Origin of the sequence: Candidatus Halocynthiibacter alkanivorans (assembly GCF_003333265.1) — a bacterium.
GTDB lineage: Bacteria > Pseudomonadota > Alphaproteobacteria > Rhodobacterales > Rhodobacteraceae > Halocyntiibacter_A > Halocyntiibacter_A alkanivorans.
On record NZ_QOLB01000081.1, the window covers coordinates 1 to 51,607 of the forward strand.

The following is a 51,607-nucleotide window of genomic DNA, read 5'->3' on the forward strand; positions in this document are numbered from 1 at the left end:
GCGGAAACGTGGTCTTCCGCGCCCGCCGATGCCCCGCCCGAGGCCAGAATCACGTCTGCCTGCGCCGCGCCCCGGTCCAGCGCCGCACGCAACGGCGCGCGTGCGTCGGTGACATGGCCGAGGTCCACCGGATCATAGCCCCAGCTTTCCGCCAGAGACAGCAACATCGGCCGGTTGGCGTCATAGGTTTTGCCCGCCGACATGGTGGCGCCGCTGGCGACGATTTCATCGCCGGTCGACAACACGCCGACGCGCAGCCGTTTGCGGACCTGCACCATGGGAGCTCCGATGGCATGGGCCAGCGCGATTTCCGGCGCGCGCAGCAGGCGCCCCGCCGCGATTGCTATGTCTCCGGCCAGCACGTCCTCGCCCGCCGCCCGCGCGTTGGCACCAGGGCGCACCGCACCCTCAAAGGCGACATGACCTTCGGCCACAGTAACGTCTTCCTGCAGCACCACTGTATCGACGCCCGGCGGCAGCAGCGCCCCGGTCAGAATACGGATCGCCTGGCCCTGCGGCACCGCACCGGCAAAGGGCACGCCGGCCGCTGCCCGCCCGTCCACCAGCGGCAACAGCTGCGGCCCTGTGCCGGTGGCGCTGTGGGCAAATCCATAACCGTCCACCGCAGAATTGGCCCCAGGCGGATTGGAGCGCGCGGCCAGTACCGGTTCTGCCAGCACCCGGCCGAGCCCAGCATCAGCGGCAATATTTTCAGTGCCGACAACCACGCTGAGGCGTTCCTGAAGCCGGGCAAGAGCATCGTCTACCGGCACCCAGGACACGCCGGGCGGCAGCGCAAAACAGTCATTTTTCAGACGGGGCGGCGTGATATCCGGCTTGGCGGTACCCGCTGCGATCAGGCCGACCTCGCGCATGACAAAATCCGCCAGCGCCATGGTGTCATCGAGATCAAATACCGGGATCAACAGATCCGGCAGCGCCACATCAGAGGCCACCGCCCTGACCGTTGGGTCATCCGGCGCGATCAGCGGATTGCCAGTCTCCGCGCGATGGGCTTCGATCTTGGGATGATCGTCGCGTTTATAGCCTTCGATCAGCACCAGATCACAGGGCTCCAGCCGCGTAAGATGCTGCGCCAGCGTTGGCTCGTCCACATCACGCAACTCGTGCATCAGGGCCCAGCGGTTGGAGGAGCTCAGCAATACTTCGCGTGCGCCCGCCTCGCGGTGGCGGTAGCTGTCACGCCCCGGCTGATCCACGTCAAAGCGGTGATGGGCGTGTTTGACAGTAGATACGGTAAAACCCCGGGCGGTGATCTCTGCCACCAGCCGTTCCATCAACCCGGTTTTGCCAGCGTTTTTCCAGCCGGCGACGCCATATATTCTCATGCATCTGCCTCACGTAATATCGTCTCGGCCACCACCAGGTCTTCCGGCGTATTGATGTTAAAAAACGGGTCAAAATCCCAGTTTGGAAACAGCGCATCTGCCGCGTTGTGCGTGTCGGTCCACAGCACCACCTTGCGCAGCCCGCCCTCCAGCGCCAGTCGCAGATCTTCGCGCAGCGCCACCGGCCACAGGCCAAAAGTCGGATGCCGCGAGACACCGCGCTCCGGATCCGGTGTGGCGGCCAGGGCCAGATTGGTGCCCTCCAACTCGGCCGCCAGCAGCAGCACCGGCAGCAGATCACAGGGGAAAAACGGCGTATCGGCGGCGGCGGTCACGATTGCGTCTGCCCCCTGCTCAGCCGCCCAGTCAAGCCCGGCCAGCACCCCGGCCAGCGGCCCGGCAAAACCGTCAATACTGTCAGAGATCACCGGCAGGCCGTAGTGGGCAAACCGCGTCGCATCGCCATTGGCATTGAGCGCCACCGCTTCCACCTGCGGCTCCAGCCGTTCCAGCACATGGCTCAGGATCGGCTTGCCCGCCAGTGGCAGCAAGCCTTTGTCCCCGCCGCCCATACGTCTGGCCTGGCCGCCGGCCAGAATCACTCCTAATATTTTCATTCCGCTGATGTCCTGCGTTTTTTGCCGGTATCCGCCGGCACCTGAGACGGATCGATGTCGCGGATCAGGCGGTCTTCACCCGCCAGACAGACAAATCGCTGCCCGCGCATGCGCCCGATCAGGGTCAGCCCGACCTGGCGCGCAATATCCACGCCCCAGGCGGTAAAGCCCGAGCGAGACGCCAGCACCGGAATGCCCATATTGGCGCATTTGATTACCATTTCCGAGGTCAGCCGGCCGGTGGTATACATAATCTTATCGGCGCCATCGACCTGCTCTGACAACATCCAGCCGGCGATTTTGTCGACCGCATTGTGGCGCCCGACATCTTCCATATAGACCAGCGGCTGATCCCGGTGACACAGCACCGAGCCGTGAATGGCACCCGCTTCCAGATAGAGGCTGGGGATTCGGTTGATCTGGTGGCTCAGCCCGTAAAGCCAGGAGGTGCGGATCTCGGCCTCCGGCAGCACCAGATCCTCAATCCCTTCCATCATATCGCCAAACACCGTGCCCACGGCGCAGCCCGACGTGCGGGTCTTTTTCTTCAGCTTTTCCTCATAGTTCGTCTGGCTGTCCGTCCGCACCACCACGGTTTCCAGATCTTCATCATAGTCCACCGCTTTGACAGTCTCCTGCAGCGACAACATGCCCTGGTTGCGCAGAAACCCCAGCGCCAGGTATTCCGGGTAATCGCCAATGGTCATTGCAGTGACAATCTCCTGGCCGTTGAGAAAGATCGTCAACGGCCGTTCTTCCACCACCGGGATACGGATCAGGCTGCCGGTCTGGTCATAGCCTTCCACCGCGCGCGTCAGCCCGGCACGCCCCGGTTCAGGGGCAAGCAACAATGATGATGATGAGTGGCCATCATGATTTATCATTTGAAGGTCTTTCACTGATTGGCTATCGATGCGCTCTGTTGATCTATAGTAGGCGCTGCTCATGGCTTCTTCCACTTCCAATTCATCCTGGCGCAAAGGCTTTCGCGACGGGCTGCCATTTGTGGTGATGATCGTCCCGTTCGGTATGGTTTTTGGGGTCATCGGCACCGAAGCCGGGCTGAATATCGCTGAAATCATGGGGTTTTCTGTGCTGGTCATCGCCGGCTCTGCCCAACTGGCGGCGCTGCAGCTGATGGCAGACAATACACCCACGCTGATTATCCTGATCACCTCGCTCGCAATCAACCTGCGCATGGCGATGTATTCCGCCTCGCTGACGCCTCATTTCGGTCCGGCGACGTTCTGGCAGCGAGTGCTGGCGGCCTATGTCCTGGTCGATCAGTCCTATGCGCTGGCAATGGACCGGTTTGACCGCAACCCGGAAATGAGCACTTCCGACAAACTGAGCTATTATTTTGGCGTGGCGGCCCCGGTGGTGACCCTGTGGTATGCCAGCACGTTGTCGGGTGCGATCCTCGGCGAGGCAATCCCGGCGGATCTGCAGCTGGATTTCATCGTGCCGCTGATGTTTCTGTCCATGGTGGCCCCTGCGTTGAAAACACTGGCCCATGTGGCGGCGGCACTTACGTCTGTCTGTCTCAGCCTGGTGTTTGCGTTTCTGCCCTACGGATCCGGGCTTCTGGTTGCAGCACTGGTTGCGCTCGTTGTCGGCTCTCAGGTGGAACTCTGGACACAGAAAAGGGCGCAGACATGAGCAGCTTCAACATTTGGATGATTATTGCGGTGCTGGGCGTGGGAACATTTCTGATCCGCTATTCATTCTTTGGCCTGATCGGAGACCGCCAGTTTCCACCCTGGGCGCTGCGCATGCTGCGCTATACGCCAGTGGCGGTGTTGCCGGGTCTGGTGGCGCCGAAAGTGATCTGGCCCAACGGAGTCGATGGCGGTTATGACCCTGCGACCCTGGCCGGTGCGGCCGTGGCGATTGCAGCCGGTGTCTACAGCAAGAACATGATTGTTGCCGTCGCTGCCGGTGGTCTCGTTTTTTATGCGACCGGCTGGGTTCTGAATTAGGGCCGGGGCCCATTAATCCTGCATCTCTGATTTGACAGAATTTTGTCTGATCAGGAACGGGGCTGCGGGGAATGTGGTTCATTTTCTAGACTCTGTGACGTCATCACACAGAAAAATCGTCACACTCAGAGGACGCAGATGCCGCTTCACATCAGTGGCCCGGCGCGCCGGGCCACAGAACCACTAGGGCCATCGCATGCCAAACTTCTGATACATCGCAGAAATCTCGCCAGAGCTGCAGGATCAACCAGCCCTGACCTGGATGTCAGGACAGCAGCAGAGGATTTCGCAACTGCTGAGCCCGCAACAGGTTGGGCGCCGCGATCATGCCGGTATTGTCGTCCGGGCTGTCATCCACAATGCGCCGCGTTGTCACCCCGGGGCGGGAGGCGAAATATTCCATGGTTTTGCGCGGGAACCAGCCCGTCGGCACGTCTTCAAAGCCGGGCAGAGTGCGCAGGATTGCGGTGATGCTTTTGTTGCAGAACCCTTTGGGCACCGCGCCATAAGACATCACTTTCTGCTGCGCCAGAAGAGCCACTTCGCGGCTGACCGGAATGATCTGTTCGATCACGTCATAGGTCTCGCGGGCGTGGTAATCGATATAGAATTCCACCGCCCGGTCGCTCATGCCAAAAATCACGTCATTACGTTCCGGCAGATGCGGGTGTTTGAACGTGCCCGCCGGATCAAACATGATGCGCTGCGACCCGTTCACCATCAGGCCGGAATGGGCACCGACGCCGCCAGTTTTTTTCATCACAGTGTAAAGGGTCAGGGTGGGCGGCCCGTCATCGACATAGGCTGCACGGGCAACTTCCAAGTCAGGCGCCCACCTTGATTCTGCCGCGCCACAGGCGCTCAGCACCAGCGGAAGCAGCAGCCACAAAACAATCCGACAGACTCTCTTCATGGCGATGCTCCGCTCAGGTGTGCTGTATCAGCTGTTGAAAATCGCCAGGAAGATCAACACTCCGATGGAGAACGCCCCGACATAGGAGGAGTATCGGATGAAATTGCTAAAAGATTGTTCCTGAACAGACGTGTCCATTGAACCGTGCTTGTGCTCTGCCATGTGATATCTCCGGAAGGCTGAGGTTTCTAAGTGTCAAAACCCGAATTAGACGATTCCTGTGCCGCTGTCACCTGCTCAGATGATTTCGGTGGCTTCGGTGTTTTCAAGATCCGCCACCAGGCGGAATCCAATGCGGTTTGCTTTGACCTGTTCCTGCACAATCGGCAGGGCGCGCAGCATCACATTCAGCTGCGTCACATGCTGGATCAACTGGGTTCTGGAGCCATGATCATCGGTGCCGTAAAAGGTCACAATATCGGGGTCAAAAAATCCGATACCCTCGATGCGCATCACACCGCTGCTGGAGCCGGTAAAACCAATGGCAATCTCATGGCTGTTGTCCAGCTGCTCCTCAAAGTTTTTGATATAGAGCACCAGCCGCTCATAGGCCCATTCTGCCGGGCTTTTCTGGCCGACCGGCTTGCGCCGGATTACCTCGGGCAGCGGCTGCTGTTCCACGGAAGCCGGCGCGTCCGGATCACAATGCACCGCACGGGCGTGGGACTGCAGCGCCGCGGACTCAAGCGCTTCGGCAGTGGTTTTTATGTCTTCACTCACAACGACACCTCTCAGTTCACAGAACCGGCTTGCCAGATCCAGGCGCCGTCATCGTTGCGGCGACGGGTGATCCGGCCCGCCTGATACAGGTGGTTCAGATGGGCCACCGCTTCGACCATCGCCAACCCATATTCCCCGGCTCCGATCTTACGTTTGAACAGGATCGGAAAACAAGCGCAGGCGGTATGGGGCTCCTGTAACCACGCTTCCAGCCGCTCCAGCGCGCTGTGGTGATTCTCAATCAATGCGCTCAGCCGCGCTGGCAGGCCGGTAAAGGGCAGCTTATGGCCCGGCAGCACCAGCTGGCTGTCGTTGGCATAGGGTTTCAGCGCCTCACAACTCTCAATCCACTCGCCCACCGGATCGGCGTCCGGCTCGGTCGCATGCACCCCAAGATTGGGCGAGATTGTCGCCAGCAACTGATCGCCGCCCAGCACGATATCGCCGCTCTCAGACCACAGAGTCGCATGTTCCGGCGCGTGACCATTGCCGATGCGCACCACCCAGTCCCGCCCGGCCAGCCGCAATTCAGACCCTTCGCGGATACGCCGGAAGCCCAGCGGAATCGGATCAACAACATCGGCAAAATTAAACGGCCGCTCATTCAGACGCTGCTGCAGGATGTCAGCATCCATGCCGGCGCTGCGCCAATAGGCTTCCATCTGGCGGGTGGGGCGTTCCTGCTCGTCCAGCACCAACATGCGCGCCATCAGATAGGCGGTGCGGGTGGTGATCAGCTCGGCGCCATGTTCCTCAACGAACCAGCCCGCCAGACCCACATGGTCCGGATGGTGATGGGTCAGCAACACCCGCGCCACCGGCAGATGTGACAGCGCGCCCTCGCTCAGCAGTGACGTCCACAGCGCCCGGGTCTTTTTGGTGCCCAGCCCGGTGTCCACAATGGTCCAGCCATCGTGATCCGCCAGCGCGTAACAATTGACATGGTCCAGCACCATCGGCATCGGCATCCGGATCCAGAACACATCCGGCGCGACTTCGGTTGCTTCACCATTGGCCGGCGCGGTTTCAAACGGGTTTTTCATCGGTGCGTTCATTGTGCGGCCAGATCCGCATCACTCAGTGCATACAGCCCTGCAGAACCCTGACGGGCATGGGCCAGTTGCGACGCATATTCCGGCATCAGACGGTTGATATAAAACGCGGCCAGGCGCGTGCGCGGTCCGTCGCCACGCTCCACCATCGCCGCTTTCAGGTGATAATGCCCGCCCAGCACCCGGGCAAAGGCGCGCAGATAAGGCACCGCCCCGGCAAACCGGTCGTTCAGATCGCCCTGTGCCACCAGCCACTCGGTGGCTTCGCGCAGAGTTTCTGCCGCCTCCCAGACCGATTGCGCCAGTGCCGGCAGGGTGGCGCGGCTGTCCTGAGCGGCGTTTTCAATCTCGCTCAGCAAACGATAGGCCGCCTCGCCGCCATCCATCAGCTTGCGCGCCACCAGATCCATCGCCTGAATGCCATTGGTGCCTTCATAGATCGAAGTGATGCGCACATCGCGGCAATACTGTGCGGCGCCGGTCTCCTCAATATAGCCCATACCGCCATGCACCAATACGCCCTGGTTGGCTACTTCCAGCCCGACATCGGTGCCGAAAGCTTTGGCAATCGGGGTCAGAAACGCCGCCCGGGTTTTGTATTCTTCCGCCCCGGTTGCGCTGCTCATATCGATGGCGACCGCACAGGCCATGCTGATGGCGCGGGCGGCAAAGATATCCGCTTTCATCGCAGCCAGCATGCGGCGCACATCGGCGTGGTCAATAATGTTGCCGCTGCCGCCTTTGACGGCGGTGCGGCCCTGTTTGCGCTCCTGTGCATAGCTCAGCGCATGTTGGTAGGCCGCATCAGCAATCCCCACGCCCTGAATGCCGACGCCAAGACGGGCGTTGTTCATCATGGTGAACATACAGGCCATGCCATTGTGTTCTTCGCCCACCAGCCAGCCGGTGGCGCCGTCAAACCGCATCACCGCAGTGGGCGAGCCGTGAATGCCCATTTTATGCTCAAGGCTCGCCACCCTCAGCGTATTGGCAACCCCGGGTTTCCCCGCCTCATCAGGGATATGGCGGGGCACCATGAACAGGCTGATGCCTTTGGGGCCCGCCACCCCGTCCGGCAGGCGTGCCAGCACCAGGTGGCAGACATTGTCGACCATGTCGCTGTCGCCCCAGGTGATAAAGATCTTATCGCCTGTGATCTTGTAGCTGCCGTCCCCCAGAGGTTCGGCTTTGGTGCGCAACGCGCCCACGTCGGAGCCGGCCTGAGGCTCGGTCAGGTTCATCGTGCCGGACCATTCGCCGGAAATCAGCTTGGGCAGATAGGTCTCTTTAAGGGCATCAGACGCGTGATGCTGCAACGCCTCGATCTGGCCCTGGGTCAGCAGCGGACACAGTTGCAGCGCCAGACATGCGCCAGACATCATGTCATTCATCGCGGTGGTCAGGCTCATTGGCAGCCCCATGCCGCCGTACTCCGGATCCGCTGACATGCCAATCCAGCCGCCGTCGGCAATGGCGCGGAACGCCTCGGCAAATCCAGGAGAACTGCGCACCACCCCGTTTTCAAGCCGGGCCGGGTTCAGATCCCCCACCCGGTTCAGCGGCGCCATCACCTCGTCACACAGCTTGCCCGCCTCAGCGAGGATCGCAGCGATAACATCAGAGGTTGCCTCAGAAAACCGGTCGGTCTGCGCCACCTGATTCAGATCAACAATATGGTCAAACAGAAATTGAAACTCTGCAACCGGGGCCCGATAGCTCATAACTTCCTCCACGCGCCGGCTTGGCAAATGCCAGGCAAGCGACTATTCACTTCTCTCGTTTCAACGCTGACCCTAGATTAGGGTTAAAGCGCAACCAACACGGACGCAGCGTCACACTATGAGCAAGTTTCAACACCTGAGCGACAGCGATGCAGATGTCAGCCGGGCCGCCGGAATTCTGGCGCAGGGCGGGCTTGTCGCTTTTCCCACCGAAACGGTCTACGGGCTTGGCGGTGACGCGCGCAATGATACCGCAGTGGCGCGGATCTTTGAAGCCAAGGGCCGCCCTGGCTTTAACCCGCTGATCGTGCACCTGCCCGATCTTGAGGCCGCGCGTGAGATTGCCATCTTTGACCATGATGCAGCGGCGCTGGCCCAGGCGTTCTGGCCCGGCCCGCTGACACTGGTGCTGCCGCTGCGCCCGGATGCCGGCATTTCACCGCTGGTCTCTGCCGGGCTTAATACCATCGCCATCCGGGTGCCGGAACATCCGCTGGCAGTAAAGCTTCTGAACGCATTCGGCAGCCCTGTCGCCGGTCCTTCTGCCAATCCCTCGGGACGCATAAGCCCCACCCGTGCCCAACATGTGATTGACGGGTTGGAAAGCCGGATCGATGCGGTGCTGGATGGCGGGCCCTGCGGTGTCGGGCTGGAAAGCACCATCATCGGTTTCGCCCCCGCGCCTGGGCTGCTGCGTCCCGGCGGGCTGCCTGCGGAGGCGATTGAAGCCTGCCTGGGCACCCCGCTGGCGGGCGTCACAGGCACCACGGAAACCACCCCCAGCGCGCCAGGACAGCTGACGTCACATTATGCGCCCAATGCGCCGGTACGCCTGAACGTCACCACACCTGAGGCGGATGAGACCCTGCTTGGCTTTGGCCCGGTAGAGGCAGCGCTGAACCTGTCCGCGTCGGGCGATCTGGTGGAAGCGGCGGCCAACCTGTTTCACGCGCTGCGCCAGCTGGATGCCAGCGGCGTGGGTAAAATTGCGGTGTCCCCGGTGCCGGAGCATGGTCTCGGCGTTGCGATCAATGACCGGTTGCGCCGCGCCGCCGCGCCCCGCGACTAACTCTTACCAGACGCCCCATAGGGGTCCGGCCGCGAAACAACTGCTTCAGCGGTGTCCGAACCCGGCACCGGCAGGCCTGATCCGGCCTGTACCATGACGGCTTCCATGTCAGGACCCACTCGACAGGACTGGCACGGTCACGACTGGCACGATGCGAACTGCACAGTGAGAATTGGGCTGGTGAAGACTGCCATAGTCCGGACCGGACCGCCTCCCGAATTTCTCGGATCGCGCGCAGGATTGGACGTATTGTGCTGTCTCAGTGGCTAAGTGCGCAGGCTCAGCGGGCCCGGCACTTCGATGGAACCCGGCGGAGTTCGGGGCTGGAGTGGCAGCGTACCGGAGCGGCAATCGTTTAGATGTGCCGGGCGCCTGAATGTGCCGGGCGTTTCAGGCGTGGCCGGCTTTGCCAGACAGCATCAGCGGCTCGATGCCAAGCGAGCGCACCGCCGCTTCCCATTTGCCACCATCTTCGGCGTCAAATACGATCTCGGGCTTCGCATCACAGGTCAGCCAGGCATTTTCACCGATCTCATCCTCAAGCTGCCCCGGCCCCCAGCCGGCATAGCCAAGCGCCAGCAGCGTCTGATGCGGCCCGGTGCCCTGCACCATATCATCCAGCACCTCGCGGGACGCTGTCATTGCAAACCGCGTGTCCACTTCCAGCGTCGCCGCCTCATAGGTGCGGTCCGGTGAATGCAGCACAAATCCGCGCCGGTGTTCAACCGGGCCGCCAAAATGGACGTCAGAGCGGTAATCTCCCTGGCCCGGTTCGATGTCCAGCTGGGCCAGTACATCGGTAATATCCAAACCGTCTGCGGGCTTATTGATCATCAACCCCATCGCACCCTCGTCAGAATGGGCGCAGAGAAAGACCACCGAAGTCTCGAATCTGGGGTCGCCCATGCCCGGCATGGCGATCAGTAATTTTCCGGTCAGGTCGGAGGAAACTTCAATCGGGTTCATATCCTCACCATGGCGCTGCGGCCCGCCGGGCGCAAGAGCCACCGGTTGCGATCCGGAAAAACTCTCTGCCAAATATCATTCCCTCTGCGTACCAAAGCGCCTATGTTGTGGCCCATGCGTATTTTTTCCGGTCTCCCGTCCTTCGTCCTGGCAGTTTTTGCCGCTTTTGCCACTGCCGCCCCGGCCATTTCGCAAGTTGCGGGTGACGCGGTGGAGGCCTCTGAAATGGCACAAGTGGACCTGCTGCCCGGCTGGCGACGTGCCGACGGCGTTCATATGGCCGCGCTGCGGGTGCGGCTTGCTCCGGGCTGGAAAACTTACTGGCGTTCACCGGGCCAGGCGGGGATCCCCCCCGGGTTTGACTGGAGCGGATCGCAAAACCTGGCCTCCGCCACCCCACGCTGGCCGGCCCCCAAAGCGTTTGAAAATTTCGGGCTGCGCTCGCTTGGCTACAAAAACGAATTACTGCTGCCGCTGGAACTGCGCCCCCGGGATCCCGGCGCGCCGATCCGGCTGGATGTGACCGTGGTGATGGGCGTTTGTTATGACATCTGCCTGCCGCTGACGGTCACCCTGCAGCAAATCTTGCCCACCGATGTCACCACGCCAGACACCCGCATCCGCCAGGCGCTGGCCCGGGGTCCCGCAAGTGCGGCCGCGGCCGGTGTGCGCAATGTGACCTGCCGCGCCACTCCCATTGAGGACGGGCTGCGTCTGCGCGCGGAGCTCGATATGCCGGCGCTGGGAGGCGACGAGATCACTGTGTTTGAGCTGCCCGACCGCGAGATCTGGATCGCAGAAGCCAGCACTACACGCCAGGGCGGCCGGCTGAGCGCAGAAACCGAACTGGTGCCGCCCGGCCAGGCGCCATTTTCGCTGGACCGCTCGACGCTGCGCATCACTGTGATCGGCGAAAAGGGCGCGGTGGACATCAAGGGCTGCAAAGGGGGCTAGACGCGTGAGGGCAACTCTCCCGTCGGGGCTGTTAAGCCGTCAGGACAGTTGCCCACGTGAGCGCAGTTAAACCCGCCTGGGCCGCTAACGCCGCAAGCGCAGCACTAGCCCCCCCAGCACATAAAACACGATTGCGATCGCCCCGGCACCTGCCACGAACTGCCCCAGCGCCGCGGTGATATCCGCCTGTTGCATCACTGCGGATCCCAGCGTCACCGCGAACAACAGCGCCATGCAGAGGCCCGCAGCCCAGACCGCCACACCCGCAATACCGCTGCGTGCCGGATGGCTGGCGACCCGGCGCAGCGCCCGCATCAGCTTGCCCGCATCCAGCTGAATCGCCATCAGCGAGGGCACCACCAGCAGCACCAGCACCAGACCAAAGCCAAGCCCGTAGGCCAGGGTAATCACCGTCGGTTTCAGAAATTGCGCATCCGCCGAGCGTTCATAGAGCAACGGCCCCAGCCCCAGCACTGTGGTCATGGTGGTCAGCATCACCGGACGCAGCCGGTCTGCCGCGCCGTCAATGATCGCCGGGATCAGGCCGCGTTCATGGGCGTATTCATCAATGGTGGTCACCAGAACAATGGAATCATTGATGATAATCCCGGTCATCCCGATCAGCCCCACCACGGAGAACATCGACAAGGGCACGCCCCAGTACGCATGGCCAAAGATCGCCCCGACCAGCCCAAACGGGATGATCGCCATCACCACAAGCGGCCGGGTCCAGCTGCCGAAAATCCACGCCAGGGTCAGGAAAATCCCCACCAGCGCCAGGCCCAGCCCCAACAACGCGTCACTGAGAAACCGGTTTTCCTGCTCGGCCAGACCGGCAAGCGCCCAGGTCACACCGTATTCCTCAGCAATGCGCGGCAGCAGCGCCTCTTCAACGTCCTGCATGATCTGCGCCGCGCGCTCGGCGTCCTCATCGTCCAGGTCTCCGGTCACATTGACCAGCCGGATGCCGTTTTCACGCCGCACAGTGGAAAAGCCCTGGCTGGTGCTGACCGACACGATGTCTGACAGCGCCACATAGGCCCCGCCCGGCGAACGCAGCTGGCTGCGCTCGATGAAATCTGCGGTCAGTTCACTGGCAGGCAGCTCAACCCGGATCGCAGCCGAACGCCGTCCGTCCGGATAGGTCGCCGCTTCAATCCCGTTCAGCCGGTTGCGCAACACCCGCCCGATACCGTCAATGGAAAAGCCAAGCGCCTGGCCCTGCGGCGTCAGCTCCAGCACCAGCTCATCTTTGTCATAAGCCAGGCTGTCTTCCAGTGCCGAAACCTCGCCATATTGCGACAGGCTGGTTTTGATATCCTCCGCCGCCGCTTTCAACACCGACGCAGAAGAGCCCGACAGTTCAATATCAATCGCATCGCCCCCGGGACCGGCATGGGTGCGGCGGAAGCTTACGGTCTCCGCCAGCGGATGGCGCACCACCTCGTCCTGCAGACGGGCGACAAAATCAGACACGCCGTAGGAGCGCTGATCCGCGTCCGTGAGCTCGATCGAAATTGCGCCCAGCTGATCCAGATCCTTGCTGTCGGCCCCGGACAGGGACCGCCCGGTGCCGCCGCCGATCTGCGCCAGCACATAAAGCACCGGATTGTCGCCGTATTCCTGTTCAAAGGAAACACCGACCGCCTCCACTGCCCGCTGCATTTCACCCAGCATCTCGCGGGTGTCCGCGCGCCCGGCCCCTGGCGCCATGGCAAAATTCCCCGAAATAGTACTGCGCTCCGGCGGGCTGAAGAAGCGCCATTGCACATCACCGCGCACCACCAGCGCCACCTGGCTCGACAGCAGCAGGATTGACCCCGCAAGCACCGGGTAGCGTGCCCAGATCACCCAGGCCATCGCCCGGCGGAACAAATTGTCCCGAAACCAGCCAAACCCGCGGTTCACCACCCGGCTGGGCGCATCATACCAGTGGCCCCTGCCAGAAGCGCTTAGTGCGTGGGCCATGTGATTGGGCAGGATCAGGAAGCACTCAATCAATGAGGCGGTCAGCACCAGGATCACCGTAAGCGGCAGATCAAGAATCAGATCGCCAAAACGCCCGCCAATCGCCACCAGACCGAAAAAGGCAATGATCGTAGTGATAGTGGCGGCAAACACCGGTGAAAACATCCGCACAGCAGCGTTTTCAGCCGCCTCAACCGCGGATTCGCCCAGCCGGCGCACGCGGAAATCCACATGCTCCCCCACCACGATGGCATCATCCACCACGATGCCCAGGGTGATAATCAGCGCAAACAGCGAGATCATATTGATGGTCATACCGGCGAAATACATCAGCGAAATCGCGGCGGTTAAGGATACCGGAATGCCCGCCGCCACCCAGAGCGCCGTGCGCGCGTTGAGAAACAGGAACAACAGCACAACCACCAGCACCAGCCCGAGGGCGGCGTTGCTCAGCAGCACATTCAGCCGCCCGGAGATCGCCTCTGAGCGGGTGCGGATCAGCTCCATCGTTACGCCTTCAGGCAAGGTGCTGGACATCAAGGCCACGACCTCTTCCACCTGGGCCTGAATGCGGATCGCGTCCCCCGCCGCAGAGCGCGAAACATTGACAGACATCGCCGGCTCACTGCCGACAAAAAAGGCGCGTTCCCGGTCAATGCCGGCGACCCGCACCTCGGCGACATCGCCGATTGTCAGGGTCGAGCCGTCCGGGTTGGGGCGCAAAACAATCGCCTCAATCTGCGGTGCAGAACGCTTGGCTACACCGGTGCGCACCCGGGCGCCGGCCGCGCCGACATCGCCAGCGGGATCAGCCTCTGCCTCCTCCGCGATGGCGGCGGCAATATCCGCCATGCTCACATCGTTGCGGATCAGGGACAGCGCCGCCACCTCAACAATGGTCTCGGGCGCGACCACGCCGATGATCGTGGCGCGGGTCACCCCGATCTGAAACAGGCGGGTGGTAAACTCATCGGCAAACAGGCTGAGCTGATCGACCGCCACCGGGCCGGTGATGACCACATCGGTGACCGTGTCGCGCCAGCGGCCGCGGTTCACCGAAGGCTCGTCCGCGTCGTCCGGCAGGTTGCTGACCCCCTCGACCGCCGATTGCACATCATCCGAGGCACGCGCCATATCCCAGCCAGGCTCAAACTCCAGGCTGATCCTGGCCCGGCCTTCGCGCGAGGTCGCCGCACTGCTGGTGACGCCTTCCACCGCCAGCAAAGCCGGCTCCAGAATCTGCACGATGGCGCGGTCCACATCCTCGGCCCCGGCCCCGTCCCATGCGATCGAAACCGAAATATCATCGACCACCACATCCGGGAAAAACTGGGCCCGCATCCGCGGCGCGGTGATTGCGCCCGCCACCAGAAGAACCACCAGCAACAGATTGGCGACAGTGCCGTGACGGATGAAATAAGACAGAATACCCCGCATGGATCAGCCCCCCATCCGGCCGCGCAGACGCGCCAGCATCTGTTGCGGCACCTCAGGTTGGCGCAATTGTTTCAGAATGCGCTCTCTGGCATCTGCAGGCATATTTTTGTTGGCCTCGACAAAGGCAATCATCGCGGCGCGTTCCTCATCCGACAGCGGCGGCTCGGCCGGCGGGTCGGGGGCGTCAGCGTTCAGTCGCCGCACCTTGATGCCGGCGCCCAGCAAAGGCGTGCGCTGGGCCACGATATCGCGTCCGCTCAGACCTGGCGCCCGGATCAGCACCTGATCTCCCTGACGACGCAGGATCTGCACGGTGAAAGAGTCCAGCCGCGCCTCGTCATCCAGCACCAGCACGCGTCCGGAAGCATCCACCGCCGAGGCTGGCACCAGCGCCACCTGACGCAGCACCGGCTCATCAATCATGATGGCGACAAAATCACCAGGGCGGAAGCCTGCCGCCTCGTCCATACGCGCAAACAACAAGCGCCCGGTCTGCCCTTCGGCGACGCCGGCACTCTCCCGGCTGACAACACCCCGGGTCTGCATCTCACTGTCCCCGGTATCGAGCGACACAGTGACCGCCGCGCCCGTCAGCCCGCCCGCCGCATCCAGCAACCGAGAATAGGCGCTTGTCGAGACCCGGAAACTGACCTCCAGCGCCGTCGGATCAATCAGCTGCGCAATCTGTTCGCCAGCGTTGACCCTGCCGCCCTGCACCACGGAGACACCCGACAGCGTGCCGGAAAAACCAGCGCGGATTTCCGTGTCATCCAGCGCGCGTTCCGCATCCGCCAGCGCTATGCGCCCGCGCAGCAAGCCGGTCTGCGCCTGGTCCAGCCGGGTCTGCGCGCTCGCCACTGCCTGGCGTTTGGACAGGATGGCTTGACCGGCCGTCGCTTCTGCCAGTTCCGCAGTTTCCACCGCGGAATCAGTGCCCACGCCCCGGGCCCGCAGATCACGCTGTCGCTGCAATGCATTGGCGCGCAGCTTTTCCTGGCTGCGGGCGCTCTCCAGATCATCCCGACTGATCACCAGTGAACGCTCTGCATCGCGCACCGCTGCCTCCGATTCGCTCAGATCGGCCTGTGCCACTTCCAGCGCGTCTTGCGCATCGCGCGGGTCGATCCGCACCAGCAGATCCCCGGCGCGCACCACGCCGCCCTCTTCAAAAGCCGTTGCCAGCTCGACCAGAGTGCCGCCCGACGGCGCCCGCACATCCAGGGTGCGCCGCGACCTGATCTCGCCAAAACTGGTCAGAACCGGCACAACGTCGCCGGGTACTACCGTCACAACATTCACTGCAAACACCCGCTCGCGCACCGGGCGCGAGCGGCCTTCACGCGCGTTGCGTTCCTGCACCGCAGCATAGAAATTCTGCACTGCCAGCGTTAATATGCCGACGGTGGCCGCCAATAAAAAAAGCCCCATAAGCGAGCGGCGTAGAAATCCCATATCCTAAAACTTTCCTGACTGGCCTCAGTTCACAATCCGCACAGCGGCACTGCCAGGCGGCAAGAACTTACTGCCACCCGCCATTATACGCCCTGGCTTTTGAATTCCGTCGAATTATTTTCGACGCTTATGTTCGTCCAGCCGCGGAAAGATTTCGACAAAGTTGCAGGGCTGGTGACGATAGTCCAGTTGCATCACGAGAAGTTCATCCCAGGCATCTTTGCAAGCGCCTGGCGAGCCCGGCAATGCAAACATATAGGTGCCGTTGGCGACGCCGCCGGTGGCTCGGCTCTGCACCGCGCTGGTGCCGATCTTTTTCATCGATATGATGGTGAAAACAGTACCGAACGCTTCGATTTCTTTCTCATAGACATCCCGGTGGGCCTCAACCGTGACGTCCCGCCCGGTCAGCCCGGTGCCGCCGGTGGATATGATGCAGTCAATCTCCGGATCCAGCGACCAGGCCCGCAGCTGGGCGGCGATGTCCGCGCGCTCATCCTTCAGGATCATTCGCGCGGCCAGGATGTGCCCGGCGGCCTCAATGCGCCCCACCAGCACATCACCAGAGCGGTCGTCGTTGAGGCTGCGGCTGTCAGACACGGTCAGAACCGCGATCCGCACCGGGATAAATTCTTTGTTTTCGTCAATCCGGCCCATCTTTATCCCCGTTGAACAAGCGCCAGCCGCAGGGCCAGCGCGGTAAAGATTGTCGCCGAGGCATAACCGAGCCCACGGGCAAATCTGCGTGACGCCGCCAGCCGGCTGCCCAGGCCACCAGCCCCAAGACCGACCGCACCGTTGATGACAAAGCCGCCCAGCGAAATCACCACTCCAAGGATCATAAACTGGCCCAGAACGGAACCCCGCGCCGGATCAATGAACTGCGGCAAAAACGCCAGCACAAACAGGATCACCTTGGGATTGCTCAGATTGACCAGTGCGCCTTCGCGAAATGACTGCGCCAGTCCGGCAGCATTTTTGCCCGCCGTCCGCGCGTTCAGCGGTCCCGCGCGCAGCGCGCCCCGCGCCAGCCACAGCAGATAGGCCACGCCGAGCCAGCGGATCGCGTCCAGCATCCAGGGCATACTGGCAATCACCGCCCCCAACCCAAGACCCGCAATCATCACATGCACCATGGAGCCGGCCGAGACACCGGCACTGGCCGCCACGGCCGCACGACCGCCCGAGCGCACGCCCTGCCCGAGGCAAAACATCATATCCGCGCCGGGCGTCAGGTTCAGCGCCAGTGCTGCCGGCACAAACGCCAGCAAAGTTATCCAGTCTACCATCAGTCCCGCCCGTGTAATTTCGCCTGCAAGCTGAGCAGATCCGCCCAGGCATCGCGTTTGGCCAAAGGTTTATTCATCAGTTGCGCCGGTGGCACAATCGGCAGCGCCGGCCGGCCAAACGCCTCAACCCACTGGCCGCGCAGCCGGGTGATGCCTTTGCGGCCCAGCACCCCCAGACAGGGTGTATTGCCCATCAGCACAAGAATGTCCGGATCGGCCAGCTCCACATGACGGGCGACAAAGGGCATCAGCATGTCAATTTCTGCCGGGTTGGGCGGCCGGTCCTGAGGTGGTCGCCACGGCAGCACCAGCGACAGATAGATCGCTGCCTCGGTATCCGGCGTCTCAAGCCCCAGCCCAATGGCAGCAAACATCTTGTCAAACAACCCGGCGTCTGCCCCGGCCAGCGGCAGGCCGGCACGGTCCGCGTCGCGCCCGGGTGCTCCGGCAATCACCATCACCCGCGCCGCCGGATTGCCACGCGCAAATACCAGATTCCGGGCGCCCTTTTTCAACTCGCAATGGGGGAAAGCCGCCAGCGCCGCCTCCAACTCCTCCAGCGAAGCTGCAGCGCGCGCCATTTTTTCAGCTTCCGCGACCGGATCAACCTCTGGCGCCTTCACCGGCGCTTCTGGTGCCGCCGCCACCACAGGTTTTGGCGCCTTCTCCGGCACCTCATAACGGTTGATCGGCGACTCGCTGATGGTCTCGGTCACGCCGAGATCAATCTGCCATTCCAGAAGCGCCTTTGCGCCGTAATAATCAAGCGAGCCATCCATGCCGCCAACCTAGTCGCCCGCCGCGCCAAGGTAAATGCCCTCTCGCGCCTTGCCCGAATGATCCCCGCTTCCTATAAGGCCTGAACATCCGCACGGGGGCCTCTATGACGTTTCGCCACAAACATCTTCTTGGGATCGAACCACTGCATCCCACGGAAATCACCACTTTGCTGGATCTGGCCGACAGCTATGTCGATCTGTCGCGCGGCGCAGCGAAACATTCCAACGCGCTGGCCGGTCTGACCCAGATCAACATGTTCTTTGAAAATTCGACCCGCACCCAGGCCAGCTTTGAAATCGCCGGCAAACGGCTCGGCGCGGATGTGATGAATATGGCGATGCAGGCCAGTTCGATCAAAAAGGGCGAGACCCTGATCGACACCGCCCTGACGCTGAACGCGATGCACCCGGACCTGCTGGTGGTGCGTCACCCCCATTCCGGCGCGGTGGATCTGCTGGCGCAAAAGGTCAACTGCGCCGTGCTGAACGCCGGCGACGGGCAGCACGAACATCCGACCCAGGCGCTGCTGGACGCGCTGACCATCCGCCGCGCCAAAGGCCGGCTGCACCGGCTCAACATCGCCATCTGCGGCGACATTGCGCACTCGCGGGTGGCACGCTCCAACCTGATCCTGCTGGGCAAAATGGAAAACCGGGTGCGCCTGATTGGCCCGCCCACCCTGATGCCTGCCGGCATTTCCGAACTGGGTGTCGAAGTCTATGACGATATGGAAGAAGGTCTGAAAGACGTCGACGTGGTGATGATGTTACGCCTTCAGAAAGAACGCATGGACGGCGGTTTCATCCCGTCTGAGCGCGAATATTACCACCGTTACGGGCTGGACGCCGCCAAACTGGCCCACGCCAAAGAAGACGCCATCGTCATGCACCCCGGCCCGATGAACCGCGGCGTGGAGATCGACGGCACGCTGGCCGACGACATCAACCGCTCGGTGATCCAGGACCAGGTCGAAATGGGCGTCGCCGTGCGCATGGCAGCAATGGACCTGCTGGCGCGCAATCTGCGCAGCAGCGACGCGGCCAGGGATGGCGCCAATGCGTGATCTCACCCCCTCCACGGACCTCAACCCCGGCGAAACAGTGTTGCACAGTTTTTATCCCGACCGCGCCACCTATTGGCACAACCACGCCTGGATGGCGGCGGGCGCGATGACGCTTGGCATGGCAGCGCTCTGGGCCATGGGCAATCCTGACATCTGGACCGGCGCCGTTGGGGGCCTGGCGGCAATCGCTGTGCGCGGCTTCTACCTCGCCTCAGACGAGCTCAAAATGCGCTGGGATCTGAGCAACCAGCGCCTGACCGGCCCGCAGCGCCGCGACATTCCGCTGCGCACAATCGCCACAATCCGCAGCATCGGCAGTGCCGTCCAGGTCATCACCGATACTGGCGACAAACACCTGCTGAAATACCAGGGCGACCGCGCCGACACGCTTGCCCGGCTGAAGCGCGCCCGACAGGAGACCACCGCATGAGCCTGCCCACCCCCGCCTGGCTGACCCTGTCCGCAGACGAGCGGCTGTTGTGGAGCCAGGACCGCAAACTGCGTGAGCCCTTAAAACCGGTCCGCTCCACATTCCTAGCGCTTGTGCTGACCGCTTCCGCTTACAGCCTGGCCGACTCCTTCGCGCTGACAGCGCTGCTGACCGGCGTGGCCTCACTGGGCGGGCTGCTGCTGGCAGTGCTGCTCTCCGTCCCCCGCAGCCAAAAGCTGCAACAGGCCGTCACCAGCCAGCGCGTCTCTGATGCGCCCGGCCATGACATCTGGTACTCCGAATTCACCTCTGTGTCGCAGCAGGGCGATTGTTTCGCCATCAGCACCCATTCCGACAAGGCCGGCCTGCTGGGCCCACTGGAAAACCCTGAGCACGTTCTTGACCTGATCGAAAGGCACTGCGTATGAGCACCCTCCTGAGCAACGCCCGGCTGATCGACCCCGAAGCCGGCACCGAAATTGTAGGATCGGTTAAGATCGAGAACGGTGTAATTGCCGAAATCTTAACTCAAGACCTTGATAAGATTGTAAAAACCTTCCCTGCAGGGAAGGTGATCGACTGCCAGGGCATGTGCCTTGCCCCCGGCATCGTCGACATCGGCGTCAAAGTCTCAGAGCCGGGCGAGCGCCACAAGGAATCCTTCAAATCGGCCGGCGCTGCCGCAGCCGCCGGGGGCGTCACCACCATCGTCACCCGGCCCGATACTCTGAACGCCATCGATACACCGGAAGTGCTGGAATTTGTCACCCGGCGGGCTGCGCAGGACGCGCTGGTAAACGTGGCCCATATGTCAGCGCTGACCCGTGGCCGCCAGGGCCGCGAAATGGTCGAGGTCGGCTTTATGAAAGACGCCGGCGCGGTGGCCTTTACCGACTGCGACCACATCATTACGGACAATAAGATCGTCGGCCGCTGTTACACCTATGCCCGCTCGCTGAACGCGCTGGTGATTGGCCATCCCCAGGACCCGGCCCTGTCCAAAGGCGCTGCGGTGACCTCGGGCAAATTTGCTTCCCTGCGCGGATTGCCGGCTGTATCGCCGATGGCGGAACGCATGGCGCTGGACCGCGATATGACGCTGGTCGAAATGACCGGGGTGAAATACCACGCCGATCAGATCACCACCGCCCGCGCCCTGCCGGCACTGGAACGCGCCAAAGCCAACGGGCTGGATGTCACCGCCGGCGTCTCAATCCACCACCTGACGCTGAACGAATTTGACCTCGGCGACTACCGCACCTTCTTTAAGGTGAAACCACCGCTGCGCAGCGAAGACGACCGCATCGCTATGGTTGAAGCCGTCGCCAGCGGGCTGATTGACGTGATTTCCTCGATGCACACGCCGCAGGACGAAGAAAGCAAACGCCTGCCGTTTGAAGAAGCCGCCTCGGGTGCGGTCGCATTGGAAACGCTGCTGCCGGCGGCCATGCGGCTCTATCACGCTGGCATGCTCAGCCTGCCGCAGCTGTTTGCCGCCATGGCGCTGAACCCGGCGCGCCGGCTTGGGCTCGCCTCAGGACGGCTTGCCAAAGGCGCCCCCGCGGACCTCGTGCTGTTTGACCCGGACGCGCCCTTTGTGCTGGACCGGTTCAAACTGAAGTCGAAATCCAAAAATACCCCCTTTGACGGGCAGCGGATGCAGGGCAAGGTGTTGAAAACCTTCGTGGCTGGCACGCAGGTCTACGGAGACTGATATGCCTGACTTTACCGCGACACCGCTGGCCCTGATCCTGGTGACGATTGCCGCCTATCTGCTGGGCTCGGTGCCTTTTGGCCTGGTGATGGCGCGTCTGTTTTCACTTGGCGACCTGCGCAAGATTGGCTCCGGCAACATCGGCGCCACCAATGTGCTGCGCACCGGCCACAAACCCGCCGCCGCGCTGACGCTGGTGCTGGACGCGGGCAAGGCTGGCATCGCGGTGCTGATCGCGCGCGCCCTGATCGGTGAAGACGCCGCCCAGATCGCGGGTTTTGCCGCATACCTTGGTCATTGCTTCCCGGTGTTTCTGGGCTTTAAGGGCGGCAAAGGCGTCGCCACATTCATCGGCACCATGCTGGCGCTGAACTGGATAGTGGGGCTGGCCGTCTGTGTCGCCTGGCTGCTGGGCGCGGCGGTGACGCGCATCTCCTCAATGGGCGGGCTGACAGCGGCGGGCCTGGGTCCGGCACTGATGCTGATGTTGGGCTATTCCCAGGGCATGGTGCTGGCCACGGCGCTGGCCCTGCTGGTGTTCATCCGCCACAAAGACAACATCAAACGCATCAGAGCCGGTACTGAGCCGAAGATCGGCAAGAAGACCTGATCCCCGGCGCCAAAGACCCCCTCGCTCCGGCGGGTGAAACAAAATGGGCGCAGCCAGTGTTGCGCCCGGTTTGACCGTAAGACCTCAGCCGCTGGCCAGCAGTTTTTCAATCGCCTCAGCCGTGCGTCTGGTGTTGGCATGAATGCCCAGCACCACGTAAAGCATGCCGGCAAACATAACCAAATACAGCGTCCCCCCGACCAGAACCGCCAACGCGGCCAGAATACCTCCGTCGGGGCTCATTGCCGCCGCGCCAGCGCCGATCAAAACAGCGATGGCAAGCAGCACAACAATGGCTGAGATAAGCTTTTCGAACGAGCCGATAAAAAAATCACGCATAGAAAACTCCCAAAAAAATGGCCTGAAGCTTTATTGCTACAGGCCATTCAGGAATTCATCAATGATGTCGGATCAGTAACTGTACTCGCCATAGATCCGGCTCAGGTCACCATTCCAGTCGCCATGATAACGCTCAAGCAGCTCATCCGCCGGGGTTTTGCCACTCTCAAGCGTTTCGCTCAGCGCGTTGAGGAAATGGGTTTCGTCGGGCACCAGGCCGCCAGCACCCGGCATCGCGCGCGCCGCCAGACCGGCATGTGAAATTTCAACCGCCCGCGCCGCCAGGTCGCGCAGCTTCACGCCGCCCGCTTCGCCCTGCAGCCCGTCTTCTGAAGCCGCAACCCGCAGCCCTTCGCGGGTTTCTGCATCCAGCCCTTTGACCAGGTCCCAGGCCGCGTCCAGCGCGCTTCCATCATACATCAGCCCGACCCAGAACGCCGGCAGCGCACACAGACGGCGCCACGGGCCACCATCGGCGCCGCGCATTTCCATGTATTGTTTGATCCGCGCTTCCGGGAACGCCGTGGTCAGGTGGTCGGCCCAATCGGACAGCGTCGGGGTTTCACCCGGCAGCGCCGGCAACCTGCCCTGCAAAAAGTCACGGAACGACTGCCCCAGCGCATCCACATATTTGCCATCGCGATAGACAAAATACATCGGCACATCGAGCGCATAATCGACATAGCGTTCAAAGCCCATGCCGTCTTCAAAAACAAAGGGCAGCATGCCGGTGCGCGCACTGTCGAGATCGCGCCAGACCCGCGAGCGCCAGGATTTGTGACCATTGACTTTGCCGTCAAAGAACGGGGAATTGGCGAACAGCGCCGTGGCCACCGGCTGCAGCGCCAACGCCACCCGCAGTTTTTTCACCATGTCGGATTCAGAGCCGAAATCCAGGTTCACCTGCACGGTGCAGGTGCGGTACATCATCTGTTTGCCATGGGTGCCGACACGATCCATGTAGTCGGTCATCAGCTTGTAGCGGCCCTTGGGCATCACCGGCATCTGTTCGTGGCTCCAGATCGGCGCCGCACCCAGACCAATGAATTTCACGCCGATGTCGTCCGACACCGACCGCACTTCGCGCAGGTGTACGTTCACCTCGTCACAGGTCTGGTGGATGTTTTCCAGTGGCGCGCCGGAGAGTTCCAGCTGCCCGCCAGGCTCCAGCGACACATTGGCGCCGTCTTTTTCCAGACCGATCAGATTGCCGGCTTCCAGAACAGGGGTCCAGCCAAAGCGCTGCTGCAGACCTTCCATCACCGCTTTGATCGAACGTTCGCCGTCATAGGGCAGCGGCTTCAGCGTGTCTTTGCAATACCCGAATTTTTCATGCTCGGTGCCAATGCGCCAGTCTGCTTTTGTTTTGCAGCCTGAGGACAGGTATTCGGCCAGTTGCTCAAAGCTTTCAACCGGCCCGCCGCCGGATTGTGGAATAGACATGGGCTCGCTCCGATATTTCGCGGCTGGAATTTCGCTCCCCCGGGATCAGCCCGGGGGTTTGGCAGAATTGGGGGCTAACGTGCGCGAAGTCAATGCAACAACGGGCGGGATTTTTGCCAAATCACAAACAAGCCAGCATCAGAGGTGCCCGAGGCTTTGATTACGTTTTCATAATTGGCGCCGGGAAAGCCGGCCAGCGCATCGATCATTTTGTCGCTGCCCACAGCGGAGGCCGGGATACGGGCCGCAGATTCACCCGGTCGGGTAAAGATCCAGAACATATCACCCTGCCCCTGGTCTGTGCTGGTGCTGATGCCTGTGCCGGAACCGGTGCGGGAACTGGTGCCGGTGATTTCAATTTCGATACGGGTGACATCTGACAGCGCCACCACTGCGCCGCTGCCGGCATCAAGGAAACTCAGCTGGCGCTCATCCAGCTCAACCACGCCGCGCCCGCCTTCGCGCCGGCGGATCCGCGCCCGCTGCCCGCCCGTCCAGGCCAGCGCCGCCCCGATGGCCACAATGGCCACCGCAAAGAACCACACCAGGCCCGAGGCGCCCAGTCCAAGCCACATGCCAAGAATAACAAGCCCCAGCCCGAGGATAACGTCGCGCCATTGCAGCAGCGCGGCTGTGGCTTCAGGGCGTAGAAAACTCATGGGGAAATCCTTTGTGGTTTGGCGAAACTGACCAGCGTATAGCCACCAGCACGACGAAAACCGATGGCTTCATACGCACGGCAGGCCGCCGTGCCGGAAGCGAACAGAATCGCACGGGTCACGCCAGCTGCGACGGCCTCTTGCAGATGCAGCGCCACAATGCGGCGCGCATACCCTCGACTGCGATGCTCTGCCGGCGTGAACACATTTCCGATCTGAACCATGTCCGGCAATGCGGCATTAAAGGCGGTCATCGCCACTGGCGCGCCTGCTTCTGTCAACACCCGGCCACGGCCGGACGCAATAAGTGCTTCCGCCCTTTTGCGCGCGCCACCAGCCGGAAACATGTCGCCCAAATCGTCCTCATACAGCTGCCGCCAGTCCGCGATCAGATCCAGGTCTGCCGCGACCATCGGGCGCAAAACGCTGTTTCCCTGCGGCGAAACGAGTTCGCTCAGGGGCAGCATATACAAGGGTTGCCGCTCTATCAGCGCGGCCTGTTCCAGACCCAGCACCGGCAGCAATGCCGCAACCTGTGACGCTTCGGCGTTGAACATCGCAATGTCGCGCCCCGCCAGGGCATGTCGCAGTGCGGGCGCCAAGCGCTCAGCGGCGTCCACAGTCAATTCCGGCATCTGCACCAAAAGCATACCGCCTTCGGCAAATCCGATGACGCCGGTGATTTCGCCAGCCGTTTCGCACAACCAGAATGTGGTTGCGCCCGGGCTGTCGGTCGCTGCGGGGCCAGGGTCCGCAAGATTGGCGCGCAGAAACATCGACGTATCCGCATGCCGCGCCAGAAACGTCTCTAATGCGGGCGCATCGGCGATTTCTGCGCGGCGCAGCATCACCAGTCGCCCAGGGTGGATTGCCACAGGGTCAGTGCCGCGACCGCCGCCGTATCGGCGCGCAGGATGCGAGGGCCGAGGCTGATCGGATGGGCGAAAGGTAACGCGTGCAGCCGGTCGCGCTCAGACGGGGAAAACCCGCCTTCGGGTCCGATCAAAATAGCCCAGGGTGCGTCGGGATAGGCTGTTTTCAACTCTGACACTTCGCCCACCATGCGCTCATCACAGAACAACAGCTGCCGTCCCTCAGGCCAGTCGGCCAGCACCCGGTCAAGTTTTGCCAGTTCGGCCACTTCGGGCACATAGGTGCCGCCGCATTGCTCGGCCGCTTCCAGCGCATGGGCCTGCAACCGCGCGCGCCTGATCCGGTCGGAATTGGTATAATCGGTCGAGACCGGACAAATCCGGGCTGCGCCCATCTCGGCGGCTTTTTCGACAATGAAATCGGTGCGCGTCTTTTTAATTGGTGCAAAATACAGCCACAGATCCGGCGGCATCTGCAAAGACCGGCTTTGGGCGTGACATGTCAGCACACCGCCGCGTTTGCCGGCCTCAGTGACTTCGGCCAGATATTCACCATCGACGCCATTAAACAGCGACACAAATGCACCAGCAGAGAGCCGCATCACCCCAAAAAGGTAATGTGCCTGGTCCCGGTCCAGAGGAATGGTTTGCCCCTCACCCAAAGGGTGGCTTACAAACAGACGTGTTTTCGCAACTTGCATGGTTCCTACATATGTCGCACGCGCCCCATACACCAGAGACTGGTGGAGAAGTTTCTGACGCCAGCCAAGGCAACTGGGTGGATCGCTTCGCCCCCGCCGCGACGCGGCCCTATCTGCGCCTGTCGCGCGCCGACCGGCCGATCGGCACCTGGCTGTTGCTGATCCCCTGCATCTGGGCGGTGTTGCTGGCGTCGCTTTCCCAGGCCAGCTTTGGCCGCTTTGAGGTCTGGATCCTGCTGGGCTGCGCCATCGGTGCCTTTGTGATGCGCGGCGCCGGCTGTACCTGGAATGACATCACCGACCGCAACATTGACGGCCAGGTCGAACGCACCCGTTCGCGCCCGATCCCGTCGGGTCAGGTCTCTGTGCGTGGCGCGCTCATTTGGATGCTGGTGCAGATCGCCATCGGCGCCGCCATCCTGTTCAGTTTCAACAATGCCGCGATCCTGCTGGGCTTTGTCTCGCTGCTGCCGGTGGCCATCTACCCGTTTGCCAAGCGGTTCACCTGGTGGCCGCAGGTGTTTCTGGGCATCGCTTTCAACTGGGGCGCTTTGCTGGCATGGACGGCGGTTACAGGCTCCCTGAGCGCACCGGCAGTGGCACTCTATTTCGCGGGCATCGCCTGGACGCTGTTTTATGACACGATTTATGCGCATCAGGACAAAGAAGACGACGCAATGATCGGTGTGAAATCCACCGCGCGGCTGTTTGGCGACAACACACACACCTGGCTGCGCCGGTTCATGATCGTCTCGGTGGTGATGATGGAGGCCGCCATTGTCGGCGCCCTGCCCGCCTCAGTCAGCGCGCTCGAGCTGGTGGTGGCGGTGTTCGCGCCCTGGGCTTTTGGCTGGCACATGGTCTGGCAGATGGGGCGGCTGAAAACCGAAGACGCGGACAATTGCCTGCGCCTGTTCCGCTCCAACCGCGATACCGGGCTTATCGCTGCGCTGTTTCTTGCCGTGGCGGTATTGCTGTGATTGCGCCAACGCTGCCAAGACCTTAAACACAAAGCAATACCCCGCAAACAGAGACCGCCATGCGCCTGACAACCTACCTTCCTTTTATTGCCGCCCTTTTGCTGGCTGCCGTGCTGTCCGTCGGTGCCGCGTTGCTGTCGGTCCGCGTCATAGAAACCAAATCCGCCGATGCGGTGAACCAGGAGCTGAGCCAGCTCGGGCTGGACTGGGCCGATGCGGGCGCCGAAGGATTGCAGGTGTTTCTGACCGGCACGGCCGCCAGCGAAGCGGAACGCTTCAAAGCCATCACCGCCGCCGGCCATGTGGTGGACGCCGCCCGGGTGATTGACCTGATTAAAGTGCGAGAAGCCGCGATTATTGCGGCGCCGGCATTTTCCATCGAGCTGTTGCGCAATGATGCTGGTGTGTCGCTGATCGGACTGATCCCCGCCGCTGCAGACCGCGAAGCAACGCTCGAAAATATCCGGGCCGCTGTTGAGGGCGCTGCGGTCACCGACCTGCTGGAAACCGCCGATTATCCGCTGCCCGACGGCTGGCGGAGCGCGGTATCTTTTGGCATCAAAGCGCTGGGCGCGCTGCCGCGCTCCAAAATATCCATCACCCCGTTGCTGGTCTCGGTGACCGCAGTTGCCGACAGTGCGACGCAAAAGCGCGCGCTGGAAGAGATGCTGAACCGGGCGCGCCCGCGCGGGCTTAACATCAAGGTCAGCATTTCGGCGCCGCGCCCGGTGATCACCCCCTTTACGCTGCGTTTCCTGATTGACGAAGGCGACGCGCGGTTTGACGCCTGTTCCGCCGACACAGAGGCCGCACGCGACACCATCCTGAGTGCCGCCAGGGACGCAGGGGTCAGCCGCCCGGTGATCTGTACCATCGGCCTTGGCGTGCCGACGCCGCGCTGGTCTGAGGCAGTCAGCGCCGGGATCAAAGCGCTGCAGACACTGGGCGGCGGTTCCATCACCTATTCGGATGCGGACGTCACCCTGATCGCAACTGAGACCACGGCCCAGGCTGATTTCGACCGGGTCACCGGCGAGTTGGCAGCGGCGCTGCCGGAAGTCTTTTCGCTGCACTCCGTCCTGCCGGAACCCCCGGCTCTGGAAGGCCCGCGCGAAGCGATCCCCGAATTTGTGGCGCTTGCCAGCCCGGAAGGCCAGATCCAGCTGCGCGGCCGGGTGGCGGACCAACGCGCCCGCAACGCCACACAAAGTTACGCCCGCGCCCTGTTTGGCAGTGAGGCGGTATACGGCGCCATGCGGCTGGATGATGCACTGCCCGCGGGTTGGGCCATCCGGGTGCTGAGCGCGCTGGAAGCGCTGTCTTACCTCGACAGCGGATCGGCCATTGTTCAACCCGATTTGGTCACTCTGCGCGGCAGAACCGGCGACCCGGAAGCGCGCGCAGAGATCTCGCGCCTGTTGTCACAAAAGCTGGGCGAGTCTGAGAACTTCGTGATCGAAGTGAGCTATGAAGCGCGACTTGATCCGGTGCTGGCCGAGGTTGGACCGACACCGCAGGAATGTGTCACTGGGATCAACGCCATCCTGGAGGGGAGCAAAATCACCTTTGCACCCGGCTCCTCTGATATCGAAGGGGCTGCGGCTGAAACGCTGACCGCGATCGCGGAGATCGTGAAGAGCTGCGAAGGTGTACAGATGGAGATCGCCGGTCACACCGACAGCCAGGGCCGCGAAGAAATGAACCAGCAGCTGTCTCAGGGCCGCGCCGAAGCGGTGCTGAACGCGCTGCTGGCACGCCGGGTGCTGACCTCCGGGCTGAGCGCGCGCGGTTACGGCGAAACCAATCCGGTCGCTGACAATGATACGCCGGAAGGCCGCGAAGCCAACCGCCGCATTGAATTTACGCTGATAGCCCCGCCGCCGTCTGACAGCCTGATTGAGCCTGACACCACCACGCTTGAAAGCGTCGAGGGTGCTGCACAGGCTGCGGCACCATCAGAGGCCGGGGCTGCGCATGATGACAGCACAGGCGGCGGTGAGACCGGCGAAACAGCAGACACAACAACGGGCACAGCTGCGCCGGACAGCGCTGAGCCTACAGATGCAGATGATGCCGCCGACCACCAGGATCCGGCAGATCACACAGCTTCCGAGGACAGCAGCCAATGAACCGAACTGAATTTATCATCGCCACGGCCATCATTTTGTTTGTGGCGTTTCTGCTCGGATGGTTTGCCCATTGGCTGATCAGCCGGTTTACCCGGGTCTCGCAGTCGGATCTGAGTGATCTCGACACCATGGCGCAGTCGCTGCATGAGGCCGAAGAACAGCGCGACCAGGCGATGAACTATGTCCGGGAGCGCGAAGGCGAAATGAGCACGCAGCTAAAACAGACCGAAGCCGAGCTTACTGCGGCGATGGAGGGCTTGCGGGTCTCGCGCCAGGAGGCCGAAGAGTTGCGCGCCTATATTGAAAAAGAGAGTGCCGGCTGAGCGTAGCTGCGCCAGGTTTCGCGGCTCGCTGCCGCGCGTCAGATCATCCGCAGTTCGGATCACCGGCAAGTCAGAGCAGCGGTCATTCAGATCTCCGGCCGGTCATCGCACTGGCCAGTCAGAGCTAGCGGCAGGTCAGTTCACCAGCGGCGGAGCGCGTCTTCGTCTTCGTCTTTGGCCGCGACCCATTCAGAGCCGTCAGCATTGACTTCTTTTTTCCAGAACGGCGCCCGTGATTTCAGGTAATCCATCAGGAATTCGGCGGCTTCAAAAGCAGCCACCCGGTGGCGGGCGGCGGTGGCGACCATCATGATCTGATCACCGGGCTTCAGCACCCCATAGCGGTGGATGACACGCACGTCTCCCAGCGACCAGCGCTGCACCGCCTCGTCCACGATCTGGCCAATGGCGCGTTCGGTCATGCCCGGGTAATGTTCGATCAGCATATGGTCCAGCGCACCGCTGTCGTCGCGCACAAACCCGGTAAAGCTGACCACTGCTCCGATGTTGCGCCGGGGGTTGTCGTCCTGGCCCTGGCCAAATCCGGCCAGTTCCTGCCCCAGATCAAACGCCGCCTGCTGCACCGAAACTGACATCTCAGCCTCCGGTCATTGGCGGGAAAAACGCCACTTCACTTACCCCGGCCAGCGGCGCATTAAATTCGCTCAGATCCTGGTCAAGCGCCACGCGCAGCGCGGAGAGATCGGCAAAGGCAGCCTCATAGCGGGGCTCACGGGCGCGCAGCTCTTCGACCAGATCGGCCACCGTGGTTGCGCTGGTCTCGATCTGCTCTTTTGGCACGCCGATACGTTCACGCACCCAGGCAAAATACATCACATCGATCATGTCTGTTCCTCGCGCAGATAGGGCAGCGATTTGACCAGGTAATCCGCGCCGGTGACCACCGTCAGCAGGGCGGCGAACCACAGCAGGCTCACACCGGTATAAAAGCTCCAGACCATAGCGCGGTAATCGTTGGCCAGACCGTTGGGATCGTCCAGCTCACCGGACAGAATCGCATCCACCGTAAAGCGGTCCATGCCAAAAGATCCCATGCCGAAATAATGCGCGAACAGCCCGTTTGCCAACAGCACGGTGAGCGCCACCATCTGGGCAGTGGTTTTCCATTTTGCCAGTTTGGTCACTTTCAGAAGCCCGGCAGAACTGCCCAGAAATTCACGCAGACCAGAGACAAACACTTCGCGGAACAGGATCAGTGTTGCCGGCAGAATCACCAGCAAAGACATGCCGAACAGGACGCTGACCACCATCAGGGCAATCAGCACCATCGCTTTGTCTGCAATCGGATCCAACATGGCGCCAAAGCGGCTTTCCATACCCCAGCGGCGGGCGATCCAGCCATCCAGATAATCGGTCAGCGACGCGCCGACAAACAGCACCAGCGCCACCCAGTCAGACCAGGGATGCGCCAGAAACAGAAAGGCGAAGGCGATGCCGGGCGCGGCCAGAAGACGCAGCACGGTCAGGATATTAGGTATATTCCATGTCATAAGCCATCCTTAACGCTTTAGCCGCGCTCATGGAAGAAGTCATAAATGCTTTCTGCCAGTGTGCCCGAAATACCTTCGACCGCTTTCAGATCTGGCAGGCCCGCCCGGCTGACCGCCTTGGCCGAGCCAAAATGCGCCAGCAAGGCCCGTTTGCGACTGGCGCCGACACCGGGCACTTCATCCAGCGGCGTGGCACTCATGGATTTGGCCCGTTTGGCGCGGTGGGTGCCGACGGCAAACCGATGAACCTCGTCGCGCATGCGCTGAATGAAATACAGCACCGGATCATTGCGCTGCAGCGCAAAGGGGCGTTTGCCGATGCGGTGGAATTCCTCTTTGCCGTGGTCACGGTCCACCCCTTTGGCCACGCCGACCATGGCGATATCTTCCACGCCGTATTCGCGCATTATCTCTGCAACCGCCGAGACCTGACCGGCACCACCATCGATCAGCAGCAGGTCGGGCCAGCTGTCACTTTTGCGCTCGGGATCCTCTTTCAGCAGGCGTTTGAACCGCCGGCCCAGCACCTCTTTCATCATGCCGAAGTCATCGCCCGGCACCAGGTCTTCGCCCTTGATGTTGAATTTGCGGTACTGGCTTTTGATAAAGCCCTCAGGACCGGCCACGACCATGCCACCCACTGCGTGCGCGCCCTGAATATGGGAGTTGTCATAGACCTCGATACGCCGGGGCGTCTGCACCATGTCAAAGGCCTCAGCGACACCTTTCAGCAACCGGGCCTGAGTGGCGGTTTCGCTCATCTTGCGCGCCAGGCTTTCACGCGCATTGCGTGCCGCACCGGCCACCAGCTCCGCTTTTTCGCCGCGCAGGGGCATGGCGATCTCGACTTTGCGCCCCGCCTTGCCTGAGAGGGCTTCAGTCATCAGATCCAGGTCTTCGATCGCGTGGGACAACAGGACCATGCGTGGCGGTTCCTTGCCGTCATAGAACTGGCCGATAAAGGCCTGCAGCACTTCCGCCTCGCCTGCGCCCGCGCCGGTGCGCGGATAAAAATCCCGGTTGCCCCAGTTTTGGTGCGCGCGGATGAAAAACACCTGGACACAGGCCTGGCCGCTTTCCATATGCAGCGCGATCACGTCGGCCTCTGGCACGCTGCGCGGGTTGATACCCTGGCTTTGCTGTACCTCGGTCAGGGCTTTGATCCGGTCGCGCAGGGCGGCAGCTTTTTCAAACTCCATCTGCTCTGACGCCGCCTGCATCTGCGCCGCCAGTTCGCCCTGCAAATGGGTGTCGCGCCCCTGAAGGAACCGTTCCGCATCGCTCACCAGACGGGCGTATTCGTCCTGGCTGACCTTGCCGACACAGGGGGCAGAACAGCGTTTGATCTGGTACTGCAAACAGGGGCGGGTGCGGCTTGTGAACACCGGATCCGTACAGTCGCGCAGCAGAAAGACCCGCTGCAGCTGGTTCACCGTGCGGTTCACCGAACGGGCTGAAGCGAAGGGGCCATAATAGGAGCCTTCGCCTTTGCGCGATCCGCGGTGTTTTTTCAGCTGCGGAAAGCCGTGGCCTTTGGTCAGCAGGATATAGGGAAAGCTTTTGTCGTCACGCAGCAGCACGTTGTAATGGGGTTTCAGCTGCTTGATCAGATTCTGTTCCAGCAACAGTGCCTCGGTTTCCGTCCGCGTGGTCAGAAACATCATCGAGCTGGTTTCAGAGATCATGCGCAGGATGCGCCCGGTATGCCCGTTGGGGTTGGCATAGTTGGACACCCGTTTGCGCAGGTTGCGCGCCTTGCCCACATAGAGCACCCGCTGGCTGGCATCGAGCATGCGATAAACGCCGGGAGAATTGTCCAGCGTCTTCAGGTATCCCTGAATTACGGCATGGCCTTTGGGGGGGGGCGTGTCAGTCATATTGGCTCTCAGGTGATTCCTGGTGGTGCTGCAATCTTAGCGCTTTAGCGGCAAGAGAAAACATGTCCACGACTTCTGTGGATAACTGTGATGATAACTTTCCTGGAACCACCAATTTTCCTTATTTTTATAGCCCGCTGTCGATATGCCTGTTTTTTAGGCGCATTTGTAAGTTGTTGTTTTTACGTCGTTTATTTTTTCAACCATACAAGGAGCTGAAAACATTATAGATTTCGTAACATATAAGGCGAAAACAAGGCGCAGGTGCACAACTTTGCACTGCAGCGTAAATCGGGGATCAAACCGGCCTTACTTCAAGCCAATAATATCAGGTGTTTTCCAGCCCAGATGCTGGCCACCATCGGTGCAGAGCAGTTGACCGGTGACCCCCTGTGCCTGCAGGAAATAACCCAACGCTGCAGTGATGTCTTCCGGGTTCGAACCCCGCTCCAGAATGGTGTTCTGGCGCTGGCGGGTGAAATGGTCCAGCGTCTGGCGTGCGCCCTGCAGAGTTGGACCTGGGCCGATCGCGTTGACACGGATATTAGGTGCCAGCGCCTGGGCCGCGGTCTGGGTAAACGCCCAGAGCCCCATCTTGGACAGCGTGTAGCTGAGGAATTCCGGTGTCAGTTTCTGCACCCGCTGATCCAGCATATTGATCACAAGGCCGGCGGCAAGTGTTTCGCCGCGGGGGTCGGTGCCGCCCGCCGGCATTTGCGCCGCCAGCGCCTGGGTCAGAACCACAGGTGCGCGCAGGTTGGCTTCCATATGCCGGTCCCAGCTGAGCCGGTCTGCCGTGGCCAGGTTGTCATATTCAAAAACAGACGCATTGTTGATCAGCACGGTAAGCGGACCGCCCAGCGCCTTGGCTGCGCGTGGCATCAGGGCCTGGACTTCATCCTCCAGCAACAGATCCGCCTGCAGCGCCACCGCATTACGCCCCAACGCGGTTATGTCGCGCACCGTCTCGGCCGCTTCGTCAGCAGAGCCGGCATAATGCACCGCCACATCATAACCGCAGGATGCCAGTTCAAGCGCCATGTCCCGGCCAAGCCGTCGCGCCCCGCCTGTCACCAATGCCCGTTTATGCATGCACTGTCCCCGTGCCAGTCAATATTACTGCAATATAGCCGATATAGAGCGCTACCAATACCACACCCCAGGCACGCGAGATATCCCGCTTGCCCAGAACGAACAAGCCCAGCAGCGCCGAAGCCCCTGCCATCACCCACATGTCATAGCTCAACATGCCAGGATCCACCGGGATGTCACCGACAAAGCTCGACAGGCCGATGATGGCCAGCAGGTTGAACATATTGGAGCCGATGACATTGCCCAGTGCCACATCCGCCTGTTTGCGCAATGCCGCCATCACCGTGGTCGCCAGCTCTGGCAGCGAAGTGCCAATGGCCACCAGAGTCAGACCGATCACCGTGTCGCTGACATTATACGCCCGGGCGATCGAGGTGGCGCTGTCCACCAGCAGATCCGCGCCCAAAGGCAGGCCGATGATACCGACCAGCAGATACATAGCAATTTTCCAGCCGCGCATCTCCGGGTCGGCACCTTCAACATCTTTTTCTTCTGTGACCTTTTTGCAGGCGGCGACATCACGCCGGTGACAGCGTGCGACGCCAATGGCGCTCATCAACATCCAGGCCAGCGCAGCAAGCAGGATAATACCGTGCACCCAGGTGATCGGCCCGAACCAGGCGACACCCATAAACAGCGCCGTCGCCGCCATCATCTGCAGATAGCTTTTCCGGGAATCACAGACCGAACTGTGCAGCGTGGTGACCAGAGCCGGGATGCCGAGCACCAGCAGGACATTTGCGGTATTGGAGCCGACCACATTACCAAGCGCGAGCCCCGGCGCACCTTCGCCAATCGCCTGAACCGCGATCAGAAGTTCCGGCGCTGAGGTTCCAAAGGCGACAATGGTCAGGCTGACAATCAGTGCCGGAATGCCCAACCGCAGGCTGAGATTTACCGCGCCTTTGACCAAAGCGTCGCCGGCCAGCAACAAAATCACCAGCCCCAGTGCCGCAATTAAAAGATCCATCAACGGCCCTTCCCGCAATCACACGGCCCGCGGCCGATCTTCCAACGCCCGCAGGCGCGACATGTCATTTGTCTGAGCTTTTTCTGGCCGGGGAAACGCAGTTTTCCAAACATCGCCAGCACCAGCATGCCGATCAGAAACAGAGAGACGATTTTGACCATCAGACCGCCATCACAGGCCAAAGCGGGCAAAGGCCGCGCGATCTTCAACAGTGCTGATCAGCTGGCTGGCCGCCTGGCCGCCAATCCGTTGCAACAACCCGCGTTTTTGCCCGTAGAGCGCAAAACGCACCTTGTCGCCAAATTTATCTTTCATCCAGGGCACCAGATGACCGGTTGCATCGGCAAGACCAACTTCAATCGCGCGCTGCCCGACCCAGATGTCGCCGGTGAACATGTCCCGGTCGGTGCTCAGCCGAGCGCCGCGCCGTGATTTCACCTGGTCGATGAAATTGGCGTGGATCTGCTCCTGCAGATCTTTGATCCGGGTCACGTCTTCGGGATTTTCCGCCCGGAACGGGTCCAGCATGCTTTTGGATTTGCCGGCGGTATAGACCCGGCGTTCCACCCCGTGGCGCGCCATCAGCTGATCAAATCCGAAGGAAGCGGAAATTACGCCAATAGAGCCGAGGATCGAATTGTCATCGACAATGATCTCGTCGGCAGCACAGGCCAGCCAATAGCCGCCAGAGGCTGCCACATCTTCTACAAACGCATAGACCGGGAGCTTTTTCTCATCGGCGAGACGCCGGATCCGGGCCGCAATCATTGACGATTGCACCGGAGAGCCGCCTGGTGAGTTGATCAGCAACGCCACGGCCGCGGGCTTGCCCTTGCGAAACGCGCGCTCGATCAACGGGGCCAGCCCCGCATCATTCAGCGCACTGCCGCGCCCGCCACTGGCGATGACGCCGGACATGCGGATAACGGCCACCAGTGGCCCTGACTTCAGGAACGGGATGTATTTCTTCATGGCTGGTGATGTAACCAGCCTCCAGCGGTGGAACAAGGGGCGCGTGCGGATTATTCCCCACTGAGACCAATACGCCCCTTGGGGACTTTAATGCATCACTCTGAATTCGCGCTTCTGCGGCAATGAGGATACGGTCTCCCTTGCAACCAGGCGCCGGATCATCAGGCCGGCCTGTTGGGCCAGACCGCTCACTCCTGTTGCCAGGTCAGGGCGCACCAACAGCATGGCAAACATCATTGCATCTTCATTCTCGCCACTGGCGGCAGCGCCGACAAAATGCGCAAAGGCGCTTTCATCTGCCCCCAGGCATTTGCACTCTGCATGGTGCAGCATTAAGGGGCGACGACCATAGCGCACAGTCAATTCACAGAGATCCGCCAGAGCTCGGCTTGCGACCGCTGCCTCTGATTTGCCAAAGGCGCTGTGGAATTCAGCGTCAACCTGCGCCCGGCTCAAAGCAGTCCCGCACCACATCCGCAAACAGGTGACGATGCGCTTTTCCAGCGGCGGCAGGTCGGTCAGATATCCCACCGCAGCGCCACCGCGATTTGTCCGGGCGGGCCTGACATGCGCGTTCATTTGGTCAGAATCAATTTACCTGCACGGGTGATGCGCAGGGTGTAGATCTGATCGTCCAGCGCGATCAGAGCCTGAATGCCGCCTTCAGTTATCAGGCGCGCGTCATGCAGCGGCAGGCGCTGCGCTCCGTCCAGCATTGCAGGGTCTCTGTGGGTTGTCTGAGCCATCGTCATCGCGAAAGTCCTTTTTTTGCAAATTAAATCCGGGCTTGCCCCTGAACAGGCTGGCTGCCTGTATATCTGACTATTTTCATAAGATTAGTCAGTGCAGAACCTGCGTGCCACTTGCTGCGCGCACTCAACCGCGCAACCGGGTGAGTAATCACCGCTCATCAGCGTGTGACGGTCGCCAGCGCCATGGGACGATTAACGCAGGTGTGCCCCCGGATCTGTGAGGCCAGGCGTCATGACAGTGAGGGGATCGGCATCCGGACACGGTACATTCCCACTGGTATCCATCAGGACATCAGCACGGTCTGCGCTCCAGGCTGCATATACCGGCATCACTGCCTGACGGACAGCGGAGGAGATTTTCCTATTGAGACAGGGCCAGAGTCATGGCGCGGCGCTTCAGACCGTGCGCGTCACTTTTTGCAGGTGGCGCGGCGCGTCCGGGTTGATGCCACGCTCAACCGCCAACCGCTCGACCATCGCGTAAAAGCTGGCGATCAGCGCAATCGGGTCGTTCAGCGGATGGCCGGTGCGGATCACCGGCAGGACGTGCGCCACTTTGGCCAGGCTGGAGCTGGCAAAGACCATCGCCCCCCCGGCGCGCCAGATCGTCCGCAACAGCGCAAAGCGGCGCTTCGGCCGCGTCCTGTGCGGCGAGCGCGAGCACCGGAAACCCGGGATCAACGATAGAGACCGGCCCGTGCAGCACTTCGGCGGAGGAATAGGATTCCGCATGGATCTGGCAGGTTTCCTTGAACTTCAGCACCGCCTCATTGGACACCGCCCAGGCCGGGCCCCGGCCCAGGCAATAGACAGATCCGCTTGCCCCGAGCGCCGCGCGCAGATCGGGCCAGTCCTGCGCCACCGCCGCCGGAATTTCCAGAACTTCGCGTCGCATCTGGGTCTCAGCACGCTGTCTCTGCATATTTTATTCCTTTGCCAGACGCAGTTCCGCCACAAAATGATACGCGTCGCCGCGATAGATGGACTGGGTGAATTCCACCACCCGACCGCTGGCCAGATAAGAGGTGCGTTCGATCTGCAACCCCGCCTTGCCCGGCATAACCGCCAACAGCCGCGCGTCTTCATCGCTCAGATTAACCGCCGAAATCTTCTGCAACGCGCGCACCGGTTTGAAGCCGCTTTCAGTCAGCACTTCATACAGCGATGCATTCACCCGCAACGGATCCGCCAGGATATCAGTGGGCAGCGATGCGCGCTCGATGGCCATCGGCCGGTTGTCCGCGGTACGCAGCCGTGAAATGCGCGACACGGAATCGTCTGGTGACAAGGCCAGCGCCAACATCTCATCCGGGGAGGGCATAAAGACGCCACGTTCCAGCCAGCGCGACGTTGAGGCCATGCCCCGGCGCGACATGTCTTCGGTGAAAGAAGTCAGGCGCGACAGTGATTGCTCGATTTGTGGCAGGCTGGTGGCGACAAAAGAGCCGGAGCCCTGTTTTTGCACGATCAGCCCGTCCGCCGCCAGTGACTGAATCGCTTTGCGCACTGTAACGCGCGACATCCCGGTCAGTTTGGCAACTTCACGTTCGGGCGGTAAGGGCGCTCCCGGCAACAAGAACCCTTCGACGATCCCGTCAGACAAGCGCTTGCGCAGCTGCACATAGCGCGGCCCGCCACCGGCGGCAAACCAGAGCGCGGGGGATAAAAATTCAGATACGTTCATAGTGTCACCTCAAAAGCCTGCTGCGCCCTATTTCTAAGCGACGCGCAGAGTGATCATCCATGCAATACTTTTGCGCATAGAAAAGCCGCAAAATTTCGGTGATCGAGGCGTTCCAGACAAAAGGCCCAAAGAGAGAGGCAGGGTTATGGCAAGGACTGCCTGGTCCAAAACGGCCTGGGACGGACCAGAAACGCAAAACCGGTGCCATTTACGGGACTGAGTGCTTAACGGCCGCGCATATCTTTTTCATATTGCTGATAAAGCTTCGGATCCATGATCGAATTCACCACCACCTCTTCCGGGCGCTGAATGTCGGGCGGGAACACTTCTGCTGCGGCATAGGTGGCCTCGGAAATGAAACTCAGCCCCGCCGGAAAATCCGCCGGCCGCCCCGGCGTCTTCAGCGCGGCCAGGTTAAAGCCCCAGACACCAAAAGACGGGATGGCGATCTGGTAATTGGAATTGTTGCCAAACACCGATTCTATCGTCGCGGCGATCGACCAGTAGGTGCGGCGGGCAAAAAACGGGCTGGAACTTTGCGTCACCATCACCGCGTTGCCGCGCATCCGCGCCCGCAGCATGGCATAGAATTCTTCAGAGTAGAGTTTGGATATGGCTTCATTGTTGGGATCTGGGAAATCCACAATCACCCGGTCATACCGCTGTCTGGTGCGGCGGATAAAGACAAAGGCGTCCTCATTATAGATCGTCACCCGCGGGTCGCTCAGACTGGCCTCGTTCAGCCGCACCAGTGGCGCGAAATTCAACCCCAGCCCGGTCATTTCCGGGTCAATATCCACCAGATCCACCTGTTTAACGTCAGGGTATTTCAGGATCTCGCGCATTGCCAGCCCATCACCGCCCCCCAGCACCAGCACGGTTTCCACCCGCCCCGGCATGCTCATCACCGGATGCACCAGTGCTTCGTGGTAGCGGCGTTCATCCATCTCGGAGAATTGCAGGTTGCCGTCAATGAACAGCCGCAGATCGCCGCGCTGCCAGGTGTTGGTCACCACCAGCGTCTGATAGGGCGTCTGTTTCTTCCAGACGATCTGATCGAAATAAAGATGGCTCTGGGCATAAGCGGTGATGCGCGACGCCATCAGCGTCAGCAGCATCAACGTCAGGATCACCGCACCAGTGGCCAGCAGCAGCTTTTTGGGAGAGCGCAGCCGGTCGCGCAACCAGAGGATATTCACCAGCGCTACCAGCGCATTGATCAACCCGATGGCAAAAGACGAGCTGATCAGCCCCAGGGTTGGCAGCAGGAACAGCGGAAACGCCACCGCACCGATCAGCGCGCCGACATAGTCCAGCGACATCACATCAGCGATTGACTTGCGGGTGCCCGTGCGCGCCGCCAGCACTCGCGTCAGCAGTGGAATTTCTAACCCCACCAGCGCACCGATGACGAAGATAAAACCAAGCATCACGGTCTGATACAGCCAGGGCGCGGCGGGAAAGACCAGGAACAGCGCGATAGAACACAGCCCGCCCACCAGCGCCAGCGCCAGTTCGACGACGATAAAGGACTGGATCAGGTCGCGGCCGATGAAGCGGGTCAGATAGGATCCGACCCCCATCGCAAACATGAAAAAGCCAATGGTCAGCGAAAACTGATACACCGAATTGCCCATCAGGTAGCTGGACACCGTGCCGATAATCAGCTCGTAAACAATGCCGCAAAGCGCCACGATCAGGATGGAAACCAGAAGCACCCGGGCTTTGGCCGGCGGCAGGTCGGCATAGGCCGCGTCAGACTCTGTATCGGTCATAGGAACAAGCCCGAAGCGTTCACACACTCCAGGCCCTTTGTATAATTACTGTTGAACCGGATTATTTCCCGGCGCTGAGACCACCGGAGCGGGCGCCGCTGCGCGCAGAACTCCGCATTGCACTGCCAAAAGAGCTTGGCGCCCGGTAGGCGCTGCGGGCCACGGTTTTGCGGCTGCTGAATGATCCGGGCATGATGCCAGAACGGCCCTGACGGCTGAGCATCGAGCCAATCAGCATACCGGTAAAAAACCCGCCGCCGGACGAGCGGTATTCGGTGGAATTCCCCGAAACATCGGACACGATCAGCCGCTCGTTTGCGCTGTCGAGTTCAACGCTGAAGACTTTGGCTTCGTCGCTGTCCTGTACCCCGTTGTCATTGCTGTCCGCATATCCGGTGAACGAGGCGTCATCCTGATAGGCGACACCGAGTGTTTCTCCGTAAAACCGGGGCTCGTTGTTGAGAACATCCTGATAATAGCGGGTAAATTCCTGCATATTTGCGTCAGAAATCTCGGTCACTTCCTTTTGCTCGAGGAAACCGGAGTAGTTTTCCAATGCAAAGGACGTACGATCCGTGACCTGGCCCAGGTCCACGGCCCGGGCGCCGCCGCCCGATCCCAGAACCGTATAAAAGATGAAACCGACGGCTGCGATGCCGAGGATGGCCTTCATATTACTCACTGTTGCTCTCCAACAAATATTGCTGCGTGATTGCTAGCAGATGGCGGCCCCGGCACAAGCGCTTTTGCATATCACGCTGCGCTGTTCAGCGGCAATTGCCACCAGATCTGATCAAAACCGGTGTCGTAAAAATCTTTGAGCGCACCAATCTTTTCAAAACCGGCGCGCTGCAGTTGTTTTTCCGCTAGGGCAGAGACATCAGACGGCAGGGCCGCGACCACTCCACGCCCGCCTTTCTCCGCAACCTCACGCACAACGCCTTCCAGCCCCTGTACGCCTGTTCCTTCGATCTGCCAGTTCAGCGCATAGACGCCTTCTGATTCCGGTGCCGGGAACGGCGCGCCAAAACTGACGCCCGTGGGCGCGTCGGGCAGCGCATCAGCCGCCTTGTCCACCCCCGGATTTATCAGCCCGAAGATCAGCTGCGCTTCGCCCGGATTGTGGTAGTCCGGCACCATCAGCTCTTCAACCGCGCCCAGCGCGGTATAGAACTTGTGGGAGGCGGCATAGATCGGTGCACCGTTTTCCTCATAGTCGCTGGAGGCGATGAAAATCTTGCGCACATTGACCTCGTCCAGGTCACGCAGCAACTCATCAATCATGAACTGGCCCCAGCCCTGACCGCGCCAGTCCCAGTCCAGATAGGTCCAACTCAGCCAGAAGGCGTCTTCACTGCCCTCTGCCGGGTTGGCGCCGGTCACACCAACAACTTTGCGCCGGTCCACGAGCACAAACATGCCAGCGCAATTGCTGGCAATCAGCGACTCTTCGGCCTCCAGCGCATCATCTTCGTCGGTCTGGGCAATGATCTGCACCACTTGCGACAGATGGGTCATTTTCATCGGTACAAGCTTTGGCTTGCCGCCTCCAAACAGGGATCCTAGCATCGAAAAAACCGCTCCTAAAGCAATGGCAAAGGTGTGAACAACAAGCGCGGTCTGCCCGCGCGCAAAGAAAATGTCAAACAACAGCACCATGGCCAGAACCATGGCGCCCATGCGCCGGGCCCGGGGCTCCGGCGCGCTCAGAACCACCTGTGTCATCGTGGCGTAAGCGACGCCGGACAGACCAAGGAAACGCGCGTCCACCAGCAGATACTCGCCCAGCGCAGGCAAAAGCGCACTGGCCAGGACCAGCAGACCCCATTGCATTGTCCCGGTCCGGGCCTCACCAAGACTTCCAGCCCAGGCGATCAGCCCGAGATTCAGCAGCAGATGCGTCAGATCCTGGTGGCGGAACAGGTTCAGCAAAACAGCGCCAAAGTCCGCCTGCCCGACGCCCGCTGGGCTGCTGTCAAATGCGCCGGGGCCAAATATGACAAAACCGCCCAGCGCCAGCGCGATCAGCACGGCCGTTATCCACGGAAACGGGCCTTGTGCTCTCATGCCAATGCGGCAAGCCCGACACCGCGTCGCAGCTCGGTGATCTCTTCGCGCCCGGGGGCAAAAAAGTCGCGCAGCACTGTGACGCTGCGGGACGGCTCACAGTCGCCGCACATAAACACGTCAATCGCCGCGTAGCCATATTCTGGCCAGGTGTGGACCGAGATATGGGATTCCGCCAGCAGCACCACTCCGGTTACGCCGTGGCCTTCGCCAAAATCATGCAGGTTGGAGGCCAGCACCGTGGCGCCCGCCGCTGTGGACGCCGCGCGCAGGGCCTGTTCCATCTCAGCGGCGCCAGTCAGGTTCTGCGCCCCGTAAAATTCGACAATCAGATGCAGGCTCAGTGGCGAAACAGTGGTCGGCAACGGGGCAGAAAATTCAGACATCTCGGGCTTTCAAAAGGCTGGCCCCGGTGTGCCCAATTCTGCTGCAAATGAAAAGCAGAAAGCCCGCAAACATACGCCCTATGCCCACGCCTGGTCCGATGCGCGCCAGGATTGCGCCAGCGGCGGACCTAATCGCAGCAGATCAATCGCCCGAGCCGCGATCTGGTCGATAATATCCTGCACCGTTTTCGGTCGCAGATAAAACGCCGGTGCAGGTGGCAGAATGATGCCACCCATTTCCGTGACCTGCGACATCGACCGCAAATGCCCCAGATGCAGCGGCGCTTCGCGCGCGATCACCACCAGCGGGCGGCGTTCTTTCAGCTGCACATCTGCCGCCCGCACCAGCAGGTTGTCGTTCAGGGAATGGGCAATTGCGCCGAGACTGCGCATAGAACAGGGCGCGATGAGCATCCCCGCCACCGGAAAAGACCCCGAGGCGATGTCCGCGCCGATATCGCTGGCCTCATAACTCTTGCCAGCCATCTCGCGCAGCCGGTCCAGCGCGCCTTTATCCACCTCTGTGGCGAGCGTACGCTCCGCCGCCGGGGTCACCACCAGCGCCACCGCCACATTCACCGCGCGGAGCTGTTCCACCACAGACAGGCCCAGCGCCGCACCAGACGCACCACTGATGCCAACTATGACAGGCGGGCGGCTCATTGTCCTGCCTCCGGCGTCAGTTTCATGTCCCGGCACAGCCTGGCGGCGAAGTCTTCTGCCTCCGGGTTCATGGCCATCACCCGCCCCCATTCGCGACTGGTTTCCGAGCCCAGTTTGTTGGTGGCATCAATGCCCAACTTGCCGGCCATGCCGGCCTGGGGAGAAGCAAAATCCAGATAGTCCATCGGTGTATTCTCCAGCACCATAACATCGCGGCCCGGGTCCATCCGGGTGGCCAGTGCCCATGAAATGTCATCCCAGTTGCGTGGATTGATGTCCTCATCCACCACCACAATCGCCTTGGTATACGAAAACTGTGGCAGCATGCCCCAGAGCGCCATCATCACCCGGCGGGCCTGGCCGGCATATTCTTTACGGATCGACACAATCGCCATGCGATAGGAACAGGCGGCGGGTGGCAGCCACATATCAACCACTTCGGGGATCTGACGACGGATCACCGGCAGCGCCAGGGTGTTGAACACTTCGCCAATCACCGAAGGCTCGTCCGGCGGCCTGCCAGTGAACGTGCTGACGTAGAGAGGCGATTTGCGCATGGTGATGGCAGTGATCTCCATCACCGGGAAGTCTTCGACCGAATTGTAATAACCGGTGTGGTCGCCATAAGGGCCTTCGGGCGCCCGGGTGGTGGGATCGACCCAACCCTCAAGGATGATCTCCGCATCCGCCGGCACCATCATCGGCACGGTTCTGGCCGCCACCAGCGCGCTGCGTTCGCCGCGCAACACACCCGCAAAGCGCAATTCAGACACGGTTGAGGGCAGCGGCAGCGCGGCGGACAGCATTGTGGCCGGGTCCGCCCCGATCACCACCGCCACCGGCATTTTTTCGCCGCGCGCCTGCCATCCCCGGTGATGCGCCGCGCCGCCCCGATGCGCCAGCCAGCGCATGATACAGCGCGCGCGGCCCAGCACCTGCATCCGGTACACGCCCATATTATAGCGCGCGGTATCCTCCGCCTGGCTGTCCGCTGGACGGGTCAGCACCAGTGGCCAGGTGATCAGCGGTGCCGGTTCGCCTGGCCAGCAGGTCTGCACTGGCAGCGCCGCCATATCGACTTGATCGCCCTGCAGAACCGTGTGCTGCACCTCAGCGCTGCGGCGGATTTTGGGGCGTGTTGCCAGCGCCGCCGAAAGCATTGGCCAGCGCGACAGCGCATCCCGCATCCCGTCCAGCGGTGCCGGTTCGCGCAGAGCGGCCAGAAATTCACCGAGTTCGGTCACCTGGTCCGGCGCCAGCCCCAAACCAGCCGCAACCCGGGCCGGGGTTCCAAACAGGTTGGTCACCACCGGCATCCCGGCCCGTGCGCCCCCAGCATCTGTCGCGTGATTAAACTTCAGCACCGGCCCGCGCGCTTCCAGAACCCGACGGTGCACCGCAGTCATTTCCTGCGCCAGCGACACTGGCGCGCTGACTTCGCGCAGTTCGTCCCGGGCCGCAAGATGGGTCAGAAAGTCGCTGAGGTTGCGAAATTTGGGCAGGGTTCTGATCGGCACTCTCCAACTAAGACAATCTTCATTAGCAGGAGAAAAGCGCTGCCGGTTTGACCTGCGTCAAACACGCGACACTTTTGCCGGTGTTAGGGTCGCGCCATGGAAAACGACACAACCATCCCCCGCATTCCGGGACTTGCCCAGCGCCTTGTTGCGCCATTGCCACCGCCTTTGATCGGATCTCTGGCCGCCCGGCTGATGCGCCAGGCGGGTAAATCTCATCCCGAACTATTCGCCCGGCTGGGAGAACATGCGTATAAGCGATACGAGATTGCCCCCAGCGACCTGCCATTTGTGTTTCTGATGACGCCCGATCCGGCGGCGCCGCAACTGCGGGTCTTGCGGAAGGGGCGGGCCAGTTGGGACTGCCGCATTTCCGGATCCCTGGCGGCCCTGCTCGGTATGATCCATGGCGCCTATGACGGGGACGCGCTGTTTTTCTCCCGCGATATCACCGTTGAAGGCGACACCGCCGCCGGTCTGGCGCTGCGCAACGCCATTGATAACAGCGAAATCGACCTTTTTGAGGAGGCCACGGCGCTGCTGGGGCCGCTGCGCAGTCGGGCGATCCCCGGGCTGACGCCGCTGGTGAATGCGCTGGAACGACGGACCGGCGTCGCGTTGCGGCGGGTGGAGCTTTGACCATGAAACCTCTGGAACTTGTTTGCCCGGCGGGCACCCCGGCGGCGCTGCGTTCCGCAGTTCAGGCCGGAGCGCATACGGTCTATTGCGGTTTTGCCGACGAAACCAACGCCCGCAACTTTCCCGGGCTGAACTTTTCGCGCGAAGACATGCATCAGGCGGTCGCTTTTGCCCATCAACACGGCTCCAAAGTGCTGGTGGCAATCAATACGTTCCCGCGCGCCGGCGATGAAGACATCTGGCACCGCGCCATTGCGGACGCGGAAAGTGCTGGTGTGGATGCTGTGATCCTGGCCGATGTCGGATTGCTGGCCTGGGCCGCTGCGCGTCACCCGGGACTGCGGCTGCACCTCTCGGTTCAGGCCGCCGCCGCCAACCCGGATGTGATCAATTTTTATGCGTCCGAGTTCGGCGTCAGACGGGTTGTTCTGCCCCGCGTGCTCAGCGTGGCTGAGATCGCCGCCATCAACCGCGAAATCGATGTCGAGACCGAAGTCTTTGTCTTTGGCGGGCTGTGCGTGATGGCCGAGGGGCGTTGCTCAATGTCCTCCTATGCCACCGGAAAATCGCCCAATATGCAGGGAGTCTGTTCGCCAGCCAGCCATGTGCAATACGTGCAGGACGGCGCGGACATGATTTCAAAGCTTGGAGCCTTTACCATCGACAAGGCCGGCAAAGACGAACCCGCGCCCTACCCGACCCTGTGCAAAGGCTGCTTCTCGGCCAGGGGCGAGGTGTCGCGCGTGTTTGAAGAGCCCACCAGCCTGAACGCGGCGCAGCTAATCCCACAACTGGCAAAAGTCGGCGTCACTGCGCTAAAAATTGAGGGCCGGCAGCGCAGCCGCGCTTATGTTGCCGCCGTGGTGCGCAATTTCCGCGCCGCCGTAGAGGCCACCGCCGCTGGCCGTCCGATCCCTGCCGATACGCTCACCCATCTGTCCGAGGGTCAGAGCAGCACTCTCGGCGCTTACAAAAAGACCTGGCGATAGGAATGGCTATGAAACTCACCCTTGGCCCTTTGATGTTCCACTGGCCCGCAGAACAATGGCAGCAGTTTTACGCCGATATCGCCGACAATGCCCCTGTTGACCGGGTGGTGATCGGCGAGTTGGTCTGCTCCAAACGACTGCCGTTTTATGAAGCGCTGATCCCGGAAATGATTGAACGGCTGCAAGCGGCGGGCAAAGAGGTGGTGCTGGCGTCCCTCGCCCTGCCGACGCTCGTGCGCGAGCGCAAGATCCTCGCCGGGCTGGGAGAGGTCGGCCTGCCGGTCGAGGTCAATGATCTGACCATGCTGACACATCTGAACGAAGGCCAGCCCTTCACCCTGGGGCCGCTGGTCAACACCTATAACCGGGGCACGCTGGAGTGGCTGGCGGCGCGCGGTGCCACTTCGGTCTGCCTGCCGCCCGAACTGCCGCTTAGCTCGGTCACGGTACTGGCGGAGACCGCTGCCGCCTGGGGGATCGATTGCGAAATCTGGGGCTACGGCCGGCTGCCTTTGGCGATGTCGGGGCGCTGTTACCACGCCCGGCTGGCCCGGCGCAGCAAGGACGGCTGCTTGTTTGTCTGCGAAGAAGACCCTGACGGGTTGTCAGTGGACGCGCTGGACGGCAAGAAGTTCATGGCGGTGAACGGGGTGCAGACCTTGTCTGACAGCTGGGCCAACCTGGTTGGCGATGTTGCCGCGCTCAAGGCCGCCGGTGTCACTGCGCTGCGCCTCTCCCCCCACACCGGAGACATGTCAAAAGTAGCCCAGATCTTCCGCGATGCCGCCGACGGCACCCTGCTTCCGGATCAGGCGATCAGTGAACTGCAGCAAATCAATCCGGAACGCCGGTTCTCCAACGGGTTCCTGTTTGGAGAGGTCGGAGCCGGTTGGAGCCACTCCGGTGCCTGATCCCGCGATCCCCTCCGCCGGCCGCTGTCCGGCGAAGGGGCCCCACCCGGGTACGTCATCCGTGGCGACCACCCGCGTCACTGCAGCATACCAGCGCGGGCGCCCGGGTCAGAAATCGGTGTAATATTTAGCGCCGCAGACCCTGCGACGGCGGGCTTGCGGAAACTATATCTGCGTGAAAGCAAAACTTCACCCGGTCCGCTGACAGAACCGAAAAGGAAACCGCCGTGCGCCAGGACAAATCAGATCGCGAATCCAACTCCTCATTCCACGCCAAAGCGTTTCAGCTTGCGGATTTCTTTCCCTATCTGGTGCGCCGGTTTTACATGGCGGTGCGGACCTCCGTCGACCGGGTTCACGCGATGGATTACAATCTGTCAGCCTCGGAATGGCGCACCCTGACCGTGCTTGGCCCTGACCGCTCTATGGCCGCCAAAGAAGTGGTCGAACGCTCCAGCATGGACAAAGTGTCGGTCAGTCGCGCCCTGTCCGGCATGACGGCCAGAGGGATAGTCAGCCGCGAAACGGACAGCCGCGACAAACGCCGCTCAGTCCTGCGGCTCACAGAGAGCGGCCGTGCGATTTATCAGGATCTGGCGCCGCAGATGCTGGAGCTGGAACAAAAGCTGCTTGAAGGCATACCCGCCACAGACCTGGCAGTATTTTACCGGGTGGTTTCCCGGATCGAGGACAATGCCCGTGACCATCAGGTGGGGACCTGAATCCGCAAATCCAAATTCGTTACATTCGCAACGAATAAGACTTCACAATCGCGCCAGTTTCTTCAGACAGCGCCGCAGCACCTCGTCTTCTTCCGGTGTGAACAGAGCGGCCAGCCTGGCATCATATTGCCGCGCCGCATTGCACAGATATTCATAGGCTGCTTCGCCATCCCGGGTTAGCGACAAGATTTCCTGGCGCCGGTCCGACTGCGAGGCTTCCCGGCTCAGGAACCGGTGCTGTTCCAGACCTTTCACCGCGCGGCTGACCTTTGTTTTATGAATACGCGAGCGATTACATATCTCTGAGGCGCTCATTTCGCCATAGCGCCCGAGGTGGAACAAGACCCGCCATTCAGTGCGCAACAAACCATAGCGTTCTTTATACACCACCTGAAACCCGAGACTGCTGTCTTCTGCCGCTTGGGCCAGCACATAAGGCAGGAAATCCTGCAAATCAAAGTTTCCGGTTTTCTTCATCTCACCAAACTATCCCTTGTTGGTTACAAAATCAACTAATACTATACCCCCCAACGCACCGTCATCAAAGCGATGGCAGATACCTCCGGAACCAGTTTGGTTCCCCTGACACAGGACCATGACGATGGCAAAAGCATTCGCATCTCAGGGCGATCTTACCGAAAAGAAGATCTCCTTTACCGAAGTGGGCAAAGACCTCTGGGCCTTCACCGCGGAAGGCGACCCCAACACCGGCGTCATTATCGGCGACGACAGTGTGATGATTGTGGATGCCCAGGCCACGCCGCGGCTGGCGGCCAAAGTTGTCGAAAAGATCCGCACCGTCACCGACAAACCGGTCAGCCACGTGGTGCTGTCCCATTACCACGCGGTGCGGGTGCTTGGTGCTTCGGCCTATGGTGCCAAAGATATCATCATGAGCCAGAAGGCCCGTGCCATGGTGGTGGAACGCGGTCAGGAAGACTGGGACAGCGAGTTTCAGCGTTTCCCCCGTCTGTTTGAAGGCCATGAATCGATCCCTGGCCTGTGCTGGCCCAGCGTCACGTTCAACGACCGCATGACCATCTATCTTGGCAAACGCCGGGTGGATCTGATGTTCCTCGGTCGCGCTCATACGGCGGGAGATATCGTTGCCCACGTGCCAGACGCCAATGTGATGTTTACCGGGGATATCGTTGAATATCACTCTGCATGTTATTGCGGTGACGGTCATTTCGCCGACTGGCCGGCCACGCTTGATGCAATCCGCGCATTTGATGTGGATGCAATTGCACCCGGGCGGGGCGATGCGCTGGTGGGCCGCGACATGGTCAACGCAGCACTGGACAATACCGCTGATTTTGTCACCTCGACCTATCGCCCGGTGGCCCGTGTCGCCCAGGGTGGCGGATCGCTGAAAGAAGCGATGGCGGCGTGTCGCGCCGCTTGTGATCCGAAATTTGGCGATTACGCCATCTATGAGCACTGCCTGCCGTTCAACGTCAGCCGCGCTTATGACGAAGCCCTTGGTCTCGATACGCCACGGATCTGGACCGACAAACGTGATCTGGAAATGTGGGCGCAGCTGCAAAGCTGACCGCCAACCGGCCCCGCGCCAAACCGGGGCCGGTGTAATTCTTCGATAAAGGGTTTCTCATGCTGCAAGCACGATACAACATCGCCTTCCGTCTCTACCCGTACAAAAAGGTGGCAGACCAGGACAAAGCCGCCCCGGTGCGTCACCCGGTTGTGATTGTTGGCGGCGGACCTGTTGGCATGGCCGCAGCGCTTGATCTGGGGCGCAAAGGCGTGCCGGTACTGTTGCTGGATGACCATGACGGCGTCGGCCAGGGTTCGCGCGCCATCTGTTTCTCCAAACGCACGCTTGAGATTGCCGACCGGCTTGGCTGCGGTGAAGCTATGTTGGACAAGGGTGTGGTCTGGAACGTTGGCCGGGTATTCCGCGGTGCCGGTGAGATCTATCAGTTCAACCTCAGCCCTGATGGTGGCAGCAAAAACCCTGCGTTCATCAACTTGCAGCAGCCCCATTTCGAAAAATTCCTCGTCGATGAGGTCCGCAGCCAGCAGGCCAAAAGTGCCCCGATTGAAATTCGCGGTGGCAACCGCGTCAGCGGTATGAGCGATCATGGCGACCACGTCTCGCTTACTGTGGACACCGCCGATGGTCCGTACACAGTGGAAGCCGACTGGCTGATTGCCTGTGACGGCGCCAGTTCGCCCCTGCGCAACATGATGGGCCTCGGTTTTGAAGGCCGGGTGTTTGAGGACAATTTCCTGATCGCCGACGTAAAGATGAAGGCTGATTTCCCAACCGAGCGCTGGTTCTGGTTTGAGCCCGACTTTAAGGATGCCGGCCAGTCCGCGCTGCTGCACAAACAGCCGGACAATATCTGGCGTATCGATTTTCAGCTGGGGTGGGATATCGACCGCAAAGCAGAACTGGGCCCGGTCAAAATCCGCAGCCGCGTGGATGCGATGCTGGGAGCGGGTGCCGATTATGAGCTGGTCTGGACGTCGATCTATACTTTCCAGTGCCGCCGGATGGAAAAGTTCCGCCACGGACGTGTCTTGTTTGCCGGGGACTCCGCCCACCAGGTGTCACCCTTTGGCGCCCGGGGTGCCAACTCCGGACTACAGGACGTGGACAACCTGGGCTGGAAACTTGACCTGGTGATCCGCGGGCTGGCGGATGAGACGCTGCTCGACAGCTACAACAGCGAACGCGTCCATGGCGCGGATGAAAACATTCTGAACTCCTCGCGCTCGACGGATTTCCTGACGCCGAAATCTGAGATCAGCAAAATATTCCGCAACGCGGTGCTGGATCTGGCGAAGGATCAGGAATTCGCCCGGCCACTGGTGAATTCCGGCCGCCTTTCGGTGCCCTGCGTCTATGACGGCGGCTGTCTGAACGGTCCGGATCAGCTGCAGGGCCCAGCGCTCAGCCGGCCGGGTGCTGCCTGCCCCGACGCGCCACTTGGCACGGGCTACTTGCTGGATCAGCTTGGCGACAAGTTTACCCTGCTGACGATCAACGCAGAGGCGCCCGACAGTGTTGAAGCGAACGGCATCACCGCAAAGCGCCTGGCGCTCAGCTCTGCGGAGGACAGCAGCGGCGCGCTTGCGGCACGTTATCTGGGCGACGCCAGCCAGGCGGTGTACCTGCTGCGCCCCGACCAGCATGTCGTCGCCCGCTGGCACAGTTTTGACGCGGAGGCGCTGCAGATCGCCCTGCGCACCGCAACCGGAAAGGCCTGATCTATGCCCCTGACACTGACCGCCAATATTCCCGACGGAGACGGGTTCTACGAGGAGCTGCTCGGCGCACATGAGGGTCTGAGCAAAGAAGAGAGTGATGGATTTAACGCCCGGCTTATTCTGATCCTGGCCAATCATATTGGCGACCGGGACACTCTGAGCGAAGCGTTTAAGGTCGCAGCCTGCCTGGCGAAGCCTGACGCCTGACGCCTGACGCCTGACGCCTGAGACCCTGCCTGAACCCTGGCCGGCAGACAACGGTGTCGGGGTCGGGGGCGGGGTCGGGCGAAAGCGCCACGTCGCGCAGTATGTAACAC

Annotated in this window: 56 protein-coding genes; 19 read left to right on the forward strand and 37 right to left on the reverse strand. The window is 61.4% G+C overall.

Annotation, left to right across the window (positions count from 1 at the left end; translation table 11 throughout):
- The 3 genes from mobB to DWA01_RS09310 all read right to left on the reverse strand — a co-directional run.
- A partial coding sequence (gene mobB / locus DWA01_RS09300; protein WP_114285573.1) for a molybdopterin-guanine dinucleotide biosynthesis protein B occupies positions 1–1,349 on the reverse strand: 1,349 nt, incomplete at its 3' end.
- The gene (gene mobA / locus DWA01_RS09305; RefSeq protein WP_114285574.1) at positions 1,346–1,966 is read right to left on the reverse strand and encodes a molybdenum cofactor guanylyltransferase MobA; all 621 of its coding nucleotides are present in this window, start codon (positions 1,964–1,966) and stop codon (positions 1,346–1,348) included. The genes mobA and mobB, both read right to left, overlap by 4 nt.
- Positions 1,963–2,850 (reverse strand): formate dehydrogenase accessory sulfurtransferase FdhD, encoded by an 888-nt coding sequence (locus DWA01_RS09310; RefSeq protein WP_114285575.1) that lies wholly within the window; start codon positions 2,848–2,850, stop codon positions 1,963–1,965. The genes mobA and DWA01_RS09310 overlap by 4 nt, the downstream gene beginning before the upstream one ends.
- A gap of 61 nt (positions 2,851–2,911) precedes the next feature.
- On the opposite strand from DWA01_RS09310, the gene DWA01_RS09315 reads away from it, so the two are divergent.
- Together DWA01_RS09315 and DWA01_RS09320 are read left to right on the forward strand one after the other, a co-directional pair.
- The gene (locus DWA01_RS09315) at positions 2,912–3,625 is read left to right on the forward strand and encodes an AzlC family ABC transporter permease (RefSeq protein WP_114285576.1); all 714 of its coding nucleotides are present in this window, start codon (positions 2,912–2,914) and stop codon (positions 3,623–3,625) included.
- Positions 3,622–3,945 (forward strand): AzlD domain-containing protein, encoded by a 324-nt coding sequence (locus tag DWA01_RS09320; protein WP_114285577.1) that lies wholly within the window; start codon positions 3,622–3,624, stop codon positions 3,943–3,945. The genes DWA01_RS09315 and DWA01_RS09320 overlap by 4 nt, the downstream gene beginning before the upstream one ends.
- 265 nt (positions 3,946–4,210) lie before the next feature.
- Here the strand turns inward: DWA01_RS09320 and DWA01_RS09325 are convergent, their stop codons facing one another.
- The 5 genes from DWA01_RS09325 to DWA01_RS09345 form a co-directional block, all read right to left on the reverse strand.
- Positions 4,211–4,858, reverse strand: a complete 648-nt coding sequence (locus tag DWA01_RS09325; protein ID WP_114285578.1) for a hypothetical protein — start codon at positions 4,856–4,858, stop codon at positions 4,211–4,213.
- Between the two features lie 27 nt (positions 4,859–4,885).
- Positions 4,886–5,020: an aa3-type cytochrome c oxidase subunit IV gene (locus DWA01_RS09330; RefSeq protein ID WP_114285579.1), complete on the reverse strand. Its 135-nt coding sequence runs from the start codon at positions 5,018–5,020 to the stop codon at positions 4,886–4,888.
- 75 nt (positions 5,021–5,095) lie between these two features.
- On the reverse strand, positions 5,096–5,578 hold the full coding sequence (locus tag DWA01_RS09335) for a DUF6173 family protein (RefSeq protein WP_114285580.1): 483 nt from the start codon (positions 5,576–5,578) through the stop codon (positions 5,096–5,098).
- An 11-nt stretch (positions 5,579–5,589) separates the two neighbouring features.
- Positions 5,590–6,621 carry an MBL fold metallo-hydrolase gene (locus DWA01_RS09340; RefSeq protein WP_235008496.1) on the reverse strand — a complete coding sequence of 344 codons (1,032 nt, stop codon included), beginning with the start codon at positions 6,619–6,621 and terminating at the stop codon, positions 5,590–5,592.
- 8 nt (positions 6,622–6,629) lie between these two features.
- Positions 6,630–8,351, reverse strand: a complete 1,722-nt coding sequence (locus DWA01_RS09345) for an acyl-CoA dehydrogenase (RefSeq protein WP_114285582.1) — start codon at positions 8,349–8,351, stop codon at positions 6,630–6,632.
- A 118-nt stretch (positions 8,352–8,469) separates the two neighbouring features.
- On the opposite strand from DWA01_RS09345, the gene DWA01_RS09350 reads away from it, so the two are divergent.
- Positions 8,470–9,420: an L-threonylcarbamoyladenylate synthase gene (locus DWA01_RS09350; protein WP_114285583.1), complete on the forward strand. Its 951-nt coding sequence runs from the start codon at positions 8,470–8,472 to the stop codon at positions 9,418–9,420.
- Positions 9,421–9,810: 390 nt separating this feature from the next.
- Here DWA01_RS09350 and DWA01_RS09355 read toward each other — a convergent pair whose 3' ends face one another.
- Positions 9,811–10,386, reverse strand: a complete 576-nt coding sequence (locus DWA01_RS09355; protein ID WP_114285584.1) for a YqgE/AlgH family protein — start codon at positions 10,384–10,386, stop codon at positions 9,811–9,813.
- Positions 10,387–10,500: 114 nt separating this feature from the next.
- Between DWA01_RS09355 and DWA01_RS09360 the strand changes: the two genes are divergently transcribed.
- Positions 10,501–11,340, forward strand: coding sequence for a protein-disulfide reductase DsbD domain-containing protein (locus tag DWA01_RS09360; RefSeq protein ID WP_235008497.1), 840 nt, complete (start codon positions 10,501–10,503; stop codon positions 11,338–11,340).
- 84 nt (positions 11,341–11,424) lie between these two features.
- Here DWA01_RS09360 and DWA01_RS09365 read toward each other — a convergent pair whose 3' ends face one another.
- From DWA01_RS09365 to DWA01_RS09385, 5 genes are all read right to left on the reverse strand, one after another.
- On the reverse strand, positions 11,425–14,745 hold the full coding sequence (locus tag DWA01_RS09365) for an efflux RND transporter permease subunit (RefSeq protein ID WP_114285585.1): 3,321 nt from the start codon (positions 14,743–14,745) through the stop codon (positions 11,425–11,427).
- 3 nt (positions 14,746–14,748) lie between these two features.
- The gene (locus tag DWA01_RS09370) at positions 14,749–16,197 is read right to left on the reverse strand and encodes an efflux RND transporter periplasmic adaptor subunit (RefSeq protein ID WP_114285586.1); all 1,449 of its coding nucleotides are present in this window, start codon (positions 16,195–16,197) and stop codon (positions 14,749–14,751) included.
- A gap of 114 nt (positions 16,198–16,311) precedes the next feature.
- A complete protein-coding gene (moaB, locus tag DWA01_RS09375) occupies positions 16,312–16,854 on the reverse strand; it encodes a molybdenum cofactor biosynthesis protein B (protein ID WP_114285587.1) in 543 nt (180 codons plus the stop codon).
- Positions 16,855–16,856: 2 nt separating this feature from the next.
- Positions 16,857–17,486, reverse strand: a complete 630-nt coding sequence (locus tag DWA01_RS09380; RefSeq protein ID WP_200832538.1) for a LysE family translocator — start codon at positions 17,484–17,486, stop codon at positions 16,857–16,859.
- Positions 17,486–18,265: a uracil-DNA glycosylase gene (locus tag DWA01_RS09385; protein WP_114285589.1), complete on the reverse strand. Its 780-nt coding sequence runs from the start codon at positions 18,263–18,265 to the stop codon at positions 17,486–17,488. Before DWA01_RS09385 ends, DWA01_RS09380 begins: the two co-directional genes overlap by 1 nt.
- A 104-nt stretch (positions 18,266–18,369) precedes the next feature.
- Here DWA01_RS09385 and DWA01_RS09390 point away from each other — a divergent pair, with 104 nt between their 5' ends.
- From DWA01_RS09390 to plsY, 5 genes are read left to right on the forward strand one after another with little or no spacing between them, the layout of a single operon-like run.
- The gene (locus DWA01_RS09390; protein WP_114285590.1) at positions 18,370–19,329 is read left to right on the forward strand and encodes an aspartate carbamoyltransferase catalytic subunit; all 960 of its coding nucleotides are present in this window, start codon (positions 18,370–18,372) and stop codon (positions 19,327–19,329) included.
- Complete coding sequence (locus DWA01_RS09395) at positions 19,322–19,759, forward strand: ubiquitin-conjugating enzyme family protein (protein ID WP_114285623.1); 438 nt, start codon at positions 19,322–19,324, stop codon at positions 19,757–19,759. Before DWA01_RS09390 ends, DWA01_RS09395 begins: the two co-directional genes overlap by 8 nt.
- Positions 19,756–20,187, forward strand: coding sequence for a hypothetical protein (locus tag DWA01_RS09400; RefSeq protein ID WP_114285591.1), 432 nt, complete (start codon positions 19,756–19,758; stop codon positions 20,185–20,187). Before DWA01_RS09395 ends, DWA01_RS09400 begins: the two co-directional genes overlap by 4 nt.
- Positions 20,184–21,473, forward strand: a complete 1,290-nt coding sequence (pyrC, locus tag DWA01_RS09405) for a dihydroorotase (protein WP_114285592.1) — start codon at positions 20,184–20,186, stop codon at positions 21,471–21,473. The genes DWA01_RS09400 and pyrC overlap by 4 nt, the downstream gene beginning before the upstream one ends.
- 1 nt (position 21,474) lies before the next feature.
- Positions 21,475–22,083 (forward strand): glycerol-3-phosphate 1-O-acyltransferase PlsY, encoded by a 609-nt coding sequence (gene plsY, locus DWA01_RS09410; protein WP_114285593.1) that lies wholly within the window; start codon positions 21,475–21,477, stop codon positions 22,081–22,083.
- Positions 22,084–22,167: 84 nt separating this feature from the next.
- Here plsY and DWA01_RS09415 read toward each other — a convergent pair whose 3' ends face one another.
- From DWA01_RS09415 to DWA01_RS09435, 5 genes are all read right to left on the reverse strand, one after another.
- Complete coding sequence (locus tag DWA01_RS09415; protein ID WP_114285594.1) at positions 22,168–22,422, reverse strand: hypothetical protein; 255 nt, start codon at positions 22,420–22,422, stop codon at positions 22,168–22,170.
- A 72-nt stretch (positions 22,423–22,494) separates the two neighbouring features.
- A complete protein-coding gene (locus tag DWA01_RS09420) occupies positions 22,495–23,865 on the reverse strand; it encodes a glutamate--cysteine ligase (protein ID WP_114285595.1) in 1,371 nt (456 codons plus the stop codon).
- 89 nt (positions 23,866–23,954) lie between these two features.
- Positions 23,955–24,524 (reverse strand): hypothetical protein, encoded by a 570-nt coding sequence (locus DWA01_RS09425; protein ID WP_114285596.1) that lies wholly within the window; start codon positions 24,522–24,524, stop codon positions 23,955–23,957.
- Positions 24,521–25,372: a GNAT family N-acetyltransferase gene (locus DWA01_RS09430; protein WP_114285597.1), complete on the reverse strand. Its 852-nt coding sequence runs from the start codon at positions 25,370–25,372 to the stop codon at positions 24,521–24,523. Before DWA01_RS09430 ends, DWA01_RS09425 begins: the two co-directional genes overlap by 4 nt.
- A complete protein-coding gene (locus tag DWA01_RS09435; protein ID WP_114285598.1) occupies positions 25,372–26,097 on the reverse strand; it encodes a 16S rRNA (uracil(1498)-N(3))-methyltransferase in 726 nt (241 codons plus the stop codon). The genes DWA01_RS09430 and DWA01_RS09435 overlap by 1 nt, the downstream gene beginning before the upstream one ends.
- Positions 26,098–26,108: 11 nt before the next feature.
- Here DWA01_RS09435 and ubiA point away from each other — a divergent pair, with 11 nt between their 5' ends.
- Genes ubiA through DWA01_RS09450 form a run of 3 tightly spaced genes read left to right on the forward strand, consistent with a single transcriptional unit; the run spans position 26,109 to position 29,529 of the window.
- Positions 26,109–27,077, forward strand: coding sequence for a 4-hydroxybenzoate octaprenyltransferase (gene ubiA, locus DWA01_RS09440; protein ID WP_114285599.1), 969 nt, complete (start codon positions 26,109–26,111; stop codon positions 27,075–27,077).
- Positions 27,078–27,136: 59 nt separating this feature from the next.
- Entirely contained in the window at positions 27,137–29,206 is a 2,070-nt protein-coding gene (locus tag DWA01_RS09445) for an OmpA family protein (protein WP_114285600.1), read from the forward strand.
- Complete coding sequence (locus tag DWA01_RS09450; protein ID WP_114285601.1) at positions 29,203–29,529, forward strand: hypothetical protein; 327 nt, start codon at positions 29,203–29,205, stop codon at positions 29,527–29,529. Before DWA01_RS09445 ends, DWA01_RS09450 begins: the two co-directional genes overlap by 4 nt.
- A gap of 140 nt (positions 29,530–29,669) precedes the next feature.
- Here DWA01_RS09450 and DWA01_RS09455 read toward each other — a convergent pair whose 3' ends face one another.
- The 17 genes from DWA01_RS09455 to DWA01_RS09540 all read right to left on the reverse strand — a co-directional run bounded on the left by DWA01_RS09455 (position 29,670) and on the right by DWA01_RS09540 (position 44,789).
- The gene (locus DWA01_RS09455) at positions 29,670–30,125 is read right to left on the reverse strand and encodes a molybdenum cofactor biosynthesis protein MoaE (protein WP_114285602.1); all 456 of its coding nucleotides are present in this window, start codon (positions 30,123–30,125) and stop codon (positions 29,670–29,672) included.
- A gap of 1 nt (position 30,126) precedes the next feature.
- Positions 30,127–30,375: a molybdopterin converting factor subunit 1 gene (gene moaD, locus DWA01_RS09460; RefSeq protein WP_114285603.1), complete on the reverse strand. Its 249-nt coding sequence runs from the start codon at positions 30,373–30,375 to the stop codon at positions 30,127–30,129.
- Complete coding sequence (gene pgsA / locus DWA01_RS09465; RefSeq protein ID WP_114285604.1) at positions 30,372–31,040, reverse strand: CDP-diacylglycerol--glycerol-3-phosphate 3-phosphatidyltransferase; 669 nt, start codon at positions 31,038–31,040, stop codon at positions 30,372–30,374. Before pgsA ends, moaD begins: the two co-directional genes overlap by 4 nt.
- A 17-nt stretch (positions 31,041–31,057) precedes the next feature.
- Positions 31,058–32,917: an excinuclease ABC subunit UvrC gene (gene uvrC, locus DWA01_RS09470; RefSeq protein WP_114285605.1), complete on the reverse strand. Its 1,860-nt coding sequence runs from the start codon at positions 32,915–32,917 to the stop codon at positions 31,058–31,060.
- Positions 32,918–33,226: 309 nt separating this feature from the next.
- Entirely contained in the window at positions 33,227–34,009 is a 783-nt protein-coding gene (locus tag DWA01_RS09475) for an SDR family oxidoreductase (protein ID WP_114285606.1), read from the reverse strand.
- Positions 34,002–34,979: a calcium/sodium antiporter gene (locus tag DWA01_RS09480; RefSeq protein WP_200832539.1), complete on the reverse strand. Its 978-nt coding sequence runs from the start codon at positions 34,977–34,979 to the stop codon at positions 34,002–34,004. Before DWA01_RS09480 ends, DWA01_RS09475 begins: the two co-directional genes overlap by 8 nt.
- A gap of 171 nt (positions 34,980–35,150) precedes the next feature.
- Positions 35,151–35,951, reverse strand: a complete 801-nt coding sequence (locus DWA01_RS09490; RefSeq protein WP_114285609.1) for a S49 family peptidase — start codon at positions 35,949–35,951, stop codon at positions 35,151–35,153.
- 87 nt (positions 35,952–36,038) lie between these two features.
- Positions 36,039–36,482 (reverse strand): hypothetical protein, encoded by a 444-nt coding sequence (locus DWA01_RS09495; RefSeq protein ID WP_235008498.1) that lies wholly within the window; start codon positions 36,480–36,482, stop codon positions 36,039–36,041.
- 44 nt (positions 36,483–36,526) lie between these two features.
- Positions 36,527–36,667, reverse strand: a complete 141-nt coding sequence (hemP, locus tag DWA01_RS09500) for a hemin uptake protein HemP (RefSeq protein WP_235008500.1) — start codon at positions 36,665–36,667, stop codon at positions 36,527–36,529.
- Positions 36,668–37,157: 490 nt separating this feature from the next.
- Positions 37,158–37,625, reverse strand: a complete 468-nt coding sequence (locus DWA01_RS09505; RefSeq protein WP_419186990.1) for an SIS domain-containing protein — start codon at positions 37,623–37,625, stop codon at positions 37,158–37,160.
- Between the two features lie 3 nt (positions 37,626–37,628).
- Complete coding sequence (locus DWA01_RS09510) at positions 37,629–38,387, reverse strand: GntR family transcriptional regulator (RefSeq protein ID WP_114285612.1); 759 nt, start codon at positions 38,385–38,387, stop codon at positions 37,629–37,631.
- Positions 38,388–38,611: 224 nt separating this feature from the next.
- Positions 38,612–40,162 (reverse strand): polyamine aminopropyltransferase, encoded by a 1,551-nt coding sequence (locus DWA01_RS09515; RefSeq protein ID WP_114285613.1) that lies wholly within the window; start codon positions 40,160–40,162, stop codon positions 38,612–38,614.
- 61 nt (positions 40,163–40,223) lie between these two features.
- Entirely contained in the window at positions 40,224–40,844 is a 621-nt protein-coding gene (locus tag DWA01_RS09520; RefSeq protein WP_136057710.1) for a hypothetical protein, read from the reverse strand.
- A gap of 71 nt (positions 40,845–40,915) precedes the next feature.
- Positions 40,916–42,193, reverse strand: coding sequence for a rhomboid family intramembrane serine protease (locus DWA01_RS09525; RefSeq protein WP_160115998.1), 1,278 nt, complete (start codon positions 42,191–42,193; stop codon positions 40,916–40,918).
- A 32-nt stretch (positions 42,194–42,225) separates the two neighbouring features.
- Positions 42,226–42,615 carry an adenosylmethionine decarboxylase gene (speD, locus tag DWA01_RS23840; RefSeq protein ID WP_114285616.1) on the reverse strand — a complete coding sequence of 130 codons (390 nt, stop codon included), beginning with the start codon at positions 42,613–42,615 and terminating at the stop codon, positions 42,226–42,228.
- A 78-nt stretch (positions 42,616–42,693) separates the two neighbouring features.
- On the reverse strand, positions 42,694–43,278 hold the full coding sequence (locus tag DWA01_RS09535; RefSeq protein ID WP_114285617.1) for a UbiX family flavin prenyltransferase: 585 nt from the start codon (positions 43,276–43,278) through the stop codon (positions 42,694–42,696).
- Positions 43,275–44,789 carry a UbiD family decarboxylase gene (locus tag DWA01_RS09540; RefSeq protein ID WP_114285624.1) on the reverse strand — a complete coding sequence of 505 codons (1,515 nt, stop codon included), beginning with the start codon at positions 44,787–44,789 and terminating at the stop codon, positions 43,275–43,277. Before DWA01_RS09540 ends, DWA01_RS09535 begins: the two co-directional genes overlap by 4 nt.
- A 102-nt stretch (positions 44,790–44,891) precedes the next feature.
- Between DWA01_RS09540 and ubiT the strand changes: the two genes are divergently transcribed.
- From ubiT to DWA01_RS09560, 4 genes are all read left to right on the forward strand, one after another.
- Positions 44,892–45,434, forward strand: coding sequence for a ubiquinone anaerobic biosynthesis accessory factor UbiT (ubiT, locus tag DWA01_RS09545; RefSeq protein WP_235008499.1), 543 nt, complete (start codon positions 44,892–44,894; stop codon positions 45,432–45,434).
- A gap of 11 nt (positions 45,435–45,445) precedes the next feature.
- The gene (gene ubiU, locus DWA01_RS09550) at positions 45,446–46,423 is read left to right on the forward strand and encodes a ubiquinone anaerobic biosynthesis protein UbiU (RefSeq protein ID WP_114285626.1); all 978 of its coding nucleotides are present in this window, start codon (positions 45,446–45,448) and stop codon (positions 46,421–46,423) included.
- Between the two features lie 8 nt (positions 46,424–46,431).
- Positions 46,432–47,334, forward strand: a complete 903-nt coding sequence (gene ubiV / locus DWA01_RS09555) for a ubiquinone anaerobic biosynthesis protein UbiV (protein WP_114285627.1) — start codon at positions 46,432–46,434, stop codon at positions 47,332–47,334.
- Positions 47,335–47,561: 227 nt separating this feature from the next.
- The gene (locus DWA01_RS09560) at positions 47,562–48,056 is read left to right on the forward strand and encodes a MarR family winged helix-turn-helix transcriptional regulator (protein ID WP_114285618.1); all 495 of its coding nucleotides are present in this window, start codon (positions 47,562–47,564) and stop codon (positions 48,054–48,056) included.
- Between the two features lie 42 nt (positions 48,057–48,098).
- Here the strand turns inward: DWA01_RS09560 and DWA01_RS09565 are convergent, their stop codons facing one another.
- Positions 48,099–48,533, reverse strand: coding sequence for a MarR family winged helix-turn-helix transcriptional regulator (locus tag DWA01_RS09565; RefSeq protein WP_114285619.1), 435 nt, complete (start codon positions 48,531–48,533; stop codon positions 48,099–48,101).
- A gap of 124 nt (positions 48,534–48,657) precedes the next feature.
- On the opposite strand from DWA01_RS09565, the gene DWA01_RS09570 reads away from it, so the two are divergent.
- From DWA01_RS09570 to DWA01_RS09580, 3 genes are read left to right on the forward strand one after another with little or no spacing between them, the layout of a single operon-like run.
- Positions 48,658–49,608 (forward strand): MBL fold metallo-hydrolase, encoded by a 951-nt coding sequence (locus tag DWA01_RS09570; RefSeq protein WP_114285628.1) that lies wholly within the window; start codon positions 48,658–48,660, stop codon positions 49,606–49,608.
- Between the two features lie 59 nt (positions 49,609–49,667).
- Positions 49,668–51,290: an FAD-dependent oxidoreductase gene (locus tag DWA01_RS09575; RefSeq protein ID WP_114285620.1), complete on the forward strand. Its 1,623-nt coding sequence runs from the start codon at positions 49,668–49,670 to the stop codon at positions 51,288–51,290.
- A gap of 3 nt (positions 51,291–51,293) precedes the next feature.
- Positions 51,294–51,497, forward strand: coding sequence for a DUF2783 domain-containing protein (locus tag DWA01_RS09580; RefSeq protein WP_114285621.1), 204 nt, complete (start codon positions 51,294–51,296; stop codon positions 51,495–51,497).
- The last annotated feature ends 110 nt before the right edge of the window (positions 51,498–51,607 follow it).

What these genes read in the sequence shown, in the direction of transcription:
- mobA (WP_114285574.1), bottom strand. Translation starts at nt 1,966, where the DNA reads ATGAAAATATTAGGAGTGATTCTGGCCGGCGGCCAGGCCAGACGTATG.
- DWA01_RS09310 (WP_114285575.1), bottom strand. Translation starts at nt 2,850, where the DNA reads ATGATAAATCATGATGGCCACTCATCATCATCATTGTTGCTTGCCCCT.
- DWA01_RS09315 (WP_114285576.1), top strand. Translation starts at nt 2,912, where the DNA reads ATGGCTTCTTCCACTTCCAATTCATCCTGGCGCAAAGGCTTTCGCGAC.
- DWA01_RS09320 (WP_114285577.1), top strand. Translation starts at nt 3,622, where the DNA reads ATGAGCAGCTTCAACATTTGGATGATTATTGCGGTGCTGGGCGTGGGA.
- DWA01_RS09325 (WP_114285578.1), bottom strand. Translation starts at nt 4,858, where the DNA reads ATGAAGAGAGTCTGTCGGATTGTTTTGTGGCTGCTGCTTCCGCTGGTG.
- DWA01_RS09330 (WP_114285579.1), bottom strand. Translation starts at nt 5,020, where the DNA reads ATGGCAGAGCACAAGCACGGTTCAATGGACACGTCTGTTCAGGAACAA.
- DWA01_RS09340 (WP_235008496.1), bottom strand. Translation starts at nt 6,621, where the DNA reads ATGAAAAACCCGTTTGAAACCGCGCCGGCCAATGGTGAAGCAACCGAA.
- DWA01_RS09345 (WP_114285582.1), bottom strand. Translation starts at nt 8,351, where the DNA reads ATGAGCTATCGGGCCCCGGTTGCAGAGTTTCAATTTCTGTTTGACCAT.
- DWA01_RS09350 (WP_114285583.1), top strand. Translation starts at nt 8,470, where the DNA reads ATGAGCAAGTTTCAACACCTGAGCGACAGCGATGCAGATGTCAGCCGG.
- DWA01_RS09355 (WP_114285584.1), bottom strand. Translation starts at nt 10,386, where the DNA reads ATGAACCCGATTGAAGTTTCCTCCGACCTGACCGGAAAATTACTGATC.
- DWA01_RS09360 (WP_235008497.1), top strand. Translation starts at nt 10,501, where the DNA reads ATGCGTATTTTTTCCGGTCTCCCGTCCTTCGTCCTGGCAGTTTTTGCC.
- DWA01_RS09365 (WP_114285585.1), bottom strand. Translation starts at nt 14,745, where the DNA reads ATGCGGGGTATTCTGTCTTATTTCATCCGTCACGGCACTGTCGCCAAT.
- DWA01_RS09370 (WP_114285586.1), bottom strand. Translation starts at nt 16,197, where the DNA reads ATGGGATTTCTACGCCGCTCGCTTATGGGGCTTTTTTTATTGGCGGCC.
- moaB (WP_114285587.1), bottom strand. Translation starts at nt 16,854, where the DNA reads ATGGGCCGGATTGACGAAAACAAAGAATTTATCCCGGTGCGGATCGCG.
- DWA01_RS09380 (WP_200832538.1), bottom strand. Translation starts at nt 17,486, where the DNA reads ATGGTAGACTGGATAACTTTGCTGGCGTTTGTGCCGGCAGCACTGGCG.
- DWA01_RS09385 (WP_114285589.1), bottom strand. Translation starts at nt 18,265, where the DNA reads ATGGATGGCTCGCTTGATTATTACGGCGCAAAGGCGCTTCTGGAATGG.
- DWA01_RS09390 (WP_114285590.1), top strand. Translation starts at nt 18,370, where the DNA reads ATGACGTTTCGCCACAAACATCTTCTTGGGATCGAACCACTGCATCCC.
- DWA01_RS09395 (WP_114285623.1), top strand. Translation starts at nt 19,322, where the DNA reads ATGCGTGATCTCACCCCCTCCACGGACCTCAACCCCGGCGAAACAGTG.
- DWA01_RS09400 (WP_114285591.1), top strand. Translation starts at nt 19,756, where the DNA reads ATGAGCCTGCCCACCCCCGCCTGGCTGACCCTGTCCGCAGACGAGCGG.
- pyrC (WP_114285592.1), top strand. Translation starts at nt 20,184, where the DNA reads ATGAGCACCCTCCTGAGCAACGCCCGGCTGATCGACCCCGAAGCCGGC.
- plsY (WP_114285593.1), top strand. Translation starts at nt 21,475, where the DNA reads ATGCCTGACTTTACCGCGACACCGCTGGCCCTGATCCTGGTGACGATT.
- DWA01_RS09415 (WP_114285594.1), bottom strand. Translation starts at nt 22,422, where the DNA reads ATGCGTGATTTTTTTATCGGCTCGTTCGAAAAGCTTATCTCAGCCATT.
- DWA01_RS09420 (WP_114285595.1), bottom strand. Translation starts at nt 23,865, where the DNA reads ATGTCTATTCCACAATCCGGCGGCGGGCCGGTTGAAAGCTTTGAGCAA.
- DWA01_RS09425 (WP_114285596.1), bottom strand. Translation starts at nt 24,524, where the DNA reads ATGAGTTTTCTACGCCCTGAAGCCACAGCCGCGCTGCTGCAATGGCGC.
- DWA01_RS09430 (WP_114285597.1), bottom strand. Translation starts at nt 25,372, where the DNA reads ATGCTGCGCCGCGCAGAAATCGCCGATGCGCCCGCATTAGAGACGTTT.
- DWA01_RS09435 (WP_114285598.1), bottom strand. Translation starts at nt 26,097, where the DNA reads ATGCAAGTTGCGAAAACACGTCTGTTTGTAAGCCACCCTTTGGGTGAG.
- ubiA (WP_114285599.1), top strand. Translation starts at nt 26,109, where the DNA reads ATGTCGCACGCGCCCCATACACCAGAGACTGGTGGAGAAGTTTCTGAC.
- DWA01_RS09445 (WP_114285600.1), top strand. Translation starts at nt 27,137, where the DNA reads ATGCGCCTGACAACCTACCTTCCTTTTATTGCCGCCCTTTTGCTGGCT.
- DWA01_RS09450 (WP_114285601.1), top strand. Translation starts at nt 29,203, where the DNA reads ATGAACCGAACTGAATTTATCATCGCCACGGCCATCATTTTGTTTGTG.
- DWA01_RS09455 (WP_114285602.1), bottom strand. Translation starts at nt 30,125, where the DNA reads ATGTCAGTTTCGGTGCAGCAGGCGGCGTTTGATCTGGGGCAGGAACTG.
- moaD (WP_114285603.1), bottom strand. Translation starts at nt 30,375, where the DNA reads ATGATCGATGTGATGTATTTTGCCTGGGTGCGTGAACGTATCGGCGTG.
- pgsA (WP_114285604.1), bottom strand. Translation starts at nt 31,040, where the DNA reads ATGACATGGAATATACCTAATATCCTGACCGTGCTGCGTCTTCTGGCC.
- uvrC (WP_114285605.1), bottom strand. Translation starts at nt 32,917, where the DNA reads ATGACTGACACGCCCCCCCCCAAAGGCCATGCCGTAATTCAGGGATAC.
- DWA01_RS09475 (WP_114285606.1), bottom strand. Translation starts at nt 34,009, where the DNA reads ATGCATAAACGGGCATTGGTGACAGGCGGGGCGCGACGGCTTGGCCGG.
- DWA01_RS09480 (WP_200832539.1), bottom strand. Translation starts at nt 34,979, where the DNA reads ATGGATCTTTTAATTGCGGCACTGGGGCTGGTGATTTTGTTGCTGGCC.
- DWA01_RS09490 (WP_114285609.1), bottom strand. Translation starts at nt 35,951, where the DNA reads ATGAAGAAATACATCCCGTTCCTGAAGTCAGGGCCACTGGTGGCCGTT.
- hemP (WP_235008500.1), bottom strand. Translation starts at nt 36,667, where the DNA reads ATGCTGGACGGAGCGCAGCGCCTGCCGCTGCATGACGCGCGCCTGATA.
- DWA01_RS09505 (WP_419186990.1), bottom strand. Translation starts at nt 37,625, where the DNA reads ATGCAGAGACAGCGTGCTGAGACCCAGATGCGACGCGAAGTTCTGGAA.
- DWA01_RS09510 (WP_114285612.1), bottom strand. Translation starts at nt 38,387, where the DNA reads ATGAACGTATCTGAATTTTTATCCCCCGCGCTCTGGTTTGCCGCCGGT.
- DWA01_RS09515 (WP_114285613.1), bottom strand. Translation starts at nt 40,162, where the DNA reads ATGACCGATACAGAGTCTGACGCGGCCTATGCCGACCTGCCGCCGGCC.
- speD (WP_114285616.1), bottom strand. Translation starts at nt 42,615, where the DNA reads ATGTCTGAATTTTCTGCCCCGTTGCCGACCACTGTTTCGCCACTGAGC.
- DWA01_RS09535 (WP_114285617.1), bottom strand. Translation starts at nt 43,278, where the DNA reads ATGAGCCGCCCGCCTGTCATAGTTGGCATCAGTGGTGCGTCTGGTGCG.
- ubiT (WP_235008499.1), top strand. Translation starts at nt 44,892, where the DNA reads ATGGAAAACGACACAACCATCCCCCGCATTCCGGGACTTGCCCAGCGC.
- ubiV (WP_114285627.1), top strand. Translation starts at nt 46,432, where the DNA reads ATGAAACTCACCCTTGGCCCTTTGATGTTCCACTGGCCCGCAGAACAA.
- DWA01_RS09565 (WP_114285619.1), bottom strand. Translation starts at nt 48,533, where the DNA reads ATGAAGAAAACCGGAAACTTTGATTTGCAGGATTTCCTGCCTTATGTG.
- DWA01_RS09570 (WP_114285628.1), top strand. Translation starts at nt 48,658, where the DNA reads ATGGCAAAAGCATTCGCATCTCAGGGCGATCTTACCGAAAAGAAGATC.
- DWA01_RS09575 (WP_114285620.1), top strand. Translation starts at nt 49,668, where the DNA reads ATGCTGCAAGCACGATACAACATCGCCTTCCGTCTCTACCCGTACAAA.
- DWA01_RS09580 (WP_114285621.1), top strand. Translation starts at nt 51,294, where the DNA reads ATGCCCCTGACACTGACCGCCAATATTCCCGACGGAGACGGGTTCTAC.